Below are 47978 nucleotides of genomic sequence, written 5' to 3'. Positions count from 1 at the left end.
CCGAAAAGCCCTGCCACCAAATGGCGCAGGACTTGCTTGTAACGGATTAACCGATCCGGAGCCGCCGATGAGCACAATAAAAACAGCGTCCGCCACCGCGACCTCTAACCCCCGCCTTGCCCGGGAACGCCTGTCCGTGGAAGGGCAACTGCCCGATGGCTTCCTGCGTGCCGAAATCGACGCCTCCTGGCGCCGTAGCCTCGGCCATGGGGTTACCGGTAACGCCGGGCAGGAAGTCGCCCTGACTTCCGCCGCCAGCCTCGACCTGCTGCTGGCCAACAACCGCCCGCTGCTGGACGCCGCGACCGCCGAACTCGATTACCTCGGCGCACGCCAAGGCCAGGACAGCCTGATCATCCTCGCCAATGCCGACGCCACCATCCTCACCATCCACGGCGAATCCGCCGTGCTCAAGCGCCGTGGCCTGGGCGATATCTCCCCCGGCACCTGCTGGAGCGAAGCCGCCCGCGGCACCAACGCCCTCGGCACCGCGCTGGTGGAAGCGCGCACGGTGCAGATCGATTGCGGCGAGCACTTTCTCGAACGGCTCAGCGATTTTTCCTGCACCTCGGTGCCGATCCACTGCCCGCAAGGTGAGTTGCTCGGCGTCCTCGACCTGACCCGCCAAGGCCCGCTGGGCCGCCTGCCTGACCGAACCGCGCTGCTGGCGCTGGCGGTCAGCCAGATCGAAAGCCGGCTGTTCAAGAGCAGCTTCCCCGAACAGATCGTGCTGGCCTTCCACAGCCGGCGGCAGTACCTGAAATCCTGCTGGCAGGGCCTGCTGGCGGTGAGCCTGGACGGGCATATCCTCGCCGCCAGCAACCAGGCCTGCCAGTTGCTGCGCAGCGACCGCGCCAGTTTGATTGGCCAGCGCTGCGACGGCCTGCTGGGCATGCGCCTGGAGCAATGGCTGGCGCGTTTGCAACCTGGCCAGGTCGACAGCGTCGAGACCGCCAAAGGCGCCTTTTACTACAAGACCCTGCAAGTGCCGCAGCGTCCGCTCGCGGTGTCGGTTCCGGCGCTGGTCGCCCGCGTCGCCCCCGCTGTTTCCACCACGCCGTCGCTGGAAGCACTCGGCGCCGGCAACAGCCGGTTTGCCCGGGCGTTGCGCATGGCCCGCCAAGGGCTGGCCAATGACTTGCCGGTGGTGCTGCTGGGCGAAACCGGCAGCGGCAAGGAAGTGGTCGCCCGCGCCCTGCATCAGGAAAGCGCCCGCGCCGGCAAACCCTTTATCGCGGTGAACTGCGCGGCGATCCCCGAAGGGCTGATCGAATCGGAACTGTTCGGCTACCGCGAAGGCGCCTTCACCGGCTCGCGGCGCGGCGGCATGGTCGGGCGCCTGCAGCAGGCCCACGGCGGCACGCTGTTTCTCGATGAAGTCGGCGACATGCCGCTGGCCTTGCAGGCCCGGCTGTTGCGGGTGTTGCAGGAGCGCAAGGTGGCGCCGCTGGGCGCGGCCCAGGAGCAGGAACTGGACATCGCGCTGGTCTGCGCCACGCACCGCGACCTCAAGCGCCAGGTGCAAGACCAGCAGTTCCGCGAAGACCTCTACTACCGCATCAACGGCATCAGCGTGCAGTTGCCGGCCCTGCGCGAGCGCGAAGACCTCCCCGCGTTGATCGACAGCCTGCTGGCCCGCCTCGGCGGCCAGGGCGTGCGGCTGTCTGCCGAAGTGTCGCGGTTGTTCGCCGGCTATCACTGGCCGGGCAACATCCGCCAACTGGAAATGAGCCTGCGCCTGCTGCTGGCGATGCGCGAAGACGGCGAGCAGGAACTCGGCCTCGATCATCTGCCAGACAACCTGCTGGACGAGCTGCGCGCCGGCGAGCCACCGGTCAACCGCGACAACCTGCGCCACAACCAGCACGACCTGATTCGCCAGGCCCTCGACCGTCATCACGGCAACGTCTCGGCGGCTGCCGATGCGCTGGGCATCAGCCGCGCCACGCTGTACCGCAAGCTCAAGCAGATGCCGCGGTGATGCAGCGTCTGCTCTCGCGCCTGATCGAGCATCAGGACCGTCCCGCCCTGCACGACGCACTGGGCTGGTTGTACAGCTTCGTCCGCCCGCAGCGGCTGGCCATCGTCGGCCTGCTCGGGTTGTCGATGTGCGCCACGGCGCTGGTGCTGGTGCAGCCGTGGCTGACCAAGCTGCTGATCGACGACGGCCTGCTGGCCAAGGACTTCCCTAAGCTGGCGCTGATCGCCGGCCTGATGGTACTGGCCGGGATCGTCGGCACGCTGTTGTCCGGGCTCAACCGCTACCTGCACACCCGTCTTTCAGGGCGCATTCTGTTCGCCTTGCGCGACGAGCTGTATCGGCACCTGCAACGTCTGTCGCCGACCTTCTACGGCCAGCGCCGGCTGGGTGACCTGATGTCGCGGCTGGACGGTGACGTCGCCGAGATCCAGCGCTTTGCCGTGGATTCGCTGTTCTCCGCCGTGTCCAGCGTGATCGGTCTGGTCTGTGCGTTGGCGATGCTGCTGGTGTTGTCGTGGAAGCTGGCGCTGCTGGCGCTGGTGCTGATCCCGCTGGACGTGCTCTGGCTGCGCTGGATGCGGCGCAAGGTCGAGCGTGAGGTGCGGCAGTTGCGCGAGCGTTCGGCGGACGTTTCGTCGTTTCTGGTGGAGACCCTGCCGGCGATGAAATTCATCCAGTCCGCCGGCCAGCAGCAACGCGAGGCCCGCCGTCTTGATGGCCTGGGGCAGGGCTACATGGGCCAGTTGCTGCGGGTGCAGGTCACCGAATTCTTCACCCAGGCGGTGCCCGGCACGCTGACCTCGCTGTCCCGCGCCTGCGCGTTTCTGGTGGGCGGTTACTGGGTGGTGCAGGGCACCTGGCAACTGGGCGCGCTGATCGCGTTTTCCACCTACCTCGGCATGGCCGTCGGCCCGGTACAAAGCCTGCTGGGCTTGTATGTGGCGATGCAGCGCATGAGCGTCAGCCTTGGCCGGGTGATGGAGTTGCGCGGCGTTGCCCCGGAAGTCGACAGCCCGGTCCACACCCGGCCGATGCCGGACCGCGGCGACCTGCATTTGCGCGGGGTGTGCTTCGCCCACCCGGGGCGCCCGCCGTTGTTGCAGGATGTCGGCGCGAGTATTCCCCACGGCAGCAAGGTCGCCCTGCGCGGTATCTCCGGTGCCGGCAAATCCACCTTGATCGACCTGCTGCAGCGCTTCTACGATCCGCAGTCGGGGCAGATCCTGCTGGGCGGCGTCGACCTGCGCGAACTCGATCTGCACGCCTTGCGGCGGCGTGTGGCGGTGGTCAGCCAGGACATCGTGCTGTTCCGTGGCAGCCTCGCCGACAACCTCGCCTACAGCGTGCCGGATGCCAGTCGCGAAGCCATTGCCGAAGTCGCCCGGCTGGCGCAACTGGACAGCCTGATCGCCAGCCTGCCGGAAGGCCTCGACAGCCCGCTGGGCGAGCGCGGCCAGCAGTTGTCGGGCGGTCAGAAACAGCGTATTGCTATCGCCCGCGCACTGCTGCAGGACCCGCTGCTGCTGGTGCTGGACGAAGCCACCTCGCAAGTTGACGAACACACGGAGCGTGAAGTGATTGCCGCGATTGACCAACTCTTTGCTGACCGTACCCGCATCCTGGTTAGCCACCGTCCCTCGACCCTGGCCGACGCCAGCCTGCATCTGGTCCTGCGTGAGGGTCGCCTGCACGTTCTGACGGAGGCCGGCCATGCGTGATTTTCGGGTTGGCGTGGTCGACAGCGGCACGCCCCTCGCGCGGATGGGCGAGGCGCGGCGTTTCCAGTTGGCCTCGGTCGGAATCAGCCAGCAGCCGCCGCTGGAAGATGCCCTCGGCCACGGCAGCGCCGTGGTGCAACTGATCGCTGCGGGTGCCGGAGACGTGCCGATCCATGTCGCCCAGGTCTTCGATCAGCGGGGTGTCACCACTGCCTTGCAGGTCGCCGCCGGGATCGACTGGCTGGTGAGCTGCGGCGTGCGCCTGATCAACCTCAGTCTTGGCCTGCGCGAGGACCGTCCGGCACTGCGTGAGGCCTGCGCGGCGGCGATCAAGGCCGGCGTGTTGATCTGCGCCTCGACCCCGGCGCAAGGCGCGCCGGTGTATCCCGCCGTTTATCCCGGTGTGTTGCGCATCACCGGCGATGCGCGTTGCCAGCCCGATGAGTGGAGCTGGCTGGACACGCCCCAGGCCGATTTCGGTGCTTGCGTGCGGGCCCGCGAAAGCCCGCTGTCCGGCGCCAGTTTTGGCTGCGCGGCACTGACCGGGCACATCGCCGCCTTCCTGCGCGACCAGCCTCACGCGAGCAACGCCCAAGTGATGGCGTGGCTGCTGTACAACGCCCAGTACCGTGGGCGCGAATACAAAGGCCAGGCATGACATCCATCGTCGTGCTCGGCGCCGGGCCTGCCGGTGCCGCTGTTGCCCTGGGCCTGCGCCGGCTTGGTTTCGAGGTGTGTGTGGTCAGCGAATGGCGACGCTTCGCGGCGCTCGAAGGGGTGTCGCAACGGGTGCTGGAAGCGCTTCGCGGCGCCGGGCTCAACCGCGCATTAGCGGTGGCGAGCGAACCGTCGCGGCGGCACGCGCGCTGGAACGGCGAGGCCCATGACCGCAATGTCGAATTTCTGCTGGACCGTCCGCGTTTCGACCAGGGCCTGCGCGACGACCTGTACCACGCCGGCGTTCGCCTGATCGAAGCGCGGGTGCTTGGCGTGCGGAGCGAAGCTGGCGGGGTGACCGTCGAACTGGACGGCGCGCCCGCGTTGTCCGCTGATTTCTACGTCGAAGCCCGCGGGCGCCAGGCCCCGCAACACGACCGTTCCGTGGGCCGTGCCTGGCGCGGGCCGGAAACCCTGAGCCTGCTGAACCGCTGGCAGGGCGAGCCCGGTGCCAGCGCCAGCGCCGTGGAAAGCCAGGCCGATGGCTGGATGTGGATGGCTCGGCAGGCCGATGGTCGCTGCTACTGGCAGTGGACTCTGGACGTCTCCGGTACGGCATTACCGGACAAATCCGCGCTGCTCGATTTCTGCCGCGAACGCCGCTGGCAATCGCCGCTGGCGCGGGCGTTTTTCGCCGCGCAGGACGAACGCGACCTGCAACTGCACGCCCGCAGCAGCACGGCGATCCTCACGCCAGTCTGTGGCGGCGACAACTGGCTGCGGGTGGGCGATGCGGCGATGGCGGTGGACCCGTTGTCGGGCAACGGCATCTTCCAGTCACTGTCCTCGGCCCTGCAGGCGCCGGCGGTGATCAACACCCTGCTGACCCGCCCGGAACGCCGCGACCTGGCGCTGCGGTTTCATCAACAGCGGGTCGAGCACCTGTTCTGGCGTTTCGCCCGGCTCGGGCGGGATTTCTATATCGAGGAACAACGCTGGGCCGACCAGCCGTTCTGGCAGGCGCGGCGGCAATGGCCGGACGCCGAACCGATGCATGCCGACGTGGACTTCGCCGACTTGCGGATAGAACAGGCGCCAGTGCTGCGTGACGGTCTTGTGGACCTCGCGCACGTGGTGATCAGCCCCGATCAGCCATTGGGCATCTGGCACCTGAATGGTGTGGAACTGGCGCCGCTGGTCAGCCGGTTGCGCACTGAACCGGCCGATCAAGTGCTGGCGCCGCTGAGCCCGGAACAGCAGCGCCACATCCGTGGCTGGCTGCTGAGCCAGGGCTACCGTCCCTGATTCTTAAAGCTTGATCAACACCGATTTCAGCTCGGTGTAGTGCTCGATCGCCGCGGCGCCCATCTCGCGGCCGACGCCGGACATTTTGTAGCCGCCGAACGGCAGCGCCGGGTCCAGCGCGCTGTGGCAGTTGACCCATACCGAGCCCGAACGAATCTTCGGAATCATCCGGTGCACGGCGCCGAGGTTGTTGGACCAGATGCTCGCGCCCAAACCGTACGGGCTGTCATTGGCCAGGCGCAGGGCCTCGGCTTCGTCGTCGAACGGCATGGCCACCAGCACTGGGCCGAAGATTTCTTCCTGCACCAGCGGGTGTTTCTGATCGACATCGACGATCACGGTGGGTTTGACGAAGTAACCGGGGCCGAACTGCTCGCCACCGCAGGCGATGGTGGCGCCGCTGTTGCGGCCTTGTTCGATGTAGTCGAACACGCGTTTCTGCTGGCGGGCGGAGATCAGCGGGCCCATTTGCACGCTGGGGTCGAGGCCGTTGCCGAGTTTCATGCTGTTGGCGATGCCGGCGATATCGGCCACGACGTTGTCGAAGTGCTTGCGGTGCACATACAGCCTGGAGCCCGCGCAGCAGACCTGGCCCTGGTTGAAGAAGATCGCCTGGGCGGCGCCGGCGGCGGCGATGGACAGGTCGGCGTCGGCCATGACGATGGTCGGCGATTTGCCGCCCAGTTCCAGGGTGACGCGGGTCATGTTGTCCATCGCCACTCTGCCGATCTGCTGGCCGACGGCGGTGGAACCGGTGAAGGTCAGTTTGTCCACGCCGGGGTGGCGGGTGAGGGCATCGCCGGCGACCACGCCGGTGCCGGTGACCACGTTGAACACGCCCGCGGGGTAACCGGCTTCCAGCACCAGTTCGGCCAGTTTCAGCGCGCTCAGCGGGGTTTCGTCGGCGGGCTTGAGCACCACGCTGCACCCGGTGGCCAGGGCCGGGCCGAGTTTCCAGCAGGCCAGCAGCAGCGGGAAGTTCCAGGCGACGATGGCGCCAACCACACCCACCGCTTCGCGGCGCACGAAACCATGGAACTCGTCGTTGGGCATCAGTGGCAACGACACCTCGACGGTCTGGCCCTCGATCTTGGTCGCCCAGCCGGCCATGTAACGCAGGAAGTCGATGGCCAGTTGCACGTCCATGACTCGCGCCACCACCGCGCTCTTGCCGTTGTTCAGGCATTCGAGCTGGGCGAGGATTTCGCCGTCGCGCTCCATCAGGTCGGCCAGTTTCCACAACAGGTTCTGCCGTTCGCGCGGGCGGGTCCGGCTCCAGGCCGAATCATCGAAGGCCTGGCGCGCGGCGCTCACGGCGCGACCGACATCGGCGGGCGTGGCTGCCGGCACCTGGCACAGCACCTCGCCGCTAGCCGGGTTGCGCAGGGTCAGGCGTTCGCCGTCGCTGGACTCGACCCAGTCGGCGCCGATCAGCATGGTCGGCGCGCGTCGGATGAACGCCTCGACGGCAGGGTGCAGGGGGGCAGTGGTGGACATGGCAAACCTCGTTCTTGTGAGTGATTGCCAGGGCGGATCGCAACCGCTGTGCCAAGTGCCGGGTGTCGTCCTGCAGCGCTGTGAATCCAAGGGGTGAAACGTTGCCGCAGCCTGGCTGCTGTCGCACACCGGCCGTCGCAAATTGCGACAGGCGCTGAGACATTCTCAGCGGCCTGCGACAGCCGTCTCACGCCGTCTCAGTTGTCGCGAATTTAGCCGCGAGGCCCGTGTCATATGGTCCGCGAAGCCCCTGATACGGTGCTTCCGGCTCTTGGCACACAATATGTATCGGCCCTTGCAAGCTGCTCTTCGGTCCGTGCTCTGCCGCTGTACGGCCGACAGAAGAGACCTATAAGAAGTGTACGAACAATAAGAAGAACCCCCGTGGAGGTCAGTCATCGATGAAGAGAACACTCAGGTTCGCCAGCGCTGGAGGAATGCTGGCAATGGCCGTCAGTCTTGCCTTGCAGCCCCAGGTCAGCCAGGCCCGCGAAGCCCAGGCGATCCTCAAGGAAACCTGCCAGGGCTGCCACCTGCCCGAAGGTGACAACGCCTTGAGCCGCATCAGCCACCAACGCAAAACCCCGGAAGGCTGGCTGATGACCATCGGCCGCATGCAGACCATGCACCAGTTGCAGATCAGCGACGAAGACCGCCGCACGCTGGTCAAGTACCTCGCCGACACCCAGGGCCTCGCGCCCAGCGAAACCGACGGCGTGCGCTACGCCCTCGAACGCCGCCTGAACACCGTCGAGCAGATCGGCGAACCCACTCAGCAAATGTGCGCCCGCTGCCACTCCGGCGCGCGGATCGCCCTGCAGAGGCGTCCGGCCAAGGAGTGGGAACACTTGGTCAACTTCCACCTCGGCCAGTGGCCGTCGCTGGAATACCAGGCACTGTCCCGCGACCGCGACTGGTTCGACCTGGCGAAGAAAGACATGGTGCCGCTGCTGGCGCAGCAGTACCCGTTCGACAGCAAGGCCTGGAGCGACTGGCAGAAGTCGATGCCCAAGGCCGCGACCCTGGCCGGCACCTGGAGCTTCAGCGGCCACCTGCCGGGCAAGGGCGAACTCAACGGGGTGATGAACGTCAGCCCGGAATCCGGCGATCGCTTCAAGGTCAGCCTCGACGGCCAGTACGCCGACGGCACGCCTTTCAAGGGCCAGGGCACGGCGATGCTCTACAGCGGCTATGAATGGCGCGGCACCGTGGACGTGGATGGCGTAAGCATGCGGCAGGTGCTCGCCGCCAATAACGGCCAGCTCACCGGCCGCATGTTCGAAAAAGCCCACGATGAACGCGGCCTCGATTTCGTCGCCGCGCAGCAAGGCTCGCCGCGTCTGCTGGCGGTGCAGCCGGGTTATGTGAAGGCTGGCAGCGAAGCCGAGTTGACCCTGGTCGGCAGCGGCCTGAATGGCACGCCGTCGTTCGGCAAGGGTGTGCAGGTGCTTGAAGTGTTGGAGAACACCCCGCAGCGCGTGCGGGTCAAGGTCAAGGCCGCCGCCGATGCGCCGCAGGGCCTGCAGGCGGTCAGCGTCGGCAAGCTCGGTGGCCCGCAACTGGCGGTGTACCGCGAGATCGCCGAAGTGAAAGTGGTCCCGGCGTTCTCCGTGGCGCGGGTCGGTGACAACGGCGGTTCCACGCCGAAGGTGCAGGGCCGCTTCGACGCCGAGGCCTGGGGTCAGGGCGCCGATGGCAAGGCTTACCGCATCGGCGTGTTCCCGGCGCAATGGAAAGTCGAGCCGTTCGACGACCGCGCCCGCGAGGACGAGGACGTCAAGTTCGCCGGCATCATGCAGGCCGACAGCGGCGTGTTCACCCCCGGCGACGCTGGCCCGAACCCGGCACGGAAGATGTCCACCAACAACGCCGGCAACCTCAAGGTCATTGCCGCCGTGGACGACGCCGGCAAGGCGCGTACCGGTGAAGGTCAGTTGATCGTGACCATCCAGCGCTGGAACAACCCGCCCATCCCGTGACACGGCGGTTTGACCTGGCCACATCCGAATGTTCTAGGAGGTTGCGATGGGCGCGATTCTGAATTTGGTAGAACGCAATCTGCATGAAGTGCGGGTCGATGACGCCCGCATGCTGTTCCACATTCCCAGCAGCTCGCTGTTCGCCAGCGATGCCCTGACCGGGGAAATCATCGACGCACTGCGTCATGAAAGCTGCTCCAGCGATGCCCTGGTGCAACGCCTGGCGGCGCGTTTCGATGGCGTTGAAATCAACGAGACCCTGCGCGAGTTGATCGCGCTGGAACTGGTGAGCGACGGCTCGCCGCTGAGCCCGGAAACGGCGCTGAAAAAGGTTGAGCGCACCGCGCTCAATACCGTGGTGCTCAACGTCAACACCGGCTGCAACCTGAGCTGCACCTACTGCTACAAGGAAGACCTGGACAAGCCCTCGGCCGGCAAGCGCATGGAGGTCGAGACCGCAGTGGCCTCGGTGGAAATGCTGCTCAAGGAGTCGCCCGACGAGCCGTTCTACACCGTGGTGTTCTTCGGCGGTGAGCCGCTGAGCAACCGCAAGCTGATCGAGTACATGGTCGATTACTGCGAGCGGCGTTTCAGCGAGGCGGGCAAGCGGGTCGACTTCGTCATGACCACCAACGCCACCTTGCTCACCGAAGAGATCGTCGACTACCTCAATGCCCACCGCTTCGGGCTGTCGGTGAGCATCGACGGGCCGAAGACCGTGCACGACCGCAACCGCATCACCGTGGGCGGGCAGGGCACGTATGACGTGGTGCGGCGCAAGGCCGACATGCTGCTGTCGCGCTACGACAGCCGCCCGGTTGGCGCGCGCGTCACCCTGACCAAGGGCGTGACCGATATCGAGACCATCTGGAACCACCTGTTCAACGAGATGGGTTTTGCCGAAGTCGGTTTCGCCCCGGTGACCTCGGGCGACATCAGCGACTACAACCTCTCGTCTGAGGAGCTGATCGAAGTCTTCGCCAACATGAAGGCCCTCGGCCGCAAGTACCTGGAGGCGGCGCTGGAGCACCGCAACATCGGCTTCTCCAACCTGCACCAGTTGCTCACCGACATCCACGAAGGCCACAAGAAAGCGCTGCCGTGCGGCGCCGGGCTGAAGATGCTGGCGGTGGACCACAAGGGCGAATTGAACCTCTGCCACCGCTTCACCGGCTCCAGCCTGCCGACTTTCGGCAACGTGCACAGCGGCGTGAAGCAGGTCGAACTCAACGAGTTCCTTTCACAGCGCCTGGACCGCACCAACACCGGCTGCGACACCTGCCGCATCCGCAACCTGTGCTCCGGCGGCTGCTACCACGAGAGCTACGCCCGCTACGGCGACCCGACCCATCCGACCTACCACTATTGCGATCTGATGCGTGACTGGGTGGACTTCGGCATCGAAGTCTACAGCCGGATCATGGCCGAGAACCCGGCCTTCATCAGCCGCTACATCACCTCGCGCAAGGTCCACTGACATGAAGCATCTCAAGCCGATCAACAACAAAGCACTGAAGCTGGAACAGGCCGCCGAGGAAAACCGCATCGAAGAAGTGCTGGCGATGAACTCGGTCGCCGGCTGCGCCTCGACCACCGACCCGGGCTGGGAAATCGACGCCTTCGGTGGTGTCTCGTCGCTGTGCCAGCCGATGGAATCGGACCTGTATGGCTGCTCCGACCCTTGCTGGTGGCCGGCCCAGGTGCCGGACATGATGAGCACCTACCCCGACTGGAACAAAGATGCCCAGGCCTCCGGCGACAACTGGCGCAACCTCGGGACCGTGTTCCCGGACGACAAATGAGCCCCCAGGCAGACAAGAAGAGGGATATCCGCATGCTTCAGATTGCAACCCGCGGCCTGGCCGCCCTGGTGGTGCTCGGCGCCGGTTCGGCGATGGCCGCCGACGAAGGCAAGGCGCTCAACGCCGGCCACGAATACATGGTCACCACCAACTACCCGAACAACCTGCACGTCATCGACCTGGCCAGTGAAAAGCTCTACAAGACCTGCCAGATGCCCGACGCCTTCGGGCCGGGCTCGGTGCAGATGTCGCCGGACAAACGCATCGCCTACGTGCTGAACAACCACTACGCCGACATCTACGGCGTCGAGCTGGACAGTTGCAAACAGGTGTTCCATGCGAGCATCAGCCAGTTGCCGGGCGAGAAAGCGCGGTCGATGTTCTCCTTCACCATCAGCCACGACGGCAAGGAAATCTACACCGTCGCCAACCCAACCAAGATGTTCAGTGCCCACTACGAAGTGCAGGCACCGCGGCTGGACGTGTACGGCACCGATGGCGGCCTCAACGCCAAGCCGCTGCGCAGCTTCCCGGCGCCGCGGCAACTGACCATCATGCAGGGCGGTGACGACGGCAGCCTGTACGTGGCCGGGCCGGACATCTACAAGGTTGATGTGAAGACTGGAAAATTCGACGTCATCGTCCCCAGCCGCAACTGGAAACGCCCCAACTACAGCGCCCCGGACGTGCTCTACGTGTGGAACCAGCAGACCTACCGGCATGATTTCTCGCTGCTCTACACCGCGTCGAAATTCAAGGACGAAAAACAGGACCCAGCGACGGCCGAGTACGTGTACGGCTTCTTCAACATCGACCTTGCTACCGGCAAGAGCCAGACCGTCGACTTCGGCCCGCTGACCGAAATCTACTTCAGCGGCATGCGTTCGCCGACTGATCCGAACGTGGTGTATGGCGTGCTTAACCGCCTGGCCAAGTACGACATCAAGGAGAAAAAACTGATCAAGGCCGCGACCCTGGATCACTCGTACTACTGCGTCTCGATGAACAAGGCGGGGACGCGGATCTACCTGGCGGGCACCTACAACGACATCGCTATTTTTGATGCCGATAGTTTGGAACCGAAGGGCAAGATTCAGTTGTCTGGGGGGGATATGGCGATTACTACGGCGCAGGTGTTTGTGCGGTAAGCGTTTTGTATCGCGGTGGTTCGTTGATTCTCGAACCGCTGCGAAGCTTCTTCCTGCGGGTCTGTAACCGGGCTCAGGTCAATTGAGAGGTCGCGGAGGCGCTGGTGAACTGGTAACGCACGGGTTTGTTGAGTTTTTTGACTCGCCCTTCTTCCACGGACTGCTTGAGCCAGTCGTTGAGCAGGCTCTTGGGCAAATGCCATGTTCTTGCCAGCTCATCAACACTCAGCGCTTCATCGAGTTGCTGCATCTTGAGCAAAAATAGTTGGTAGAAATCCAGCTCGCTCGCGCTTGTGGTGTCTACGGCGGCGGGCTTTACCTCGGGTTCAGCCTGGACGGGTTGGCCGTTGTCATTTGCAGATGATTCTGACACTTGATACGACGACCGTGCGCTGTTGTGTTCGATCAGTCCCTGCACATGGATCGAATCTGTGCGGGTCTCCAACCATTGGCCGCCCTTGCCAACCAGTTGCGAGTTACCGGCATCGGCATTTGTATTTGGCTTGACCCAGAGCGGCACCCACGCTTTTTTCAGGTTTTCGATCGCACCGTTCCAGGTACCTCCCGAAATGCCTGAGTGCACAACCACTGCGGCTTGACCAATGCAATAGATGTACTTGTTGCGGGCCATCGCGTTGCCGGTATTGAAGCCTGCTTCGGGGTAGAACGGCGAGACCAGGACCAGATTGCCGTTCATCAGGCCCTGGCGCCATTTTGAAGAAATGGCGGCCGTCAGCAGGCTGTCTGAAAGAACGCCGACCACGGTACCGTTGTTCTCCACGCCCGCGAGCATGGCCGTTTCGTCGATACCTTTTGCTCCACCCGATACGACCGTACAACCCGACTCGACAATGCTTCTGCCAAGGCGTCGAGTGTAGTGGAGGTCTTCTTCCAGGGCGTTTCGCGATCCCACGACGCTGATGCCCATGCAGTTGAGCAACTGCGGATTTCCGCAACCGAACAACACCGGCGGTGCATCGTTGCGCAAGCGATGCTTGAGCGATCTTGGGTAATCGGCGTCCGAGCGAGTCAGTACCCATATGCCGGCGCGAGTCCACTTCTCGAGCGCCAACGCCATTGCGTGGCCACGGCCGAGCAAGAGCTTGATGCGCTCCAGCGGTATCTTGCTGACGTCCCACCCCTGCAACAGCCCGTGAGGGTCGTTGGTCACCAGATCCGCAGGCGTTTTCCCGTTTTCGTTGAGCCAGTGAGCAAAGCGCCCCCACTCGGTTGGCGTGAGGGGTTTGACGCTGTCTTTTCCCGGCTTCGAGAAATAAGCAGTGAGCAGAAGAATGGCTTGGGTGTTGGAGTTCATCATGCCTTGCTTGCCGTGGAGGAAATCGCAATCGGGTAGACCGGACCGCTACCAGCCCTGCGCAGGAGAGCCGAGATGACCGTCAAGGTCCAGCCGGAGTCGATCATGTCGTCCACCAGCAGCACCGGTCCGGCAAGGATACCCTCACCGACTTCGAAAACCCCGTCGAGATTGCGACATTGATGGAAACGGTTGTTCTGGTATTTCTGCGGTTCGTTGTTTTTCACCTTGCTCACGCAACTGACAAAGGGGATGCCGAGCGCGTCCGCCAGCCTGCGGGCAAAATCAGGCACCAAATTGGGGTGGCCCAGCGAAGGTACGCAGCAAAGCCATGTCGGTTTGGGCTGTGGTAACCAACGCCGCCTGATCATCGTGGCCATCGCTTCAACCAGACTCCTGTCGAAGTGCTCGTTTTCCTTGCATTGCGCGGCCCGCTCACCCCAGCCACCATCACGCCAGCGTGACAACACCCGGCCTTCCTCAGCCTGTAACTCGGCGGGCAGATTGGTCGGGAATTTATAGTGCGTGAACGCGCCACTGGCCAGTTGCTTTCGGGGCTTTATCGGAAATTCGGCCTGTCGAATAAATGTCGCAGCCCGGTGTGCGAGTGCAGGATCGATCTGCAGGGGCAGTAGTGAATCGCCCACGCAGTTCGCACACTTTCCACACGGCTCATGCTGAGGATCATCGAGAGCCTTGCGCAGGAAAGACATCAGACATCCCTGTTCGCTCAGGTAGCTCTGAACTTGTGACCATTCCTCCTCACGTCGTTGTGTCAGCCGATCGATCCGCTTCTGGTCAAGTTGGTAAGGTCTGGGAACCCGGTGCCAATAACCATCGACCTTGATCAGTGGGGCTGGATTTTCCACGCTGAGGAGCTTGAGGATTTTTTCGATCTGGCCGCTTGGCAGGTTGCTGTGCTCCTCCAGTTCGCGAACTTTCAAACCATCGTAATGCTCAAGCGTGCCCAGCACATGTGCAACCTGGCCGGCAGTAGGGAACGCGCTATTGCGGAAAAACGCATGAATGGCGTCATCCTCGGTTCCCGAGAGCAAAATCCCCAGCGCATGATCAATACCCCGTCCCGCGCGACCAACTTGTTGGTAGTAGTCCACGACCGAGCCTGGCGCCTGATAGTGAATAACGAACCCAAGGTCCGGTTTGTCGTAACCCATGCCGAGTGCACTGGTTGCTACCAGCACCTTAATTCTGTTGGTGAGAAGGGCATCTTCCAGATGTTGGCGATAGGCATCCGGGGTGGCGAAGTCTTCGTGGCGGATATCGCTGTGATAGGCCGCCGCGGAGATTTTCAGGCTGCACAGCCAGGCTGCGACTTGCTCGGCGTCACGCTGAGTCAGGGCGTACACGATTCCTGTGCCAGGCAGGATCGGAATGGTCTGCCCAAGCCAGCCCAGGCGCATTGCCTGATCCCGCATCCTCAGATTCACCAGGGAGAGGCTCTCCCGCACCAAAGGACCTCGCTCCACCGCAATATCACCAAACTGCTGACGAATATCCTGGATTACCCGGTTATTCGCTGTCGCCGTGGTTCCGAGTACCGGCGTATTGCGTGGGAGAAAACCCAGGATATTGGCGATGCGCCGATAGTCCGGGCGAAAATCATGGCCCCAGTCGGAAATACAGTGCGCTTCATCAATCACCATCAGCCCGATGCGGTCGGCGACAGGGTGAAGAATCCCCTCGACGAATCCATCATTGGCCAAGCGCTCCGGTGAGATCAGCAGGCAATCCACCTTGTCCGCCAGTACGTCGCGTTTGGCTTTTTCCCAATCCTGGGTATTGGTGGAGTTGATAGTGACCGCGCGGATGCCCAGTCGTCTGGCTGCCTCGATCTGGTTGCGCATCAAGGCCAGCAGCGGTGAGACGATCAGCGTCGGGCCGTGCCCGCGGTCTCTCAGGATGCGAGTGCTGATGAAATACACGGAGCTTTTGCCCCAACCGGTGCACTGCACCACCAGCAGTTTTTTCTTCCTGTTGACCACGGCATCAATGGACTCCCACTGACCGTCCCTGAAGTGTGCCGTATTGTTTCCGAGCGCTATCCTGAGCAGGTTTTCCGCTTCGTCGCGAGTCATCCCAAGTCCTTTTAATGAGTGGCCTTCATGGCACAAACCCTTGAGAGAACCGGATCTCTCAAGGGCTTCAGTCGGATGTTGCGCTCAGCAGATTAGCAGTTCGTCGCGAGGTACTCAGAATCAGGCTCAGTAAAACCGCCGCGGATCCGAAGCCCCCGCCAGGCTCGCCAACTGGGTCAGCGCAAACTTCAATTCATCCTCGCGGGTCGGTGACATCAGCACCACCCGCACGCCGCGTGTCTCGCCGTTGCGCTCGGGCTGGAACTGCGATCCGCTGAGCACTTTCACGCCCTGCGCCCGCGCCAGGGTGGTGAATTCATCCGCGCTCCACGGCTCCGGCAGTTCCAGCCAGAGGTGATAGCTGTGAGCCTCGGCCTTGATTCGCAATCCCGGTAGCAGCTCGCGCGCCAACGCCTGGCGGCGCGCCGCTTCTTCGCGCTGAAGCCGCACCAGTTTCAATTCCAGCCCTTCGGCAATGATGTTGCTCGCCAGTTGCGCGGTCAGCGGCGACGGCATCCAGACGCTGCTGCGCACCATCGCTGTCAGCCGCGACAGCAGCCGCGGCGGGCTGTACAGGTAGCCGATGCGCAGCGCCGGCAGCACCGACTTGGACAAGCTGGTGAGGTACACCGAACGCTCCGGCGCATAGCTGGCCAACGGCCGAAGCGAGGTGTCGCTGGCAAGGAAACCGTAGATGTCGTCGTCCAGGATCAGGAAGTCGAACTCTTCGGCAATCGCCGCGATCTCCGCCCGACGTTCATGCGACATGGTGGCGGTAGTGGGGTTCTGGCAGGTGGCGACACACACCAGCATCGTCGGGCGTTCACGCTGGCACAGCTCGCGCAGCGACGCCGGGATGATGCCTTGTTCGTCCATCTCAACGCCGCGCAGGCGCCGTTGCAGGCTGTGGGCCAGGGAGATGATCCCCGGGTAGCACAGCGACTCGCAGAGGATCAGGTCGTTGTATTCGGTCAGCGCGCTGATCGCCACCAGCAGCCCGTGCTGGGCGCCGGCGGTGATCACCACCTGTTGCCATACGGCGTCCGGCAGCGAGTGCCGCAGCCATTGCGCGCCGGCTTCGCGGTGCGCTGGATGACCGCCGTCGGGGGCGTAATCGAGGGTCTGGGCGAAGTCGGTGCCGTTGGCCAGTTCCACCAGCGCGCCGCGCAGCCAGGACGTGGCGGTGTCGCCGGCGGGTTTGATGATGGACAGGTCCAGCACCTGCGAGCTGCCCTGCAACGGCGAGGTCGCGATGGCGGGCGGCGCGCTGATCTCGGCAGCAGGCACGGCGCGGACGTAGGTGCCGCGGCCGACTTCACCCTGCAACAACCCGCGCCGCTGCGCCTCGCTGTAGGCGCGGCTGACCGTGCCCGGCGTGACCTGCAGCGCCTGGGCCAGCTCGCGCAAGGTCGGCAGGCGTTCGCCGGGGCTGAGCAGACCACTGGCGATATCCCGCGCCAGGGCATCGGCAATCGACAGGTAAACGGGTTGGTTGAAGGCGTTGAGCAGGGGGACCCACATGGACATTGCTACCGATAAAAACAATGGCGTCGAGCCTATCACATCGCAGCAATCGGCCCGATGGGGCGATCAATACAGCGCTGTCGGCGACAGGGTTGAGGGAGAAGATATTTCAAAATGTTTAATTGAGTCTATTGAATTGATTCGATTGAATCGAATAGATTTGAAATGAATCGAATCAATTTGCTCCCCGCTCGCCACTGGAGACTGTATGGAAACGCTGAGAAAAGACTGTTCGCTGTCGGCGATTGTCGCCGGGTTGATCGCTGTGATCATTTCCTACGCCGGCCCGCTGATCATCGTGTTCCAGGCCGCTCGCGAGGCGCAGTTGTCGCCCGCCGAGGTGTCGTCGTGGATCTGGGCGATTTCCATCGGCAGCGGCGTCACCGGCCTGTTGCTGAGCTGGCGCCTGCGCGCGCCGGTGATCACCGCCTGGTCCACGCCCGGCGCGGCCTTGCTGGTGTCGATGCTGCCGCAGGTGTCGCTGGCCGAAGCGGTGGGGGCGTATATCGTCGCCGCGCTGGTCATTGCGCTGGTCGGCTTGAGCGGCGCCTTCGACAAACTGATGAGCCGCCTGCCCAAGGCCATTGCCGCGGCGATGCTGGCCGGCATCCTGTTCCGCTTCGGCGCCGAGCTGTTCACCTCGATCAAGGTGCAGCCGTGGCTGGTGCTGTCGATGTTCGCCAGTTACCTGGTGTTCAAGCGCCTGTCGCCGCGCTACGCGATTCTCTCGGTGCTGATCGTCGGTTGCGCGGTGGCCGGGCTGCTCGGCCAGTTGAACGGTGCGGCGCTGACCCTGGCCCTGGCCGAACCGGCCTTCATCGCGCCGCAGTGGAGCTGGCACGCGATCATCAACATCGGCCTGCCGCTGGCGCTGGTCAGCCTCACCGGGCAGTACGTGCCCGGCATGGCGGTGATGCGCAGCGCCGGCTACACCACCCCGGCGCGGCCGATCCTCGCGGTGACCGCCATCGGCTCGGTGCTGCTGGCGCCGTTCGGCTCCCACGGTTTCAACCTGGCGGCGATCACCGCGGCCATCTGCACCGGCCGCGAAGCCCACGAACAACCGAGCAAGCGCTACATCGCGGGGATCGCCTGCGGGGTGTTCTACATCCTCATGGGCACCTTCGGCGCGACGTTGGCCTCGGTGTTTTCCGCCTTGCCCAAAGAGTTGATCGCCGCGTTGGCCGGGCTGGCGCTGTTCGGCGCGATCATGACGGGGCTGGCGGGCGCCATGGCTGATGAAAAGCAGCGTGAAGCGGCGCTGATCACCTTCCTGGTGACCGCCTCGGGCATGAGCTTCCTCGGCTTGGCCGCAGCGTTCTGGGGGCTGATCTTCGGCCTGGTTGCCCATTGGGTGCTGAGCTACACCCGCCAACGCAGTGCCGCGGCCGCCGCAACCCCTGCCAACTGAGAGACAGCTCTCGTCTGTGATGCCTGCGCGTTGTAAGGCGCCCGCCGGACGGCGATAATGGCACATTGCTATTTAGCTGCTCCGGCGCCCTTGTTTCACCCTCCCGTGCGATCAGCGCAACAGCGTGTCTCCCCGGCTCAAGCAATGGTTGCGCGCTGCCGATAGCGTAGCGAGGGTTGCGGGTGATCGTGCCTCCCTTGCGGCGATGCCGGGCCTGTCCTTGCGTGTGCGGGCGTCTCAATTATTTCAATGACAGGTTTTGTGGATGCTGGTTTACAGCCAAAAGAGTTTTCTGATCGTCGACGACTTCACCGATTTCCGGACGTCGTTGCGATCGATGCTGCGCGAAATGGGCATCAAGGACGTCGACACCGCCGAAAGCGGTGAAACCGCCCTTCGCATGTGCGCGCAGAAGCGCTACGACTTCGTCCTGCACGACTTCCACATGGGCGACGGCAAGAAGAACGGCCAGCAGGTGCTCGAAGACCTGATGCTGGACAAGCTGATCAGCCACGAAGCGATCTTTGTCATGATCACCGCTGAGAGCAGCCAGGCGGTGGTGCTCAGCGCCCTCGAATACGAGCCCGACGCCTACCTGACCAAGCCCTTCAACCGCGTCGGCCTGACCCAGCGGCTGGACAAACTGGTGCAGCGCAAAACCCTGCTCAAGCCGATTCTCCAGGCGCTGGACCGTGGCCGCCCGGCCGAAGTGCTGGTGGCCTGCGAGCAGCTCTGCCGCCAGGACCCGCGCTTCGCCCCGCTGTGCCTGCGTTACCGCGCCGACGCCATGGCCGCGCTGAACCGCCATGAAGAACTGGAGCGGTTCCTCAAGGCGATTCTGGCCAACCGCCCGACGCCCTGGGCCTACGCCGCACTGGGCAAACTGATGTTCAAGCGCGGCCAGGTCGCCCAGGCCCAGGACGTCTACGAACAGGCGATCAAAAGCTTCTCGATGATGCCCGGCCTGTACGACGGCCTCGCCGAAGTGCTCACCGCCAGCGGCGAACACCGCCGCGCCCAGCATGTGCTGGAAGACGCGGTGCGGCTGTCGCCGCTGGCGGTCAAGCGGCAGATGCTGCTGGGCAAGCTGGCCCTGGGCAACGCCGACTTCGACAGCGCTTCGCGGGCGTATCGCCAGGCCGTCAGCCAGGGCCAGAACTCGCGCTTCAAAGACCCGGAAAGCAACCTCGGCCTGGCCCAGGCGCTGATCAGCAAGAACGCCGGCAACGGTCTCGATGCGCGTACCCGGGTCGAGATCAACCAGGTGCTCGGCGATGTCGCCAAGGAATACGGCGAAGACCAAGGCCTGCAAGTGCGCGCCCGCCTGATCAAGGCCACCGGCCTGCAGCAGGCCGGCGACGCCGAGACCGCCGCCAAGCTCACCGAAGCGGCCATGGCCCGGCTCGACACGATGGACCAGTTCTTCTCCGCCGAAGCCGCCCTCGCCGTGGCCGCGCAGCTCAAGCAACTGGGCCAGGAAGACGCCGGCAAGTCGATCCTGAAAAACTGCGTCGAGGTCTACGGCGACGACAACGCGGTGATGAAAAACATCGCCAAGCTCACCGACGATCCTTCCATCCTCGGCGCTGGCAACGAAGCGGTCGACCTCAACCGCCAAGGTGTGCGCAGCTATCAGGGCGGGCAGATGAACGAAGCCCTGGAACTGTTCCGCAACGCACTGAAACTGCAACCGAAGAACATCAGCATCGCCCTCAACACCGCCCAGGCGCTGCTGCGTCTGGGGGGTGAGCAACCGGCGGCGGCGGTGCTGCAGGAATGTCGCGATTGCCTGGCCAAAGTGGCCGGCATTCCCGATACCGATCCGCGCTATGAGCGCTACCGCAAACTGCGCATCCGCGCCGTGGGGACATGATGTCTAAGCAATCGGGGCTGGATTTTTCCACGGTGATCGCCTCCACCGTGCACGACATGAAGAACTCCCTCGCCATGCTCATGCAGGCCCACAGCCAGTGGCAGGCACGTCTGCAGGACCAACAGCACCACGCGCCGGAGCAGGTGGTGATCGAGCACGAGTTCGCCCACCTCAACGGCATGCTCGTGCAGTTGCTTGGCCTGTACAAACTGGGCATCAACCAGTTGCCGATGCTCCCTGACTACCACGACCTCGATGACTTTATCGGCGGGTTGCTCGCTGGCTACGAGGGCATTCTCGTCAGCCGCGACATCGTTGCCCGCTTCGAGATTGATCAAGCCGCGCCGCTGGGGTTCTTTGACCGCGAGCTGGTGGGGTCGGTGGTGTCCAACATCATCAACAACGCCACCCGCTATGCCGGGCACGCGTTGCTGGTGACGGTGCGGGAAGAGGGCGAGATGCTGGTCATCAGCATCAACGATGACGGCACCGGCTTCCCCGCCAAGATGATTGAGCAGCAGGAGCAGTACGTGCAGGGCATCGAACACAGCACAGCGAGCACCGGCCTGGGCCTGTACTTCGCCGCCCGCATCGCCGCGCTGCATGAGCGTAATGGCGTGCAGGGCCGGATCGAAATTGCCAACGGCGGGGCGTTGGGGGGCGGGTTGTTCAGGATGTATTTGCCGTGAGGGATGGTGGCTTTTCTGCTGACCTGTGGCTTGCCAGCGATGAGGCCTTCAAGCCCAACCAGATCAGTGATGCAACTCGATATTCCCATCCTCCACCTGCCGATACACCGTGTACGGCAAGACCAGGGTGTCCAGCGCCCCTGATAGCGCGATATCCCAGATCACGAAGGGAATGGAGGCTGGCGCGCCGGGGGCCTGGGCGGTGGCGTTGGGCTCACCATTGAGAATGCAGAAGTTGTAGACCGCTCCGCTGTAGATCCGTGGAACGGAGGCGCAGTGGGTGCCCCATTCCTTGAGGTTGCGCGCGGTAACGTCATCGCCCCGAACAACGGTATTGATCGTTCCGCAACCCGAGAGTGAAAGGCCAAGAATGGCGAGGATTGGCTTGGTCAGGTTCATGAGGCGCTGCTCCGAGAGTGAAGCGGGTAATTAATCCCCGAGTGCTTGCGCCAGGCAGTCAGGCATTGTTCACAGCGCTATCGGATGTTGTCAGAAACTGATGTGGGACATTTCGTGCAGTGACCAGCAAAAGCTGCGAGGACCGGCCTCGCAGCGTTTTTTCACACCGGACACGCTCCGTCGAAGCGGCTTTCGGAACCCTCAAGAACGCTTTGCTGACCCTGAGATGAACCACCCCGCGTGGCTCAACACCCAGGCAAAGCGTTCAGCCGACCATTCCTTCCGATCCGATACCTGACCGTCGCCCAGTTCGACGAGGCGCAGCACGCCGTCCTACCTGAGCACGACGTCAACCGAGAAGAACGGACACGGCGTCGCCGGGCGTGAGCGGCGGGGATGTCTTGAAAATCCCCGACTCGAAATCCTCGAATGAGAACAGCGCGGTTGAAAGTCCGGCCGCGACGGCTGCCTCGAATTCGCCAGCGTACTGTTCATCGGGACGTTTCTTGTCGAACGGGTCACTCGGATACAGCAGGCGCATTGCGTTCGTCCTGTGAGGGGGTGACGCGATAGTACGGGACTTGTCGCGTGGCTTGAAAACACGTGCGCTCGCAACCCGCTCGTCAAGATCCCCAGCCGACGCTTGTTATCCCGCTGGTTTTTCGCCAACAATGTAGAGAATCATTCTCATATCCTCGGTCGCCATGTCCGCTCTCGATTCTTCCTCCCTGCATCAGCTCTACCAGACGCACAACGGCTGGCTGAAAACCTGGCTGCGCACGCGGCTGGGCAATGCCAGCGATGCCGCGGACCTCGCCCAGGACACCTTCGTGCGGGTGCTGGCGGCGCGCAATGTCGAGGCGATCCGCGAGCCGCGGACTTACCTCAGTTCCATCGCCCGCGCCTTGATGATCGACCGCTTTCGCCGTCAGGCGGTGGAGCAGGCGTACCTGGATGTTCTGGCGCTGCGTCCCGAATCGCTGGATATCTCGCCGGAAACCCGCCTGCTGATCATCGAAACCCTCACCGCCGTGGACACCATGCTCGACGGCCTGGGCGAGCGCACCCGCTCGATTTTCCTCGCCGTGCAACTGGAAGGCCTGAGCTATGTGACGGCCGCCGAGCGTTTCGGCGTGTCGGTGACCACGGTGAAGAAACACATGATCCGCGCCATCACCAATTGCCTGTTGCTGGCGCAGGGCTGAGGTGATGCTCGATCGCAATGTGTTGGAAGCCGCCGCTACCTGGTACGTGCAACTGAGCGCGGCGCCGGCGGGCGACCGCGAGCGCGCGGCGTGGCAGGCGTGGCTGGCGAAGGACGCCCGGCACGCCGAGGCCTGGGCGCAGGTGGAACGCTTGCAGCGGCAGTTCGCGGTGTTGTCGCCGGAGGTGGCATTGCCGGCGCTGGCCGGTGTGCGGGCGCGGCGCCGCGCGGTGACCAAGGTGCTTGGCATCCTGCTGGCCGCGGGCGCGACCGGTGCCGCGGTATTCACGGTCGAGCCGCTGTCTTCACGCATGGCCCAGTACCACACCGGCAAAGGCGAGCGCCGCCATCTGCAACTGGCCGACGGCAGCCAGATGACGCTGAACACCGACAGCGCGGTGGACGTGAATTTCAGCAGCGAGTTGAGCGAAATCCGCCTGCACCGGGGCGAAGTGTTGCTGGAAACCGCCAGCGATCCGGCGCGCCGGCCGCTGCTGGTGCACACCCCGGAAGGCAGTGTGCGCGCCCTTGGCACCCGCTTCAGCGTGTTCAGCCATGACGGTCGCAGCGACGTGCGGGTGTTCGAGCATGCGGTGGAACTGCGCCCGTCTCAGGCGCCATCCGCCGTGTTGCGTCTGGACGCCGGCCAGCAGTCGAGCTTCGACCGCCGCCGCCTCGGGCCGGCCGGCGTTGTTCCCGTCGCCAGCGATGCCTGGACCAACGGCATGCTCATGACCCTGGACTGGCGACTGGCCGATGTGGTGCGCGAGCTGGGGCGTTATCGCCCGGGCTATCTCGCGTGCGCCGAAGCGGTCAGCGGTTTGCGCGTGACCGGCGCCTTCCGCCTCGACGACACCGACACCGTGCTGGCGAACCTCGCTGGCGCCTTGCCGATCCGGGTGCGCTACCTGACCCGTTATTGGGTGCGGATCGAGGCGGCGTGAAAAACTTCGCGGCGAGGGGTTGCCGATTTTCATTCTCATGCGGCCAAGCACTGAAGCGGCGATAACTGCCGCGTTTTTTGCCACGCCAACCGAAGGAAATCCGCATGTCCCGTCTTACGCTGCAAGCGGCGAGCCCCCTGGCTCGCGCCGTCCATCTGGCCTTGCTGGGCCTGGTCGTCAGTCCCTGTGTGATGCTGCCGGGCGTCGCGGTGGCGCAGGAACAGGTGGCGCGTTTCGATATCGCGCCGGGCCCGCTGGGCAGTGCACTGGGGCAGTTCGCCAATCGCGCCGGGGTCACCCTGTCGTTTGCCAGCGAACAGACTGCCGGCCTGATGTCGCCGGGCCTGCGCGGCGAGTACAGCGTCGAGGATGGCCTGGCGCGTCTGCTCGAAGGCAGCGGTTTGCAGGTGCGCCGCGAAAGCAATGGCGGCTACCTGCTGATGCCCAAGGCTGCGGCGGGCGACACCGCGCTGGAGCTGACCGCCCTGAGCATTTCCGGCAAAGCGCCGGGTTCCACCACGGAAGGCTCCGGCTCCTACACCACCGAATCGTCCAGCAGCTCGACGCGGCTGAACCTGTCGCTCAAGGAAACCCCGCAGTCGATCACGGTGCTGACCCGCCAGCGCCTCGACGACCAGAAACTCGACAACCTCACCGACGCCCTCGACGCCACCACCGGTATCACCGTGGTGCGCGAAAGCCTGGGCGCCGACAGCACGACGTACCTGTCCCGCGGTTTCGCCATCCGCAACTTCGAGATCGACGGCGTGCCGACCTCGGCGAACATGGACAACTACACCCAGAACACCGCCCTGTACGACCGCGTTGAAGTGGTGCGCGGCGCCACCGGTTTGATCAGCGGCCTGGGCAACCCGTCGGCGACCATCAACCTGATCCGCAAGCGCCCGACCCACGATCCACAGGTGCTGCTCTCGGCCGAAGCCGGCAGTTGGGACCGCTATGGTCTGAGCGTGGACGTGGGCGGTGCGCTGAACGACGCAGGCAACCTTCGCGGCCGCTTCGTCGCCGACCACAAGGACCAGCACGCCTGGATCGACCGCTTCAGCCAGGAGTTGTCGACCCTCTACGGCATCACCGAACTGGACCTGAGCGATTCGACCCTGCTGACCGTCGGCTTCAGCCACCAGGTCACCCACAGCAACGCGCCGATGCGCACCGGTTTTCCGCTGTTCACCCAGGCTGGTGGCATGACCGACTTCAAGCGCTCGTTCAACAGCTCGCCGGACTAGTCCTACTACGATCGCCAGCAGAGCACCCTGTTTACCTCCGTCGAACAGCAATTCGCCAACGGCTGGAGCGGCAAAATCGAGTACAGCCACGCGCGCAACGACTACGACACCGTGGCCACCTACCTCTCGGGCGCTGTCGCGCCGAACGGTAGCGGTGTCTTACTGCTGCCGACCCGCTGGCAGGCGGCGCCGACCCAGGACAACCTCGACGCCTACGCCACTGGCTCGTTCTCGCTGCTGGGCCGCGAGCATGAGCTGATCACCGGCGTCACCCTGTCGCGCATCGAAGAGCGCGGCACGTCGAACTATGGCGGTTGGCAGCGAGCGAATTCCGGTTACGCCGGAGCCATCGACAACATCTACGCCTGGAACGGCAACTCGCCCAAGCCCGTGTTCGCCAAGCAGGGCGCCAGCGACATGACCGAGACCCAATACGCCGCCTACCTGACCTCGCGTTGGCACCTGACCGACGCCGCCAGCCTGATCCTCGGCGCGCGGGTGGTGGACTGGAACCGCGAGAGCAAAAGCTGGCTGTACAGCACCGGCGCCACCACCAAGACCGAACGCACCGAGACCGGCATCGTCATTCCCTATGCCGGCTTCGTCTACGACCTGGACGACACCTGGACCGCCTACGCCAGCTACACGCAGATCTTCAATCCGCAGAACGCCAACATCCGCGACATCAACGGCACGCCCCTCGACCCGCAGGAAGGCACCGGTTATGAAGTGGGCCTCAAGGCCGACTTCCTCGACAGCCGCCTGAACACCAGCCTGGCGCTGTTCCGCGTCGAGCAGGACAACCTCGCCGTGGCCGACGGCGGCAATCTCCAGCCCAGCGGATTCCAGGCCTACAAGGCCATCAGCGGCACCACCAGCGAAGGGGTCGAACTGGAAGTCAACGGCGAACTGGCCGAGGGTTGGCAGGTTACGGGCGGGTACTCGTACAGCGTCAGCTTCAACGACGAAGACAAGCGCATCGTCACCGAAATCCCGCGCAACAGCGTCAAGGTTTTCAGCACCTACCGGCTGCCGGGCGAGCTGGACAAGTGGACCGTTGGCGGCGGGGTGAACTGGCAGAGCGAGTCGGGTTATGCCCTGAGCTACGCCACCACCCAGAGCAGCTATGCCGTGGCCAACCTGATGGCGCGCTACCAGATCACTCCCGCGCTGTCGGCGACGGTCAACGTCAACAACCTGTTCGACAAGGAATACCTGACCACCACCGCGGCCGGGCTGTACGGTGCGCCGCGCAACTTCATGACGACGTTGCGTTATGCGTATTGAGTGAGTCACGGCCTGCCGGGGCGGTGAGTGCCTGGGACAAAAGGCGAGGCGAGCAGGACCGCTGGAGATCGAGCGCCGCGCAGGCGGCGCTCGATCTCAAGGGCACCGGAAAACTTCCGACATGCCCGAAAGAGGCGTAGATACCCCTGCATCGCGAGCAAGCTCGCTCCTACATGGCTTTGACTTTCCTGCCGCTCAAGGCCATTCCGACCCCACCCAACACCACCACCGACGTCCCCACCAACCGCAACGACAGCGGCTCGCTCAACAGCATCACCCCGCCCAGCGCGGCGATCACCGGCACGCTCAGTTGCAGGGTGGCGGCCTGCTGCGCGCTGATCTGCTTGAGCACGCCGTACCACACGGCATATCCGGCGCCAGATGCGAGGACGCCGGAACCAAGGGCGTAGAGCAGGCCAGGGACGCTGATGTTGGCGTGACCAGCGAAGACGGCAGCCCCGGCGGGGATCAGTAACAGCGGCAGGCTGCGCAGGAAATTTCCGGCGGTGTCGGCCAGTGGATTGGTCGAGCCTTTGCCGATCAGTGAGTACGCGCCCCAGGCGATGCCGGAAATCACCATGATCAGCGCGCTGGCCGCCGCGGGAGCGTTGGCGCCGGGCAGCAGCAGGGCGATCAGCCCGGCGAAGGCGATCAGCATGCCCGCCAGCACCCGCGGCTGGACGCGGTCACCCTTGAGCCAGGAGCAGGCGAACATGGTGATCTGCACCGCGCCGAACAGGATCAACGCGCCCACGCCCGCGCCCAGTTGCACGTAGGCGATGGAGAACAGCCAGGCGTAAAGGAACAACGCCACTCCGCCTTTCCAGTGGCCGCCCACGGATTTTCCGGGTTGGCGCCACCTGACCAGGCACAACAGAAACGCCGCGCCGCTCGCCAGGCGCACGGCGGTAAAGGAATGGAGATCGATTCCGCCGCTGACCAACGCCAGGCGGCAGAACAGCGAGTTGGCGGCAAAGGCCAGCAGGGCAAAGGCCGCGGGGCCGATCCAGGTGCTGCGTGTGGGCAGTGCGAGCGCTTTCGTCGTCTTGTTGTTATTCATCTCAACGGCTCGTTGTGTTGCGTTGAATGCATCAAATTTTTGTTTTGTAAGCGTCTGGTGCAATTCATATCGCGCAACGGGGAAGTTTACAAAGCAGTTTTTCCGGGCCGTCGGCGTCGGTTGCCGTGGGTAGTGCTTTGGTCGTGGGGGGACGGTTGGACTGGGCGCGGGGCTGAAAGGGCCGGTGCGTCTGTATGGCGAGCGGAACAGGAATCTGTGTCTGACGCTCGGCGCGACGGGGTGTCAGCATCGAACACTTCGACCAAGGTATGAGTGATGAACGGGATTCCCGGCGATATCGATTTTTCAGGGCTTGTGGTGCGCCGGCTCGGCCGGGAGGACCGCGAGATGATTTGCGCGCACCGTGAGGCGATGTTTCTCGAGGCGGGGGGCGATCCGGTGACGCTGACGCGAATGACCGAGCACTTCCGGCCCTGGCTGGAGCCGCGGCTGGCGGACGGTCGTTACTACGGCTTCGCGCTGGTGGATGGTGGGCGACCGGCGGCGGCGATCGGCTTGATGAGTCTCGACTGGCCACCGCACCCGGCACATCCGGAGTGCGATCAGCGGGGCTATGTGCTGAATGTGTATGTCGAGCCAGGCTTTCGACGGCGCGGATTGGCGTCGAAATTGATGCGGCTGGCGGAGGCGGAGTTTACCCGGCGAGGGCTGGGCTTTGCCGTGCTGCATGCGACCGAGGCGGGAAGGCCGGTGTACGCGGGATTGGGTTGGGCGGCGACGGCGGAGATGGCGAAGGTGTTGGGCTAGTCTTCGCGACGGCTCGGTGTCCCGCGCCGTCGCGAATCTGGATCACGCCAATTCAACCCGGCTCGGCAAATTTCCCGGTATCGACCGGCGTCGGTACGAATTCCTGGCCCTGGCCGGAAACCCTCCATCTGACATTGGCGATGCCATAGCGCTCGGCCATGGGGCGGCTGACTTTCTTGATCTTCTGCTGACCAAAACGCGGGATCACACCCACCCCGGCATCGCAGCTCGCCCAGTGCCAGGCCTCGACGTTGTCCATGTGCTCAAGACGGATGATGAATGAGCGTTGCTTGCCCTGAAGCTCGTAGTCGATGACATACAGTTGCGGTCCTGCCATTGAAATCCCCTCCTTTGTTTCTGCCCATGAGCCAGGGACTCACGGGTCATTTCACGTTCAAAGCGGTGCGCGGCAGGCGTTCTAGGCCGATGCCTGGCCGCGGAAGGCTTTTTTGTACTCGGCCTTCATCGCTTCCATCTGGGCACCCAGCTCCTCCAGCTTCGCCTTGCCCAACAGCTTGCGGGCCTGCGGGAACATCTCTTTTTCCTCTTCCTCGATATGGTGCTCGAGCAGTTCCTTGACCACTTTCACCCGACCGGAAAACTCCGGAGTGCCAGGGTCGGTGTGCTTAAGGTCGGGCAACACCAGGGAGTCCACGGTGCGGTGCTCTTCCTTGGCTTCGTAGTACATGACGTCCTGTTCCTTGCCGCCCTCGGACTTGAACGCGGGGTAGAGGATTTCTTCTTCGAGCTGGGTGTGCAGGGTGATTTCCCGCTCCAGTTTGGCCAGCAGTTCGGTGCGTTTTTTGACACCGCGCTCGGTGGAGTCGCTCAGCTCGGCCAGCAGGGCCTTGACCCGTTCGTGATCGCCTTCCAGCAGGTCGATGGCATTCATGGTTTTCTCCAGGCATAAGGTGCGCGCCGGCAACGGTGGCGTCGGCGCTGAGTTATCCCTGGGGATATTGCGAAAGCCGTGCCGCTTTTGGCTGAGGGGTTATCTATTGAAAATCATGGGCTTACAGATAGATGGCGAAGTGCCGCGTCTGCAATTTGCATGACCGACCGCTTGGTCACCGTGCAAAGTGCGGCGCTCGGTCCGCTCGATCAGGCGCTCAAGGCGGGGAGTTGACGGCTCATCAAGGCGGCGGCGGTGGGGGTGAGCAGGGTGGCGGTGAGCGCGTCGCGGCGGACCCATTTGCAGGCGACGATTTCGTTGTCGGCCACCGCGTCGGCGTAGTCGCCGAGCTGGGTGGTGAAGATGTGATGCACGACCCCGTCGACCTCCAGGGTGCAGAGCTGCAACAGGCCGAGGCTGCGAATGCGGGTTTCTTCTTTCAGCTCGCGGGCGGCGGCTTCGACGGGCTGCTCGCCGGACTCGATGGTGCCGCCGGGGAAGTTCCACTTGCCGCCCTTTTTGCGCACCAACAGGACCCTGCCGCTGCGCAGGCAAATGATGGTGGCTCTGGCCTTGAGGCTTCGGCGGTTTTTTCCTGGCATTGGCGTGTCCCGTTAGGTGAATTTCCGGGACGGGATGTTGCTCGCACGTCAAGCACAACCCCGTCTTCTGTCGAGACTTTCTCTGAGGATAGCGAGTTCAAACGGATTGACACTATTGTGAGCGACAGAGGGCAGGTCCATTCGCGACAGCCGGCGCCCAGCGCAGACGCCTCGCCGCCGGATTGCTAACCTGTAGCGACTTTTCCCACGGACCTTTTCCCATGTCATTGCGCGCCCTGCGAACCCTGGTTGCCATCGCTCAGCACGGCTCGTTCGCCCGCGCCGCCGAGGCGGTGCACCTCACGCAATCGGCGGTGAGCCTGCATATCCGCGGCCTTGAGGAAGAGTTCAACGCGCCGCTGTTCGACCGCTCGCGGCGCTTGCCGGTGCTGACCGAGGCCGGGCACCTGGCGCTGGAGCGGGCGCGGGAAATCCTCGCGCTGTACGACAGCATCGCCGCCGAACTCGGCGAAGACGGCGAATTGCGCGGGCGTTTGCGGGTGGGGGCGATTCACACCACGCTGGCCGGGATTCTGCCCAAGGCCCTGGCCGCGCTGAGTGCCGAGCACCCGCATTTGCGGGTCAACGTCGCCTCGGGCATGTCGGCCGAACTGGCGACGCGGGTCGAGGCGGGCGAGCTGGACGCGGCGGTCACCACCGAGCCGGTCAAACCGCACCCGTACGGCTTGGTCAGCACTTCGTTGTACGAGGAAGGGTTCTGGATCATTGCGCCGCTGGCGTTGGCGCAGGTCGAGCCGCGGCGCTTGTTGCAGGAGCAGCCCTTCATCCGTTTCGACCGCCGGGCCTGGGCCGGCCGCACCATCGAGCGGGAGTTGCGGCGTTTGCGCCTGCGGGTGCGGACCACCATGGAGCTGGACAGCCAGGAGGCGATTATCCAGATGGTCGCCAGCGGTCTGGGGGTGTCCATCGTGCCGTCGTCCCGGCGCAACCTGGAACGTCTTGGCCTGTTGGCCCTGATGCCGTTCGGTGATCCGCAACGGACCCGCCAGGTGGTGTTGATCGAGCGCGAAGACCGGCCGAGGGGGCGGCTGGCGACGGCTCTGGCCCAGGCGGTGCGCCGCCAGGCTGCGCTGACCGATGAGTAAAACTTGAGGATGGCTCAAGAATTCATCGTTTTTAATCAAGCATCCGGGTCTTTATCGTAGCGCTCATCCCTTGGCGCCCCGGAGTGCGCGATGACCCTTTCCCTGCTGTTGGCGCTGTTGCCCATCGCGCTGCTGATCGCCCTGGGTACCTGGCTGCGCCACAGTCAGTTTCTCGCCGACGGCTTCTGGCCCCAGGCCGAGCGCCTGGGTTACTACGTGCTGCTGCCGGCGCTGTTTCTTCACGGCCTGTCCACAGCCAGGCTCGATGGCGTGCCGGTGCAAGGCATGGTGCTGGCGCTGGTGTCGTCGACGGTGCTGGTCGCGGCGCTGCTGGTGGCGTTGCGGCGGTGTTTCAGTGTCGATGACGCGGCGTTCACCTCGGTGTTCCAGGGCGGCGTGCGGTTCAACAATTACGTGGGCGTTTCAGCGGCGGCCGGCTTGTTCGGGGCGCAGGGCATCGCCCTGGCGGCGGTGGCTAACGCGGCCATCGTGCCGACCGTGAATATCCTCTGCGTGCTGGTGTTTGCTCGTTACGGCACGGCGGGGCGGCTGTCGTTGGGCGGGGTGGTGAAGCAACTGGCGTTGAACCCGCTGTTGATGGCCTGCGCCGGCGGCATCTTGCTGCATGTCACCGGGTTGGGCTTGCCGCTGGCGATCGAGCCATTGCTGAAGACGCTGGGCCAGGCCTCGCTGCCGCTGGGCCTGCTGTGCGTGGGCGCGGCGCTGGACCTGCGCGCGGTGCGCAGTTGGCTGCGCCCGGTGGGATTGTCGTCGGTGGCGAAATTCATGGTCATGCCGCTGATCACCCTCGCGGCCTGCCACCTGTTCGGCCTCAAGGGCGAGGCGGCGGTCGCGGTGTTGCTGTTCCAGGCGCTGCCGACCGCCTCATCGTCCTACATCATGGCCCGGCAACTGGGCGGCGATGCGCCGCTGATGGCGGGGATCATTGCCGGGCAGACGTTGTTGGCGGCGCTGGCGTTGCCGTTGGCGGTGAGTGTGCTGCTGCCCTGGATCTGAGGGGGCGGGTGGGGCCAGAATGGCCGATTCGCCTGAGAGGACGCTGTTATGAATCCCGCACCCACCACGCTTATCCGCGAAACCTTCCCCGTCGGCCCTTTGCAGTGCAACTGCACGATCATCGGTGATCCTGTGACGAAGAAAGCGATTGTCGTCGACCCGGGCGGCGACCCGGACCTGATTATCAAACGCCTCGACGCCCACGGCCTGAAGGTGGTCAGCATCATCCACACCCACGCCCATCTCGATCACTTCCTGGCGTCCGGGCAGTTGAAAGAGAAGACCGGCGCCACCCTGCACCTGCACAAGGACGATCAGTTCTTGTGGGACAACCTCGAGATGCAGTGCCGCATGTTCGGCGTGCCCTATGTCCCGGTCCCTTCGCCGGACCGCTGGCTGGCGGATGACGAGGAACTGGCCTGTGGCTGCGGCGTGGCATTGCACACGCCAGGGCATACGCCGGGATCGATGAGTTTCTGGTTCGCCGACGCCAAGCTGTTGATCGCGGGCGATACCTTGTTCCGTCGTGGAATTGGCCGCACTGATTTGTGGGGCGGCGACCAGGCGACTATCGTTCGTTCGATCAGAGAGCGGTTGTACAGCCTCGACGAAGAGGCGACGGTGGTTGCCGGGCATGGTCCCGACACCCGCCTGGGCGAGGAAATGCGCCAGAACCCGTTCGTACGGGCCTGATGCCCGCGGGGAATTTTTCCACCCGGCCGCGTTCCAAGGCTGGCAGAGGACCAAGAGCGTCCGTTGCCTATACGAATTACTGCAGGAGCTTGTCCATGTTAACCATGCGTCGTTTGATTATCGTCGCTACCGCCGCCGCCCTGATGTCCGGCTGTGCCAGCCAGAATCCCTATGACAACCAGGGTCAGGCACAAGGCTCCACAGGGATGAGCAAAACCGCCAAGTACGGCGGCCTGGGCGCACTGGCCGGCGCCATCGCCGGTGCCGCCATCGACCACAACAACCGCGGCAAGGGCGCGCTGATCGGCGCCGCCGCAGTGGGCGCCGCCGCCGCGGGCTACGGCTACTACGCCGACCGCCAGGAAGCCGCGCTGCGTGAAAGCATGGCCAACACCGGCGTTGAAGTTCAGCGCGAGGGTGACCAGATCAAGCTGATCATGCCGGGCAACATCACCTTCGCCACCGACTCGGCGAACATCGCCCCGAGCTTCTATTCGCCGCTGAACAACCTGGCGAACTCGTTCAAGCAGTTCAACCAGAACACCATCGAAGTCGTCGGTTTCACCGACAGCACCGGCAGCCGCCAGCACAACATGGACCTGTCGCAGCGTCGCGCGCAGGCGGTCAGCACTTACCTGACTTCGCAGGGTGTTGATTCGTCGCGGGTGAGCGTGCGCGGCATGGGCCCTGACCAGCCGATCGCGAGCAATGCCGATGCCAACGGGCGGGCGCAGAACCGTCGGGTCGAGGTGAATCTGAAGCCGATTCCCGGGCAGAATTATCAGTGATTTTCGCGACGGTTCGGCGCCCCGACAAGCTCGCTCCTACAGGGACATGCAACACCTGTAGGAGCGAGCTTGTCGGGGTGCCGAACCGTCGCGATGCTCTCAACGCGATTTCAACTTTTCCAACCGCCCATCCTTCACTTCCCACAACCGGTTGATCCAGCGCTGGAACTCCGCCCGGTACACCTCATCCTGGTCATAGCTGCGACCGAGGAAATCCTCTGGAATCGCCAGTTCCTCGAACTGCACGACGATCCGCCGCACCCGTCCGCACAACAGATCCCAGAACCCCGGCGCGCCCTCGGGGTAGTGGATGGTCACGTCGATGATCGACTCCAGTTGGTCACCCATCGCATCCAGCACGAAGGCAATGCCGCCGGCCTTGGGCTTGAGCAGGTGCTTGAACGGTGATTGCTGCTGGCGATGCTTGGCCGCGGTGAAGCGGGTGCCCTCGGCGAAGTTGAAGATCGCCGTGGGCTTGCCGCGGAATTTCGCGCAGGTCTTGCGGGTGGTTTCCAGGTCCTTGCCGCGTTTTTCCGGGTGCTTGTCCAGGTACGCCTTGCTGTAGCGCTTCATGAACGGAAAGCCCAGCGCCCACCAGGCCAGGCCAATCACCGGCACCCAGATCAGCACCTGCTTGAGAAAGAATTTCAGCGGCCGGATGCGCCGGTTGAGCACGTATTGCAGCACCAGGATATCGACCCAGCTCTGGTGATTGCTGGTGACCAGGTAGCTGTGCTGGTAGTCCAGCCCGGCCAGGCCCTCGACCTGCCATTGGGTGTTGCCGATCAGATTGATCCAGGCGTTGTTGTTGCTGATCCAGGTTTCGTGGATACGCCGCATCAGTTCGTCGGTGATCCGCTGCGCCGCCGCGAACGGCAGGCACAGCTTGAACAGGCTGACGATGAACAACGGCGTGCAGCAGACAATGGTGTTGAGCCCCAGCAGCAGTGAGGCGATGACTCCGCGCACTGGCGCGGGCAGGGAAGCGAGCATGGGTCAGTCGTCCATCGAGCGGTTGGCCTGGATTGCGGTCAGGGCGATGGTGTAGACGATGTCGTCCACCTGGGCGCCCCGCGGCAGGTCGTTCACGGGTTTGCGCAGGCCCTGCAGCATCGGCCCGAGGCTGACGCAATCGGCGCTGCGCTGCACCGCCTTGTGGGTGGTGTTGCCGGTGTTCAGGTCGGGGAACACGAACACCGTGGCGCGACCGGCCACCTGGCTGTTGGGCGCCAGTTGCCGGGCGATGTCCTGGTTGGCGGCGGCGTCGTACTGCAACGGGCCGTCGATCAGCAGGCCGCGCTGGGTTTCCTGGGCGAGCAGGGTCGCTTCGCGGACCTTTTCCACTTCTTCGCCGCTGGCCGAATCACCGCTGGAATAGCTGATCATCGCCACCCGCGGCGCGATGCCGAAGGCTTCGGCGGAGTCGGCGCTCTGCAGGGCGATTTCCGCCAGTTCCGCGGCGCTCGGGTGCGGGTTCATCACGCAGTCGCCGTACACCAGCACCTGCTCGGGGAAGAGCATGAAGAACACCGACGACACCAGGCTGCAGCCCGGCGCGGTCTTGATCAGTTGCAGCGCGGGGCGGATGGTGTTGGCGGTGGAATGGACCAGCCCGGAAACCAGGCCGTCCACTTCGTCCAGCGCCAGCATCATGGTGCCGATCACGACCGGGTCTTCCAGTTGCTGTTCGGCCATCGGCGCGTTCAGGCTCTTGCTCTTGCGCAGGCTGACCATCGGTTCGACGTAGCGTTCGCGGATCAGGTCCGGGTCGAGAATCTCCAGACCCTCCGGCAGGGTGATGCCTTGGGCGCGGGCCACGGCCTGGACGTCATCCGGCTTCGCCAGCAGCACGCAACGGGCGATGCCGCGGGCCTGGCAGATGGCGGCGGCCTGCACGGTCATCGGCTCGGCGCCTTCGGGCAGGACGATGCGTTTGTCGGCGGCCTGGGCCTGCTGGATCAGCCGGTAGCGGAACACCGCCGGCGACAGGCGCATCTCCCGCGGCGTGCCGCAGCGCTGGTGCAGCCAGTCGGCTTCGAGGTGGCTGGCGACGAAGTCGGTGATGATTTCCGCACGCTCGCGGTCATCCACCGGGATTTCCTTGTTCAGGCCGTTGAGCTGGTTGGCGGTGTCGTAGGAGCCGGTGCTCACCGAGAGGATCGGCAGGCCGGCGAGCAGGGCGCCCTGGCAGAGTTCGAGGATGCGCGGGTCGGGCTTGCTGTCGCTGGTCAGTAACAGGCCGGCCAGCGGCACGCCGTTGATCGCCGCGAGGCTCACGGCGAGGATGATGTCGTCGCGGTCGCCGGGGGTCACCACCAGGGTGCCGGGCTTGAGCAACGGCACGGTATTGGCCACGGTGCGGGCGCAGATGATGATCTTGTTCATGCGCCGGGTTTCGTAGTCGCCAGCGTTGAGCACCTGGGCGCCGAGCAGGTCGGCGACGTCACGGGTGCGCGGGTCGTTGAGCCCTTCCTGGAACGGAATGCAGCCGAGCAGGCGGAAGTCGCCGCTGCGCAGCAACGGCGAGTGCTCGCGCAGGCGGCGGGCGAACTCGGTGATGCTGTCGTCGCTGCGCACCTTGTTGAGGATCACGCCGAGGACTTTCGGGTCCTTGGGGCCGCCGAACAGTTGCGCCTGCAACTCGACCCGGCCGGACAGCTCGGCGAGCACGTCGTTTTCCGGCGCGGAGACCAGGATCACCTCGGCGTCGAGGCTCTTGGCCAGGTGCTGGTTGACCCGCGCGGCATAGCTGGCGTGCCGGGTCGGGACCATGCCTTCGACCACCAGCACGTCCTTGTCGACGCAGGCCTGTTGATAAAGGGTGATGATTTCTTCGAGCAATTCATCCAGTTGGCCGTCGCCGAGCATGCGCTCGACATGGCCCAGGCTCAGTGGCTTGGGTGGCCTCAGGCCGTGGGTGCGCGAGACGAGTTCGGTGGAGCGTTCAGGGCCGGTGTCGCCGGGGTGCGGCTGGGCGATCGGCTTGAAGAAGCCGACCTTCAGGCCCGCCCGCTCCAGCGTGCGGACCAGGCCGAGGCTGATGGAGGTCAGGCCGACGCCGAAGTCGGTCGGCGCGATGAAAAAAGTCTGCATGCGAGCTTCTCGAAATGAGCTGTGCAAAAGAGTCAATTGACAAGGGTATCGCTATCGACCCCCTGAGCGCACCAGCCGCAGGCAAAAGGCTGGCCAATGCGGCGTTGACGCTCGGCGGCGTCGAGCACCCAGGCCCGCGATTGCCACGGCGGCTGGTGGCGCAGGTGCTGGGTGTGAGCGCAGGACAATTCGGCCACCCAGTGGCCGTCTTCGTCCTGATGAAACCCGGTAATCCGGCTGACCCGTTTGTCCGGGTTGCGTTCGCTTTCAGGCGAGGCGTTGGTTACACTTGCTCGCTCAACATTCTTATGCAAAAGGTCTCGCCCCATGCTGATTGCCGCCAATAAGGCTGTCTCCATCGACTATACCCTGACCAACGACGCTGGTGAGGTCATCGACAGCTCCGCCGGCGGCGCCCCGCTGGTGTACCTGCACGGTGCCGGCAACATCATCCCGGGCCTGGAAAAAGCCCTGGAAGGCAAAGGCGCCGATGAAGAGCTGGACGTCACCATCGAGCCGGAAGACGCTTACGGCGAATACCTGGCCGAGCTGGTCAGCACCTTGAACCGCAGCATGTTCGAAGGTGTCGACCAACTGGAAGTTGGCATGCAGTTCCACGCTTCGGCGCCGGATGGCCAGATGCAGATCGTCACCATTCGCGACCTGGACGGCGACGACGTTACCGTCGACGGCAACCACCCACTGGCTGGCCAGCGCCTGAACTTCAAGGTCAAGGTCGTCAGCATCCGTGATGCCAGCGAAGAAGAAATCGCTCATGGCCACGTCCATGGCGAAGGTGGCCATCACCACTGATTTTCTGCGCTAAGCTCAGAAAGTCGCGAAGGCGCCTTGGCCCTTCCGTCGTGCAACCCGCAAGGGGGCATGCGGCAGGCCGGGCGCCTTTTTAGTGGGCCGCATCCGTGCGGTGACCGGCAGGGATCTGTAGAGGGGAGTACGTCATGAGTGCATTTCACGACCTGAAGTTGCAGGCATTGGACGGCAAGGAACTGTCCTTGGCGCCGTTCAAGGGGCAGGTGGTGCTGGTAGTCAATGTCGCCTCCAAGTGTGGTCTGACACCGCAATACGCCGCGCTGGAAAATCTCTATCAGCAGTACAAGGGCAAGGGCTTCAATGTGCTGGGCCTGCCGTGCAACCAGTTCGCCGGGCAAGAGCCGGGCAGCGAGGCGGAGATCGCCGAGTTCTGCAGCCTCAACTACGGCGTGAGCTTCCCGCTGGGCAGCAAGCTGGAGGTCAACGGGCCGCATCGGCATGCGCTGTATCGGCTGCTGGCGGGCGAAGGCGCCGAGTTTCCGGGGGACATCACCTGGAACTTCGAGAAATTCCTGGTGGGCAAGGACGGGCGCGTACTGGCGCGCTTCTCGCCGCGGACCGCGCCGGATGATCCGACGGTGGTGCAGGCGATCGAGAAGGCGCTGGCCTGAGTCCTTGCTGGCCTTGGGGCGCCGAACCGCAGCGATGAGGCCCCCAGGACCACCATCAGACCTTTACCGCAAAATCACCCAAATCAATAGTACTGGGCCCTCCCTCAACCCCACCCTATCCTCAAGCGCTCTTGCCACCCCACGGAGCGCCACATGTCCGCCAACCCACTGTTCACCCCCTTCCAACTGGGCGCCCTGGAGCTGCCGACCCGCGTGGTCATGGCGCCGATGACCCGCACCTTCTGCCCCGGCGGCGTGCCCCACGCCCAAGTGGTGGACTACTACCGTCGCCGCGCCGCGGCCGGTGTCGGCCTGATCATCACCGAAGGCACCACGGTCGGGCACAAGGCTGCCAATGGCTACCCGAACGTGCCGCGTTTCTATGGTGAAGACGCCCTGGCCGGCTGGAAGAAGGTGGTCGACGCCGTGCACGCCGAGGGCGGGCGCATTGTTCCGCAACTCTGGCACGTGGGCAGCGTGCGCCGCATCGGCACCGAGCCGGACGCCAGCGTGCCGGGCTATGGCCCGAGCGAGAAACTCAAGGATGGCCAGGAAGTGGTCCACGGCATGAGCCACGAGGACATCCAGGACGTCATCGCCGCCTTCGCCCAGGCGGCCCGCGACGCCAAGGCCATCGGCATGGACGGCGTGGAAATCCACGGCGCCCACGGTTACCTGGTCGACCAGTTCTTCTGGGAAACCAGCAACCGCCGCGACGACGAATACGGCGGCGACCTGGCCGGCCGTTCGCGCTTCGCCATCGAACTGATCCAGGCCGTCCGTGCCGCCGTCGGTCCGGATTTCCCGATCATCTTCCGCTTCTCGCAGTGGAAGCAGCAGGACTACACCGCGCGCCTGGTGACCACGCCCGAGGCGCTGGAGGCTTTCCTCAAGCCGCTGTCCGACGCCGGCGTGGACATTTTCCATTGCTCGACCCGGCGCTTCTGGGAGCCGGAGTTCGACGGTTCGCCGCTCAACCTGGCCGGCTGGACCCGCCAGCTCACCGGCAAACCGACCATCACGGTCGGCAGCGTCGGGCTCGATGGCGAGTTCCTGCAGTTCATGGTGGACACCGACAAAGTGGCGCAGCCGGCCAGCCTGGAAAACCTGCTGCAGCGCCTGAACAACGAGGAGTTCGACCTGGTGGCAGTCGGCCGTGCGCTGCTGGTGGACCCGGATTGGGCCGCCAAGGTACGCGATGGCCGCGAAGCCGAGATCCTGCCGTTCAGCCGTGAGGCGCTGACGAGCCTGGTTTGACCAACACGCTCCGGTCGCTGTGGGCCGTCTGCTCGGGATGCAGCGGCTCGCAGGCATCGCGCAGGTGTTCTTCGAACTGTTCGATGATCGTCGGCCAACCCTGACGGCTGGCGTGCTGGCGGGCATTGAGGCGGACCCGACGAAGGGTCTCGCGGTCCTCCAGCAGCCAGCAGGCGGCGTCGATGAAGGCGGCCGCGTCGCCGGGCATCGCCAGCGCGCCGTTATGGCCGTGGCGGATATGCTGGCCCGCCGCGGCTTCGTCATAGGCAACCACGCCCAACCCTGACGCCAGCGCCTCCAGCACCACATTGCCGAATGTCTCGGTCAGGCTCGGAAACAGAAAGATATCCCCAGAGGCATAGTGCTCGGCCAGGTGTTCGCCGCGTTGCGGGCCGCAGAACACCGCATCCGGCAATTGCTCCTGCAACGCCGCCCATTGCGGGCCGTCACCGACGATCACCAGGCGCATGCGCCGCTGTGGATACTTTTGCTGCAACACCTCAAGGGTGCGTCCGAGCATGCCCAGGTTTTTCTCCGCAGCCAGGCGACCGACGTAGAGCAGGGCAATATCGTGTTCGCCCAGATCCCACTGGTCGCGCAGGGCCGGGTTGCGTCGTGCCGGGTTGAACAGACAGCCGTCGACGCCGCGAGACAGCAGCGTCAGGCGTTCGAAGCCGCGGCGTTCCAGGTTCAGGCGTTGGCTCGGGCTGGGCACCAGGGTGCTGTGGGTGCGGTGATGGAACCAGCGCAGGTAGTGCGTCAGGGCGCGGGCCAGCAAGCCCAGGCCGTACTGGCTGGAATACTGCTGGAAATTGGTGTGGAAGCCGCTGACCACGGCAATTCCCAGGCGCCGCGCGGCACGCAAGGCGCTCAGGCCCAGCGGGCCTTCGGTGGCGATGTAGAGCACGTCCGGACGGTCCCGCCGCCAGCGTCGCAGCAGCTTGTGCATCGACACTTGTCCCCACTGCAACCCCGGATAACCAGGCAGCGGCCAGCCGCGGCAGAGCAGTTGGTCACTGTCGGCCTGCCCCGGCGGGTCATCGCTTTGCCGCGGGCGCACCAGCTCGACCCGGTGGCCGCGCTGGCGCAGGCCTTCGCTGAGGCGACCAAGGGTATTGGCCACGCCATTGATTTCCGGTGGGAAGGTTTCACTGATTAGGGTGATATGCAGCGGGAGTGTTGTCATGATGGCCAGTCTCCGGCGACCAAATTGCGCCGGTATGACATTCTGGTGACGTATCCGTGACGCCCGATCCCTAGCGTTTCCGGACCGCGAAATATTCCCGGTTTTACTGCTCAAGAATGGCCACCTGTCAGCCGATAAAAGCGACATTCCGAATGACGATTTCGCTCCAGGAGAGCGTTGATGTTCAACAGCAAATTGAAAAAAGAAGTTCTCGAATTACGCGAAGAACTGATGTCCCTGGAACAGGTAAAAGGCAGCCTCGACAGTGAAATGCTGGTGCTTCAACTAGACCCCAACGGGCGCATCGAGTCGGTGAATGGCAACTTCGAAAGAGAGATGCTGTACAACAGTTCGCAACTGCTAGGTCGGCATATCGAGGAGATCGTCCCCGATCACGTCAAACCGCTGGATTTCTATCAGCGCATGCGCCATGCGATCAACCGTGCTGAACACCTCAACGGTGCTTTCCGCCTGCTGCGGGGCAATGGCGAGGAAGCCTGGTTGCGTTCGATCCTGCAGCCGGTGAAAAACAGCGATGGCCGCGTCAAGTATTTCACCCTGCACTCCAGCGACCTGACCCGCACCATCGAAAGCTCCCGCGAGCACGAAAGCCTGATCAAGGCACTCATGCGCTCCACCGCGGTGATCGAGTTCAACCTCAATGGTGAGGTGCTCAGCGCCAACGACCGTTTCCTGCGCACCATGGGCTACACCCTTGAGCAGGTGCGCGGCAAACATCACCGTATGTTCTGCGAGCCGGAAGAGTACAACTCCGCCACCTACCAGGCGTTCTGGGAGAAGCTGCGTCGCGGTGAATTCGTCGCCGAGCGCTTCAAGCGCATCGATGCCCATGGCCGTACCGTGTGGCTGGAGGCCTCGTACAACCCGATCATCGACGCCCATGACGTGCTCTACAAAGTGGTCAAGTTCGCCACCGTGATCACCGAGCAGGTCAACCAGGAAAACGCGGTCGCGCAGGCGGCCGATATCGCCTACAGCAACTCGGTCGCCACCGACGAGAGTGCACGTCGTGCCACTGAAGTCGTGACCCAGACCGTGGAAGTGATGCGCGGGCTGGAAACCTACATGCAGGACGCCGCCAGCGGCATCGAAGCGCTGGACAAGCAGTCGCAGATCATCGGTTCGATCATCAAGACCATCAGCGACATCGCTGGCCAGACCAACCTGCTGGCGCTCAACGCCGCCATCGAGGCAGCCCGCGCCGGCGAGCAGGGCCGCGGCTTTGCCGTGGTTGCCGACGAAGTCCGCCAACTGGCCTCGCGTACCAGCAGCGCCACCGAGGAAATCGCCCGCGTGGTGCAGCAGAACGAGCAACTGGCCAAGGCCGCGGTGGACATCATCGACAGCAGCAAGCGTCAGGCCGAACAGGGCCTGGCCCTGGCCGGGCAGACCGGCACGGTGATCGTCGAGATCCAGGACGGCGCGCAGAAGGTGGTGAATGCGGTAGGACAGTTCTCCAACCAGCTCAAGTAAGGGCGGGAGAACAGAACGATGGCCGGTGCGCAAGGCACCGGCCATGACGGGGATCAGGTGCGCTCGCGCACCCAGAACAACGTGGCGCCAGCCACGGCGGCCGGCATCATCAGGATATTCACGAACGGAATCATCAGCGCCAGGTAGGTAATCCCGCCAAACCCCAGCGATTGCCAGCGTTTTTGCCGCAGCCAGGCGAGCATGTCCTGCCAGCTCATTTTGTTGTTGTCCGCGGGGTAGTCGATGTACTGGATCGCCATCATCCAGATCCCGAACAGCAGCCACAGCGGCGCGGCAACGATGTTCACCACCGGAATCAGCGACAGAATGAACAGCGCCAGCGCGCGCGGCACGAAGTAGCCGAGCTTGCGCATTTCGCGGCCCAGGGTGCGCGGCACCATGGCGGTCAGTTCGCCCCAACTGAAGGGCGGGAATTCATCCTTGCCACGCAGCACCACCTCGACCTTTTCCGCGAGAAAACCGTTGAAGGGGGCGGCGATGATGTTCGCCAGCAAGGTGAAAGTGAAGAACACCATCAGCGCCACCAGGACCACGAACAGCGGCCAGAGCACATAGCTGAGAAAGCTCAGCCAGTGCGGCAGGGTGGGCATCAGTGCATCGACCCAGAGGCTGAACTGATGGCCGGCGAGATAGATCAGGCCGACGAACAACAGCAGGTTGATCGCCAGCGGCAGCAGCACGAACAACCGCAATCCGGGGCTCAGGACCAGTTTCAGGCCCTCGCGCAGGTACTGTGGACCGGAAAGGACAGGGGCTTGCATATAAGGCTCCGAGCGATGGAAAACGCGCCGACCTTACCGAGTTTGCCGACGCGACGAAAGCCGCCTGAAAGCGGCGCAACGGGCTGTAACAAATCCTCGGAAAAGTCGCCCATAGGAAAAGAACCACGCGATGAAGGGCTATATAGAGCAAGTCTATAAGGTGGATTGTTTAAGGATATTTCCTTAATCTTTGCCCCCTCGCTACAGTGCGCACATTCTTTTTCAACGCCTTCGAATCCCTGCTTTTCAAGGAGTTCCCATGAGTATTCTGGTCAACAAGCAAGCCCCTGATTTCGATGCGGCGGCGGTGTTGGGTGACGGTTCGATCGTCGACAGCTTCAAGCTCTCTTCCCTGCGCGGCAAATACGTCGTGCTGTTCTTCTGGCCGCTGGACTTCACCTTTGTCTGCCCGTCGGAAATTATCGCCCACAACAACCGCATCGGCCGTTTCCGCGAGCTGGGCGTTGAAGTGGTTGGCGTGTCCATCGACTCGCAGTTCACCCACCACGCCTGGCGCAGCACGCCGGTGGAGAAGGGTGGCATCGGCGAAGTCGAGTTCACCATGGTCGCCGACGTCAAGCACGAGATCACCCGTGCTTACGGTGTCGAGCACGATGACGGCGTGGCGCTGCGCGCTTCGTTCCTGATCGACCAGCAAGGCGTGGTCCAGCACCAAGTGGTGAACAACCTGCCGCTGGGTCGCGAAGTCGACGAGATGATCCGCCTGGTCGAAGCCTTGCAATTTACCGAGCAGCATGGCGAAGTCTGCCCCGCCGGCTGGCGTCCGGGCCAGAAAGGCATGAAGGCTGACGCCAAGGGCGTCGCCGACTACCTGGCGGAAAACGCCAAGAGCCTGTAAGGCTTCGCTTCAACGGTTTTCAGGACCTGCAGCCATAAGCCTTCCCCAAGTGCTTTGCAGGTTCTTTTTTATTCCCGCCGGTGATTCCGGCGTTACGGGGCCGGCAATGCATCGCCGGCCCGACAGGAGCGTGTCATGTCTGAAGTACGTCATTCGCGAGTCATCATCCTCGGTTCCGGCCCTGCCGGTTACAGCGCTGCTGTCTATGCCGCCCGTGCCAACCTGAAGCCGCTGCTGATCACCGGCATGCAGGCTGGCGGCCAGCTGACCACCACCACCGAAGTCGACAACTGGCCGGGCGACCCCCATGGCCTGACCGGCCCGGCGCTGATGCAACGCATGCAGGAACACGCCGAGCGTTTCGAGACCGAAATCGTCTTCGACCACATCAATGAAGTCGCGCTGCAGCAGAAGCCGTTCACCCTCAAGGGCGACAGCGGCACCTACACCTGCGACGCACTGATCATCGCCACCGGTGCCAGCGCGCGTTACCTGGGCCTGCCGTCGGAAGAAACCTTTATGGGCAAAGGCGTTTCCGCCTGCGCGACCTGCGACGGTTTCTTCTACCGCAACAAGCCGGTCGCCGTGGTCGGCGGCGGCAACACCGCTGTTGAAGAAGCGCTGTACCTGGCCAACATCGCCAGCAAAGTGACCCTGATCCACCGTCGCGAAACCTTCCGCGCCGAGAAGATCCTGATCGACAAGCTTCACGCCCGGGTTGCCGAAGGCAAGATCGAGCTCAAGCTCAACGCCACCCTGGACGAAGTGCTGGGCGACAACATGGGTGTCACCGGTGCCCGCCTGAAGAACAACGACGGCAGCTTCGACGAGATCAAGGTCGACGGCGTGTTCATCGCCATCGGTCATACCCCGAACACCTCGCTGTTCGAAGGCCAGCTTGAACTGAAAGACGGCTACATGGTTGTGGCCGGCGGCCGTGAAGGCAACGCCACCGCCACCAACATCGAAGGCGTGTTCGCCGCTGGCGACGTGGCCGACCACGTCTACCGTCAGGCGATCACCTCGGCCGGTGCCGGCTGCATGGCCGCGCTGGATGTCGAGCGCTACCTGGATGGCTTGCAGAACGCTTCGTTCTGATCGAAAAAAAACCGCGAAGGGCCTGATGGCGCTTCGCGGTTTTTTTTGCCCGCAGTTTGTCAGTAGACCCGCTCAAGCCCCGTTGCAGACTCCTTGCCACGCTTGCGGCAGACGAAAATCCCCACCAGCGACACCGCCATTGCCAGCACCAGCGTGCTGGTCGCTTCGGCACGATGCTCCGGCGTTACCACCAGCACGGCCAGCGCCGCCGAGATAAACACAATCACGCCATAGGTCAGCCACGGAAACAGCCACATCTTCAAGGTGAGGGCATTGCCGTGCAGGCGCCGCATGCGCAGTTGAGAGATGGCGATCGCCAGGTACACCAGCAACGCGATCGCGCCCGAGCTGGACAGCAGAAAGTCGAACAGGCTGGCCGGTGCGAAGTGATTCAACGCAGCGATAAAGGCACCGACCGACGCCGTGATCAGCACCGCCGTGCGCGGCACGCCGTTGCCGGAGGTTCGCGCCGCCACCGCGGGCGCATCGCCGCGACGGGCGAGGGAGTACAGCATGCGCGAGGCGATGTAGATCGAGGAATTCATGCAACTGGTCACGGCCACCAGCACCACCAGGTCGACGATCAGCTTGGCATGGGGAACGTCCAGCAGTTCCAGTGCCCGCTGGTAGGAACCGACGGTTGCCAGTTGCGGATCGCTCCACGGCACCACGGAAATCACCACCATGATCGACAGCAGGTAGAACACGCCGATGCGCCAGATCACCGAGCGGGTGGCCTTGGCGATGTTGCGCGAAGGCTCGCCCGACTCGGCCGCGGCGATGGTCACCGACTCGGTGCCGATAAAGCTGAACATGATAGTGATGAACGCGCCGACCACCGCCGCCATGCCGTTCGGCGCGAAGCCGCCATGTTCCTGCATCAGGTTGATGAGCCCCGCGCCTTCATGGGCGGGCACCCAGCCGCTGAGCGCCATGGCGCCGAAGCCGATGAACAGGACGATCGCGGTGACCTTGAGCAAGGCGAACCAGAATTCGAACTCGCCGTACTTCGCCACGCCGAACAAGTTGGTGATGCTCAGCAAGACCACCGAGGCCAGCGCATAGATCCAGGTGTCCACCCCGGGGAACCACTGGTTGAGGATATAGCCGGCCGCCAACGCCTCGATCGGCACCACCAGCACCCAGAACCACCAGTACAGCCAGCCGATGGTGAAGCCAGCCCAGGGGCCAATGGCTTTTTCGGCGTAAGTGGAGAAGGAGCCCGTGTCCGGGTTGGCCACGGCCATTTCCCCGAGCATCCGCATCACTAGGACCACCAGCGTGCCGGCCGCCAGGTAGGCCAGTATGACCGCGGGACCGGCCGCGGCAATCGCGTGCCCGGAGCCGACGAAAAGCCCGGCGCCGATGATGCCGGCGATGGACAGCATGGTGACGTGACGAGGTTTGAAACCGTTGGACAGTTGTCCGCCGCTGGAGTCGTTCAGGCTCGACATACTCTGCTCTTTTGAAGGGATTATTGGAGGCAGAGACGAAGCGACGCCGCGAAGCGTTAGGGAATCTGATGAAGCCGCTTCAAGGGACGTGCCTCTACGCGTGTTGTCATGGGCCGGGTCAGGCGTTCCGGCGGGAATACCTTACCTTGAGCGGTTGCGGGGGAATTGACCCGGTTGCGTCCCGGGGCTGTCGGATTACGACATGGGGGAGGGCGGGCATGGAGAACCCTATGGGAGCTGGCAAGCCAGCTTCCCACAGGGGGGAATTCCGGGATGGATTACAGGCTCAACCGCATCGACAGGTCCACCGCCTTCACATCCTTGGTCATGGCGCCAATGGAGATGTAGTCCACGCCGGTTTCGGCGATCACCCGCAGGGTGCTTTCGTTGACGCCGCCGCTGGCTTCCAGCTTGGCGCGGCCGGCGGTCAGGCGCACGGCCTCGCGCATTTCATCGAGGCTCAGTTCGTCGAGCATGATGATGTCGGCACCCGCCGCCAGCGCTTGTTGCAGTTCGTCCAGGCTTTCCACTTCGACTTCCACCGGCTTGCCCGGGGCGATGCGCCGTGCGGCGGTGATCGCTTCGGCAATGCCGCCGCTGGCGGCGATGTGGTTTTCCTTGATCAGGAAGGCATCGAACAGGCCGATGCGGTGGTTGTGGCAGCCACCGCAGGTGACGGCGTATTTCTGCGCCAGGCGCAGGCCAGGCAGGGTCTTGCGGGTGTCGAGCAGACGCACTTGGGTATCGGCGACTTTGTCGGCCAGCGACTGGGCATGGGTCGCCACGCCGGACAGCAGTTGCAGGAAGTTCAGCGCGCTGCGCTCGCCGGTCAGCAGCGAGCGGGCCGGGCCTTCCAGATGGAACAGTGCCTGGTTGGCGAGGGCACGCTCGCCGTCCTGGACCTGCCAATGCACCGCGACCCGCGGATCGAGCTGGCGAAAGACCGCATCGACCCACGCCGTACCGGCGATGACGCAGTCTTCGCGGGTAATGATGGTGGCCTTGGCCAGACGTTCAGCGGGGATCAACTGGGCGGTGATGTCGCCGTTGCCGACGTCTTCCAGCAACGCGCGGCGCACGTTGGCTTCGATTTCGGCAGTCAGATCGGCGAGGCGTAGGTTCGGCATGACAGGCTCCACAAGCTAAGTGGCGGGATTATAGGGCAGGCCGGGTGGCGCGTGCAGCAAACGGCGACGGCGGCGGCGTGGCGCGCCTTTGGTCGGGAGGGTTGAGCCTTTCACGCCGTGACCGGGTCTACAGATGGCTGCTCTCACGCCTGCCAATCACTGGCGGACAGGGAAACTTTTCAAGATAATGCGCGCCTAATATTTGGCGTCATGGCTTTGACGATTATCCAAATCCACCTTGCAAGGAGTCCGGGATGCCTAAAGACGGGAAGGTGCTGCTGTTCCGAAGCGCCGCCAGCCAGGCGTCGCCTGCGCCACTCGCTCGTCTGCCGGTCGCCCTCCTGCATGTGCGTGACAAGGCCGCGCTGCAATTGCGCCTGGCGTTGCAGGCGTTGTTCGATAACGCCGACGACACCCTGTTCGAGATGGCCGACAAAGCCGCCAGCAGCAAGGATCAGAACCTGCTTTTCGAAGCCATGCGCGACCTGCGCCACAAGCGCAACAGCATCGAGCGCGGTTTTCTCGACAGCTTCTATGCCGCCTTCATGGAAGTCGGCCACGGCGATCCGCTGGCCGCGCTGCCGGCGCGCACCCCGGCCCACGACACCCTGAGCCTGGTCGCCCGCGACGAGCTTGAGCGGACGGTGGCGGTGGACGCCATGGTCGCCCGGGTGCTGGCCAGGGACGGTGTTGCCCTGGGCCAGTTGACCCTGCGCTTGAACAGCCTACTGGAGCAGCCGCTCAACGACCGCAACAACCCGCTGGGGCCGACCCTGCTGTGTGAATACTTCCTGCGTGCCGGGCGCAGCCTTGGCGTGGGGATCAAGGTCAAGCTGATCCTGCTCAAGCTGTTCGAGCGCTATGTGCTGCGCGAGGCCGACCAGTTGTACGGCGAGGCCAACCAGTTATTGATCGCCACCGGCATCCTCCCTGAACTCAAGGCCCTGCCCCGGCGCCGCGCCCAGGACCACGCGGTGCTGGAGACGCGCGCCCCGGCCAATGAGACGGACAATCCGGCCGGTGAGGTCGATGCCAACACCCAGGCCGTGTTCTCGTCCTTGCAGACCCTGCTGTCGCCCGAGCGCGGGCGTCTGGCGCCGCGCCGCGCGGCCGGGCTGCCGCCGCGGCCCATGAAAACCCCCCCCCAGGTTCGGGTGTTTTGACCCCAGCAAAAATAAGTG

The 47978-nt window shown here is 64.0% G+C and carries 44 protein-coding genes and 2 pseudogenes; 29 read left to right on the top strand and 17 right to left on the bottom strand.

Annotated features, from left to right (window positions below):
• Nucleotides 1–67 precede the first annotated feature (67 nt).
• The 4 genes from NTD82_RS22435 to NTD82_RS22420 are packed head-to-tail and all read left to right on the top strand — an operon-like array spanning nt 68 to nt 5661.
• Nucleotides 68–1981: a sigma-54-dependent Fis family transcriptional regulator gene (locus tag NTD82_RS22435; protein ID WP_262130290.1), complete on the top strand. Its 1914-nt coding sequence runs from the start codon at nt 68–70 to the stop codon at nt 1979–1981.
• Nucleotides 1981–3699, top strand: coding sequence for an ABC transporter ATP-binding protein (locus tag NTD82_RS22430; RefSeq protein ID WP_262130288.1), 1719 nt, complete (start codon nt 1981–1983; stop codon nt 3697–3699). Before NTD82_RS22435 ends, NTD82_RS22430 begins: the two co-directional genes overlap by 1 nt.
• Nucleotides 3692–4357, top strand: a complete 666-nt coding sequence (locus NTD82_RS22425) for a S8 family serine peptidase (RefSeq protein WP_262130287.1) — start codon at nt 3692–3694, stop codon at nt 4355–4357. Before NTD82_RS22430 ends, NTD82_RS22425 begins: the two co-directional genes overlap by 8 nt.
• Nucleotides 4354–5661, top strand: coding sequence for an NAD(P)/FAD-dependent oxidoreductase (locus tag NTD82_RS22420; protein WP_262130286.1), 1308 nt, complete (start codon nt 4354–4356; stop codon nt 5659–5661). Before NTD82_RS22425 ends, NTD82_RS22420 begins: the two co-directional genes overlap by 4 nt.
• A gap of 3 nt (nt 5662–5664) precedes the next feature.
• On the opposite strand, the gene NTD82_RS22415 is transcribed toward NTD82_RS22420, so the two are convergent.
• Nucleotides 5665–7158, bottom strand: a complete 1494-nt coding sequence (locus tag NTD82_RS22415) for an aldehyde dehydrogenase family protein (RefSeq protein WP_262130285.1) — start codon at nt 7156–7158, stop codon at nt 5665–5667.
• A 401-nt stretch (nt 7159–7559) separates the two neighbouring features.
• Between NTD82_RS22415 and peaA the strand changes: the two genes are divergently transcribed.
• The 4 genes from peaA to peaD are packed head-to-tail and all read left to right on the top strand — an operon-like array spanning nt 7560 to nt 12087.
• Nucleotides 7560–9137, top strand: coding sequence for a quinohemoprotein amine dehydrogenase subunit alpha (gene peaA, locus NTD82_RS22410; protein ID WP_262130284.1), 1578 nt, complete (start codon nt 7560–7562; stop codon nt 9135–9137).
• Nucleotides 9138–9183: 46 nt separating this feature from the next.
• Complete coding sequence (gene peaB, locus NTD82_RS22405; RefSeq protein ID WP_262130283.1) at nt 9184–10614, top strand: quinohemoprotein amine dehydrogenase maturation protein; 1431 nt, start codon at nt 9184–9186, stop codon at nt 10612–10614.
• Between the two features lies 1 nt (nt 10615).
• A complete protein-coding gene (gene qhpC / locus NTD82_RS22400; RefSeq protein ID WP_095158602.1) occupies nt 10616–10939 on the top strand; it encodes a quinohemoprotein amine dehydrogenase subunit gamma in 324 nt (107 codons plus the stop codon).
• Between the two features lie 32 nt (nt 10940–10971).
• Nucleotides 10972–12087 (top strand): quinohemoprotein amine dehydrogenase subunit beta, encoded by a 1116-nt coding sequence (peaD, locus tag NTD82_RS22395; RefSeq protein WP_262130282.1) that lies wholly within the window; start codon nt 10972–10974, stop codon nt 12085–12087.
• 73 nt (nt 12088–12160) lie between these two features.
• Here the strand turns inward: peaD and NTD82_RS22390 are convergent, their stop codons facing one another.
• The 3 genes from NTD82_RS22390 to NTD82_RS22380 form a co-directional block, all read right to left on the bottom strand.
• Nucleotides 12161–13405, bottom strand: a complete 1245-nt coding sequence (locus tag NTD82_RS22390) for a DNA-processing protein DprA (RefSeq protein WP_262130281.1) — start codon at nt 13403–13405, stop codon at nt 12161–12163.
• Nucleotides 13402–15498, bottom strand: coding sequence for a RecQ family ATP-dependent DNA helicase (locus NTD82_RS22385; protein ID WP_262130280.1), 2097 nt, complete (start codon nt 15496–15498; stop codon nt 13402–13404). The genes NTD82_RS22390 and NTD82_RS22385 overlap by 4 nt, the downstream gene beginning before the upstream one ends.
• A 126-nt stretch (nt 15499–15624) precedes the next feature.
• Nucleotides 15625–17019, bottom strand: coding sequence for a PLP-dependent aminotransferase family protein (locus tag NTD82_RS22380; protein ID WP_262130278.1), 1395 nt, complete (start codon nt 17017–17019; stop codon nt 15625–15627).
• Between NTD82_RS22380 and NTD82_RS22375 the strand changes: the two genes are divergently transcribed.
• The 4 genes from NTD82_RS22375 to NTD82_RS22360 all read left to right on the top strand — a co-directional run bounded on the left by NTD82_RS22375 (nt 17018) and on the right by NTD82_RS22360 (nt 20995).
• Nucleotides 17018–17191 carry a hypothetical protein gene (locus NTD82_RS22375; RefSeq protein WP_262130277.1) on the top strand — a complete coding sequence of 58 codons (174 nt, stop codon included), beginning with the start codon at nt 17018–17020 and terminating at the stop codon, nt 17189–17191. The genes NTD82_RS22380 and NTD82_RS22375 overlap by 2 nt on opposite strands.
• A gap of 39 nt (nt 17192–17230) precedes the next feature.
• On the top strand, nt 17231–18433 hold the full coding sequence (locus NTD82_RS22370) for a benzoate/H(+) symporter BenE family transporter (RefSeq protein ID WP_262130276.1): 1203 nt from the start codon (nt 17231–17233) through the stop codon (nt 18431–18433).
• A gap of 265 nt (nt 18434–18698) precedes the next feature.
• On the top strand, nt 18699–20306 hold the full coding sequence (locus NTD82_RS22365; protein WP_262130274.1) for a tetratricopeptide repeat-containing response regulator: 1608 nt from the start codon (nt 18699–18701) through the stop codon (nt 20304–20306).
• The gene (locus NTD82_RS22360) at nt 20303–20995 is read left to right on the top strand and encodes a sensor histidine kinase (RefSeq protein ID WP_262130273.1); all 693 of its coding nucleotides are present in this window, start codon (nt 20303–20305) and stop codon (nt 20993–20995) included. The genes NTD82_RS22365 and NTD82_RS22360 overlap by 4 nt, the downstream gene beginning before the upstream one ends.
• A 63-nt stretch (nt 20996–21058) precedes the next feature.
• Here NTD82_RS22360 and NTD82_RS22355 read toward each other — a convergent pair whose 3' ends face one another.
• A complete protein-coding gene (locus NTD82_RS22355; RefSeq protein ID WP_262130272.1) occupies nt 21059–21394 on the bottom strand; it encodes a YceK/YidQ family lipoprotein in 336 nt (111 codons plus the stop codon).
• Nucleotides 21395–21743: 349 nt separating this feature from the next.
• Nucleotides 21744–21935: a hypothetical protein gene (locus tag NTD82_RS22350; protein WP_262130271.1), complete on the bottom strand. Its 192-nt coding sequence runs from the start codon at nt 21933–21935 to the stop codon at nt 21744–21746.
• A gap of 163 nt (nt 21936–22098) precedes the next feature.
• On the opposite strand from NTD82_RS22350, the gene NTD82_RS22345 reads away from it, so the two are divergent.
• The 4 genes and pseudogenes from NTD82_RS22345 to NTD82_RS29165 all read left to right on the top strand — a co-directional run.
• Nucleotides 22099–22599: a sigma-70 family RNA polymerase sigma factor gene (locus NTD82_RS22345; RefSeq protein ID WP_262130270.1), complete on the top strand. Its 501-nt coding sequence runs from the start codon at nt 22099–22101 to the stop codon at nt 22597–22599.
• A 4-nt stretch (nt 22600–22603) separates the two neighbouring features.
• On the top strand, nt 22604–23542 hold the full coding sequence (locus NTD82_RS22340) for a FecR domain-containing protein (protein ID WP_262130269.1): 939 nt from the start codon (nt 22604–22606) through the stop codon (nt 23540–23542).
• Between the two features lie 104 nt (nt 23543–23646).
• Nucleotides 23647–24792 (top strand): TonB-dependent siderophore receptor, encoded by a 1146-nt coding sequence (locus NTD82_RS29170; RefSeq protein WP_315974970.1) that lies wholly within the window; start codon nt 23647–23649, stop codon nt 24790–24792.
• Nucleotides 24793–24810: 18 nt separating this feature from the next.
• Nucleotides 24811–26079 (top strand): annotated as a pseudogene (locus NTD82_RS29165) (TonB-dependent siderophore receptor); the annotation flags it as partial.
• A gap of 169 nt (nt 26080–26248) precedes the next feature.
• Here NTD82_RS29165 and NTD82_RS22330 read toward each other — a convergent pair.
• Entirely contained in the window at nt 26249–27139 is an 891-nt protein-coding gene (locus NTD82_RS22330; protein ID WP_262130268.1) for a DMT family transporter, read from the bottom strand.
• A gap of 276 nt (nt 27140–27415) precedes the next feature.
• Between NTD82_RS22330 and NTD82_RS22325 the strand changes: the two genes are divergently transcribed.
• Nucleotides 27416–27907 carry a GNAT family N-acetyltransferase gene (locus NTD82_RS22325; RefSeq protein WP_262130267.1) on the top strand — a complete coding sequence of 164 codons (492 nt, stop codon included), beginning with the start codon at nt 27416–27418 and terminating at the stop codon, nt 27905–27907.
• Between the two features lie 52 nt (nt 27908–27959).
• Here NTD82_RS22325 and NTD82_RS22320 read toward each other — a convergent pair whose 3' ends face one another.
• The 3 genes from NTD82_RS22320 to NTD82_RS22310 all read right to left on the bottom strand — a co-directional run bounded on the left by NTD82_RS22320 (nt 27960) and on the right by NTD82_RS22310 (nt 29401).
• Complete coding sequence (locus NTD82_RS22320) at nt 27960–28244, bottom strand: DUF6555 family protein (RefSeq protein WP_262130266.1); 285 nt, start codon at nt 28242–28244, stop codon at nt 27960–27962.
• Nucleotides 28245–28325: 81 nt separating this feature from the next.
• Nucleotides 28326–28799 (bottom strand): hemerythrin domain-containing protein, encoded by a 474-nt coding sequence (locus NTD82_RS22315; RefSeq protein ID WP_095158590.1) that lies wholly within the window; start codon nt 28797–28799, stop codon nt 28326–28328.
• A 209-nt stretch (nt 28800–29008) separates the two neighbouring features.
• Nucleotides 29009–29401, bottom strand: coding sequence for an NUDIX hydrolase (locus NTD82_RS22310; RefSeq protein WP_262130264.1), 393 nt, complete (start codon nt 29399–29401; stop codon nt 29009–29011).
• Between the two features lie 221 nt (nt 29402–29622).
• Between NTD82_RS22310 and NTD82_RS22305 the strand changes: the two genes are divergently transcribed.
• The 4 genes from NTD82_RS22305 (at nt 29623) to NTD82_RS22290 (ending at nt 33005) form a co-directional block, all read left to right on the top strand.
• Nucleotides 29623–30507, top strand: a complete 885-nt coding sequence (locus NTD82_RS22305) for a LysR substrate-binding domain-containing protein (protein WP_262130263.1) — start codon at nt 29623–29625, stop codon at nt 30505–30507.
• Between the two features lie 90 nt (nt 30508–30597).
• Nucleotides 30598–31524 carry an AEC family transporter gene (locus NTD82_RS22300; RefSeq protein WP_262130262.1) on the top strand — a complete coding sequence of 309 codons (927 nt, stop codon included), beginning with the start codon at nt 30598–30600 and terminating at the stop codon, nt 31522–31524.
• 48 nt (nt 31525–31572) lie between these two features.
• Nucleotides 31573–32217 (top strand): MBL fold metallo-hydrolase, encoded by a 645-nt coding sequence (locus tag NTD82_RS22295; protein WP_095158586.1) that lies wholly within the window; start codon nt 31573–31575, stop codon nt 32215–32217.
• A 95-nt stretch (nt 32218–32312) separates the two neighbouring features.
• Nucleotides 32313–33005 carry an OmpA family protein gene (locus tag NTD82_RS22290; protein WP_262130261.1) on the top strand — a complete coding sequence of 231 codons (693 nt, stop codon included), beginning with the start codon at nt 32313–32315 and terminating at the stop codon, nt 33003–33005.
• Between the two features lie 99 nt (nt 33006–33104).
• On the opposite strand, the gene NTD82_RS22285 is transcribed toward NTD82_RS22290, so the two are convergent.
• From NTD82_RS22285 to NTD82_RS22275, 3 genes are read right to left on the bottom strand one after another with little or no spacing between them, the layout of a single operon-like run.
• On the bottom strand, nt 33105–33998 hold the full coding sequence (locus NTD82_RS22285) for an acyltransferase (RefSeq protein WP_262130260.1): 894 nt from the start codon (nt 33996–33998) through the stop codon (nt 33105–33107).
• 3 nt (nt 33999–34001) lie between these two features.
• Nucleotides 34002–36098: a phosphate acetyltransferase gene (gene pta, locus NTD82_RS22280; RefSeq protein WP_095158583.1), complete on the bottom strand. Its 2097-nt coding sequence runs from the start codon at nt 36096–36098 to the stop codon at nt 34002–34004.
• A gap of 32 nt (nt 36099–36130) precedes the next feature.
• Complete coding sequence (locus NTD82_RS22275; protein ID WP_110972707.1) at nt 36131–36457, bottom strand: DUF3565 domain-containing protein; 327 nt, start codon at nt 36455–36457, stop codon at nt 36131–36133.
• On the opposite strand from NTD82_RS22275, the gene NTD82_RS22270 reads away from it, so the two are divergent.
• From NTD82_RS22270 to NTD82_RS22260, 3 genes are all read left to right on the top strand, one after another.
• Complete coding sequence (locus tag NTD82_RS22270; protein ID WP_095158582.1) at nt 36426–36911, top strand: peptidylprolyl isomerase; 486 nt, start codon at nt 36426–36428, stop codon at nt 36909–36911. The genes NTD82_RS22275 and NTD82_RS22270 overlap by 32 nt on opposite strands.
• Nucleotides 36912–37057: 146 nt before the next feature.
• Nucleotides 37058–37540 (top strand): glutathione peroxidase, encoded by a 483-nt coding sequence (locus tag NTD82_RS22265; protein WP_095158581.1) that lies wholly within the window; start codon nt 37058–37060, stop codon nt 37538–37540.
• A 153-nt stretch (nt 37541–37693) separates the two neighbouring features.
• Nucleotides 37694–38797, top strand: coding sequence for an NADH:flavin oxidoreductase (locus tag NTD82_RS22260; RefSeq protein WP_262130259.1), 1104 nt, complete (start codon nt 37694–37696; stop codon nt 38795–38797).
• On the opposite strand, the gene NTD82_RS22255 is transcribed toward NTD82_RS22260, so the two are convergent.
• A complete protein-coding gene (locus tag NTD82_RS22255; RefSeq protein WP_262130258.1) occupies nt 38766–39983 on the bottom strand; it encodes a glycosyltransferase family 4 protein in 1218 nt (405 codons plus the stop codon). The two genes, NTD82_RS22260 and NTD82_RS22255, sit on opposite strands and share 32 nt — an antisense overlap.
• 180 nt (nt 39984–40163) lie before the next feature.
• Here NTD82_RS22255 and NTD82_RS29485 point away from each other — a divergent pair.
• Nucleotides 40164–40940 (top strand): annotated as a pseudogene (locus NTD82_RS29485) (PAS domain-containing protein); the annotation flags it as partial.
• Nucleotides 40941–41048: 108 nt separating this feature from the next.
• Nucleotides 41049–41477, top strand: a complete 429-nt coding sequence (locus tag NTD82_RS29480; RefSeq protein ID WP_371864332.1) for a methyl-accepting chemotaxis protein — start codon at nt 41049–41051, stop codon at nt 41475–41477.
• Between the two features lie 53 nt (nt 41478–41530).
• Here the strand turns inward: NTD82_RS29480 and cysZ are convergent, their stop codons facing one another.
• Entirely contained in the window at nt 41531–42259 is a 729-nt protein-coding gene (cysZ, locus tag NTD82_RS22245) for a sulfate transporter CysZ (protein WP_262130256.1), read from the bottom strand.
• Nucleotides 42260–42518: 259 nt separating this feature from the next.
• Between cysZ and NTD82_RS22240 the strand changes: the two genes are divergently transcribed.
• Both NTD82_RS22240 and trxB read left to right on the top strand, forming a co-directional pair.
• Entirely contained in the window at nt 42519–43118 is a 600-nt protein-coding gene (locus NTD82_RS22240) for a peroxiredoxin (protein ID WP_095158576.1), read from the top strand.
• A gap of 135 nt (nt 43119–43253) precedes the next feature.
• Nucleotides 43254–44216 carry a thioredoxin-disulfide reductase gene (gene trxB, locus NTD82_RS22235; protein ID WP_095158575.1) on the top strand — a complete coding sequence of 321 codons (963 nt, stop codon included), beginning with the start codon at nt 43254–43256 and terminating at the stop codon, nt 44214–44216.
• Between the two features lie 59 nt (nt 44217–44275).
• Here the strand turns inward: trxB and NTD82_RS22230 are convergent, their stop codons facing one another.
• The gene (locus NTD82_RS22230; RefSeq protein ID WP_262130255.1) at nt 44276–45670 is read right to left on the bottom strand and encodes an amino acid permease; all 1395 of its coding nucleotides are present in this window, start codon (nt 45668–45670) and stop codon (nt 44276–44278) included.
• Nucleotides 45671–45948: 278 nt separating this feature from the next.
• A complete protein-coding gene (nadC, locus tag NTD82_RS22225) occupies nt 45949–46797 on the bottom strand; it encodes a carboxylating nicotinate-nucleotide diphosphorylase (RefSeq protein ID WP_095158573.1) in 849 nt (282 codons plus the stop codon).
• Nucleotides 46798–47051: 254 nt separating this feature from the next.
• Here nadC and NTD82_RS22220 point away from each other — a divergent pair, with 254 nt between their 5' ends.
• Complete coding sequence (locus NTD82_RS22220; protein ID WP_315974969.1) at nt 47052–47960, top strand: DUF1631 family protein; 909 nt, start codon at nt 47052–47054, stop codon at nt 47958–47960.
• The last annotated feature ends 18 nt before the right edge of the window (nt 47961–47978 follow it).

Origin of the sequence: Pseudomonas sp. 5P_5.1_Bac1 (genome assembly GCF_025466015.1) — a bacterium.
Classification (GTDB): Bacteria; Pseudomonadota; Gammaproteobacteria; order Pseudomonadales; family Pseudomonadaceae; genus Aquipseudomonas.
This window is presented reverse-complemented; position numbering and strand designations above follow the sequence as displayed.

Coding starts and splice junctions, on each gene's coding strand:
- NTD82_RS22435 (WP_262130290.1), top strand. CDS start 68: ATGAGCACAATAAAAACAGCGTCCGCCACCGCGACCTCTAACCCCCGC.
- NTD82_RS22430 (WP_262130288.1), top strand. CDS start 1,981: ATGCAGCGTCTGCTCTCGCGCCTGATCGAGCATCAGGACCGTCCCGCC.
- NTD82_RS22425 (WP_262130287.1), top strand. CDS start 3,692: ATGCGTGATTTTCGGGTTGGCGTGGTCGACAGCGGCACGCCCCTCGCG.
- NTD82_RS22420 (WP_262130286.1), top strand. CDS start 4,354: ATGACATCCATCGTCGTGCTCGGCGCCGGGCCTGCCGGTGCCGCTGTT.
- NTD82_RS22415 (WP_262130285.1), bottom strand. CDS start 7,158: ATGTCCACCACTGCCCCCCTGCACCCTGCCGTCGAGGCGTTCATCCGA.
- peaA (WP_262130284.1), top strand. CDS start 7,560: ATGAAGAGAACACTCAGGTTCGCCAGCGCTGGAGGAATGCTGGCAATG.
- peaB (WP_262130283.1), top strand. CDS start 9,184: ATGGGCGCGATTCTGAATTTGGTAGAACGCAATCTGCATGAAGTGCGG.
- qhpC (WP_095158602.1), top strand. CDS start 10,616: ATGAAGCATCTCAAGCCGATCAACAACAAAGCACTGAAGCTGGAACAG.
- peaD (WP_262130282.1), top strand. CDS start 10,972: ATGCTTCAGATTGCAACCCGCGGCCTGGCCGCCCTGGTGGTGCTCGGC.
- NTD82_RS22390 (WP_262130281.1), bottom strand. CDS start 13,405: ATGATGAACTCCAACACCCAAGCCATTCTTCTGCTCACTGCTTATTTC.
- NTD82_RS22385 (WP_262130280.1), bottom strand. CDS start 15,498: ATGACTCGCGACGAAGCGGAAAACCTGCTCAGGATAGCGCTCGGAAAC.
- NTD82_RS22375 (WP_262130277.1), top strand. CDS start 17,018: ATGGACATTGCTACCGATAAAAACAATGGCGTCGAGCCTATCACATCG.
- NTD82_RS22380 (WP_262130278.1), bottom strand. CDS start 17,019: ATGTGGGTCCCCCTGCTCAACGCCTTCAACCAACCCGTTTACCTGTCG.
- NTD82_RS22370 (WP_262130276.1), top strand. CDS start 17,231: ATGGAAACGCTGAGAAAAGACTGTTCGCTGTCGGCGATTGTCGCCGGG.
- NTD82_RS22365 (WP_262130274.1), top strand. CDS start 18,699: ATGCTGGTTTACAGCCAAAAGAGTTTTCTGATCGTCGACGACTTCACC.
- NTD82_RS22360 (WP_262130273.1), top strand. CDS start 20,303: ATGATGTCTAAGCAATCGGGGCTGGATTTTTCCACGGTGATCGCCTCC.
- NTD82_RS22355 (WP_262130272.1), bottom strand. CDS start 21,394: ATGAACCTGACCAAGCCAATCCTCGCCATTCTTGGCCTTTCACTCTCG.
- NTD82_RS22350 (WP_262130271.1), bottom strand. CDS start 21,935: ATGCGCCTGCTGTATCCGAGTGACCCGTTCGACAAGAAACGTCCCGAT.
- NTD82_RS22345 (WP_262130270.1), top strand. CDS start 22,099: ATGTCCGCTCTCGATTCTTCCTCCCTGCATCAGCTCTACCAGACGCAC.
- NTD82_RS22340 (WP_262130269.1), top strand. CDS start 22,604: ATGCTCGATCGCAATGTGTTGGAAGCCGCCGCTACCTGGTACGTGCAA.
- NTD82_RS29170 (WP_315974970.1), top strand. CDS start 23,647: ATGTCCCGTCTTACGCTGCAAGCGGCGAGCCCCCTGGCTCGCGCCGTC.
- NTD82_RS22330 (WP_262130268.1), bottom strand. CDS start 27,139: ATGAATAACAACAAGACGACGAAAGCGCTCGCACTGCCCACACGCAGC.
- NTD82_RS22325 (WP_262130267.1), top strand. CDS start 27,416: ATGAACGGGATTCCCGGCGATATCGATTTTTCAGGGCTTGTGGTGCGC.
- NTD82_RS22320 (WP_262130266.1), bottom strand. CDS start 28,244: ATGGCAGGACCGCAACTGTATGTCATCGACTACGAGCTTCAGGGCAAG.
- NTD82_RS22315 (WP_095158590.1), bottom strand. CDS start 28,799: ATGAATGCCATCGACCTGCTGGAAGGCGATCACGAACGGGTCAAGGCC.
- NTD82_RS22310 (WP_262130264.1), bottom strand. CDS start 29,401: ATGCCAGGAAAAAACCGCCGAAGCCTCAAGGCCAGAGCCACCATCATT.
- NTD82_RS22305 (WP_262130263.1), top strand. CDS start 29,623: ATGTCATTGCGCGCCCTGCGAACCCTGGTTGCCATCGCTCAGCACGGC.
- NTD82_RS22300 (WP_262130262.1), top strand. CDS start 30,598: ATGACCCTTTCCCTGCTGTTGGCGCTGTTGCCCATCGCGCTGCTGATC.
- NTD82_RS22295 (WP_095158586.1), top strand. CDS start 31,573: ATGAATCCCGCACCCACCACGCTTATCCGCGAAACCTTCCCCGTCGGC.
- NTD82_RS22290 (WP_262130261.1), top strand. CDS start 32,313: ATGTTAACCATGCGTCGTTTGATTATCGTCGCTACCGCCGCCGCCCTG.
- NTD82_RS22285 (WP_262130260.1), bottom strand. CDS start 33,998: ATGCTCGCTTCCCTGCCCGCGCCAGTGCGCGGAGTCATCGCCTCACTG.
- pta (WP_095158583.1), bottom strand. CDS start 36,098: ATGCAGACTTTTTTCATCGCGCCGACCGACTTCGGCGTCGGCCTGACC.
- NTD82_RS22270 (WP_095158582.1), top strand. CDS start 36,426: ATGCTGATTGCCGCCAATAAGGCTGTCTCCATCGACTATACCCTGACC.
- NTD82_RS22275 (WP_110972707.1), bottom strand. CDS start 36,457: ATGGAGACAGCCTTATTGGCGGCAATCAGCATGGGGCGAGACCTTTTG.
- NTD82_RS22265 (WP_095158581.1), top strand. CDS start 37,058: ATGAGTGCATTTCACGACCTGAAGTTGCAGGCATTGGACGGCAAGGAA.
- NTD82_RS22260 (WP_262130259.1), top strand. CDS start 37,694: ATGTCCGCCAACCCACTGTTCACCCCCTTCCAACTGGGCGCCCTGGAG.
- NTD82_RS22255 (WP_262130258.1), bottom strand. CDS start 39,983: ATGACAACACTCCCGCTGCATATCACCCTAATCAGTGAAACCTTCCCA.
- NTD82_RS29480 (WP_371864332.1), top strand. CDS start 41,049: ATGCGCGGGCTGGAAACCTACATGCAGGACGCCGCCAGCGGCATCGAA.
- cysZ (WP_262130256.1), bottom strand. CDS start 42,259: ATGCAAGCCCCTGTCCTTTCCGGTCCACAGTACCTGCGCGAGGGCCTG.
- NTD82_RS22240 (WP_095158576.1), top strand. CDS start 42,519: ATGAGTATTCTGGTCAACAAGCAAGCCCCTGATTTCGATGCGGCGGCG.
- trxB (WP_095158575.1), top strand. CDS start 43,254: ATGTCTGAAGTACGTCATTCGCGAGTCATCATCCTCGGTTCCGGCCCT.
- NTD82_RS22230 (WP_262130255.1), bottom strand. CDS start 45,670: ATGTCGAGCCTGAACGACTCCAGCGGCGGACAACTGTCCAACGGTTTC.
- nadC (WP_095158573.1), bottom strand. CDS start 46,797: ATGCCGAACCTACGCCTCGCCGATCTGACTGCCGAAATCGAAGCCAAC.
- NTD82_RS22220 (WP_315974969.1), top strand. CDS start 47,052: ATGCCTAAAGACGGGAAGGTGCTGCTGTTCCGAAGCGCCGCCAGCCAG.